Origin of the sequence: Moraxella caviae, assembly GCF_002014985.1 — a bacterium.
GTDB classification, from domain to species: domain Bacteria; phylum Pseudomonadota; class Gammaproteobacteria; order Pseudomonadales; family Moraxellaceae; genus Moraxella; species Moraxella caviae.
The window spans coordinates 1-57671 of sequence record NZ_MUXU01000056.1 but is presented as its reverse complement, the minus strand read 5'-3'; the positions used below and the strand labels follow the sequence as shown (position 1 = coordinate 57671).

50 protein-coding genes and 3 tRNA genes (1 of these 53 running past the window's edge) are annotated in these 57671 nt (G+C 48.4%); 30 read left to right on the top strand and 23 right to left on the bottom strand.

Annotated features, from left to right (window positions below; genetic code table 11):
• The 9 genes from B0181_RS09040 to leuS form a co-directional block, all read right to left on the bottom strand.
• On the bottom strand, nt 1-1427 hold the 5' portion of the coding sequence (locus tag B0181_RS09040) for an ABC transporter ATP-binding protein/permease (protein WP_078277181.1). Its footprint begins 367 nt before the window's first position; the window shows 1427 of its 1794 coding nt (coding positions 1-1427); the start codon lies at nt 1425-1427; the stop codon falls past the left edge of the window.
• 223 nt (nt 1428-1650) lie between these two features.
• Nucleotides 1651-1726: transfer RNA gene (locus tag B0181_RS09035), tRNA-Asn, on the bottom strand.
• A gap of 5 nt (nt 1727-1731) precedes the next feature.
• A tRNA-Lys gene (locus B0181_RS09030) sits at nt 1732-1807 on the bottom strand.
• Nucleotides 1808-1903: 96 nt separating this feature from the next.
• Nucleotides 1904-1979, bottom strand: a tRNA-Lys gene (locus B0181_RS09025).
• A 232-nt stretch (nt 1980-2211) separates the two neighbouring features.
• Nucleotides 2212-4344: a MacB family efflux pump subunit gene (locus B0181_RS09020; protein WP_078277209.1), complete on the bottom strand. Its 2133-nt coding sequence runs from the start codon at nt 4342-4344 to the stop codon at nt 2212-2214.
• Nucleotides 4345-4386: 42 nt separating this feature from the next.
• Complete coding sequence (locus tag B0181_RS09015) at nt 4387-5697, bottom strand: efflux RND transporter periplasmic adaptor subunit (RefSeq protein WP_078277180.1); 1311 nt, start codon at nt 5695-5697, stop codon at nt 4387-4389.
• Nucleotides 5698-6040: 343 nt separating this feature from the next.
• Nucleotides 6041-7060 (bottom strand): DNA polymerase III subunit delta, encoded by a 1020-nt coding sequence (gene holA / locus B0181_RS09010; protein WP_078277179.1) that lies wholly within the window; start codon nt 7058-7060, stop codon nt 6041-6043.
• A 6-nt stretch (nt 7061-7066) separates the two neighbouring features.
• Nucleotides 7067-7639 carry an LPS-assembly lipoprotein LptE gene (locus tag B0181_RS09005; RefSeq protein ID WP_078277178.1) on the bottom strand — a complete coding sequence of 191 codons (573 nt, stop codon included), beginning with the start codon at nt 7637-7639 and terminating at the stop codon, nt 7067-7069.
• Nucleotides 7640-7662: 23 nt separating this feature from the next.
• Entirely contained in the window at nt 7663-10287 is a 2625-nt protein-coding gene (gene leuS / locus B0181_RS09000) for a leucine--tRNA ligase (RefSeq protein ID WP_078277177.1), read from the bottom strand.
• Nucleotides 10288-10776: 489 nt separating this feature from the next.
• On the opposite strand from leuS, the gene B0181_RS08995 reads away from it, so the two are divergent.
• Nucleotides 10777-11142 carry an ArsC/Spx/MgsR family protein gene (locus B0181_RS08995; RefSeq protein WP_245953210.1) on the top strand — a complete coding sequence of 122 codons (366 nt, stop codon included), beginning with the start codon at nt 10777-10779 and terminating at the stop codon, nt 11140-11142.
• A 112-nt stretch (nt 11143-11254) separates the two neighbouring features.
• Here B0181_RS08995 and argB read toward each other — a convergent pair whose 3' ends face one another.
• From argB to B0181_RS08980, 3 genes are all read right to left on the bottom strand, one after another.
• Nucleotides 11255-12142 (bottom strand): acetylglutamate kinase, encoded by an 888-nt coding sequence (argB, locus tag B0181_RS08990; protein WP_078277175.1) that lies wholly within the window; start codon nt 12140-12142, stop codon nt 11255-11257.
• 77 nt (nt 12143-12219) lie between these two features.
• Entirely contained in the window at nt 12220-12684 is a 465-nt protein-coding gene (gene dut / locus B0181_RS08985) for a dUTP diphosphatase (RefSeq protein WP_078277174.1), read from the bottom strand.
• A gap of 207 nt (nt 12685-12891) precedes the next feature.
• On the bottom strand, nt 12892-13170 hold the full coding sequence (locus tag B0181_RS08980; RefSeq protein ID WP_078277173.1) for a DUF2218 domain-containing protein: 279 nt from the start codon (nt 13168-13170) through the stop codon (nt 12892-12894).
• 266 nt (nt 13171-13436) lie between these two features.
• On the opposite strand from B0181_RS08980, the gene B0181_RS08975 reads away from it, so the two are divergent.
• The 5 genes from B0181_RS08975 (at nt 13437) to B0181_RS12130 (ending at nt 15700) form a co-directional block, all read left to right on the top strand.
• On the top strand, nt 13437-13814 hold the full coding sequence (locus B0181_RS08975) for a CidA/LrgA family protein (RefSeq protein WP_078277172.1): 378 nt from the start codon (nt 13437-13439) through the stop codon (nt 13812-13814).
• 9 nt (nt 13815-13823) lie between these two features.
• The gene (locus B0181_RS08970) at nt 13824-14525 is read left to right on the top strand and encodes an LrgB family protein (RefSeq protein WP_078277171.1); all 702 of its coding nucleotides are present in this window, start codon (nt 13824-13826) and stop codon (nt 14523-14525) included.
• A gap of 73 nt (nt 14526-14598) precedes the next feature.
• Complete coding sequence (locus B0181_RS08965; protein ID WP_078277170.1) at nt 14599-14988, top strand: hypothetical protein; 390 nt, start codon at nt 14599-14601, stop codon at nt 14986-14988.
• 148 nt (nt 14989-15136) lie between these two features.
• Nucleotides 15137-15526, top strand: coding sequence for a hypothetical protein (locus B0181_RS08960; protein ID WP_078277169.1), 390 nt, complete (start codon nt 15137-15139; stop codon nt 15524-15526).
• Nucleotides 15527-15556: 30 nt separating this feature from the next.
• Nucleotides 15557-15700, top strand: a complete 144-nt coding sequence (locus B0181_RS12130) for a hypothetical protein (RefSeq protein ID WP_158078959.1) — start codon at nt 15557-15559, stop codon at nt 15698-15700.
• A gap of 810 nt (nt 15701-16510) precedes the next feature.
• On the opposite strand, the gene htpX is transcribed toward B0181_RS12130, so the two are convergent.
• Nucleotides 16511-17419: a protease HtpX gene (gene htpX / locus B0181_RS08955; protein WP_078277168.1), complete on the bottom strand. Its 909-nt coding sequence runs from the start codon at nt 17417-17419 to the stop codon at nt 16511-16513.
• A 320-nt stretch (nt 17420-17739) separates the two neighbouring features.
• A complete protein-coding gene (locus B0181_RS08950) occupies nt 17740-18558 on the bottom strand; it encodes a lytic transglycosylase domain-containing protein (RefSeq protein ID WP_078277167.1) in 819 nt (272 codons plus the stop codon).
• Nucleotides 18559-18767: 209 nt separating this feature from the next.
• Between B0181_RS08950 and B0181_RS11945 the strand changes: the two genes are divergently transcribed.
• Nucleotides 18768-18992, top strand: coding sequence for a hypothetical protein (locus tag B0181_RS11945; RefSeq protein WP_143821596.1), 225 nt, complete (start codon nt 18768-18770; stop codon nt 18990-18992).
• A 30-nt stretch (nt 18993-19022) separates the two neighbouring features.
• Here the strand turns inward: B0181_RS11945 and B0181_RS08945 are convergent, their stop codons facing one another.
• Complete coding sequence (locus B0181_RS08945; RefSeq protein WP_078277166.1) at nt 19023-19625, bottom strand: nitroreductase family protein; 603 nt, start codon at nt 19623-19625, stop codon at nt 19023-19025.
• A gap of 562 nt (nt 19626-20187) precedes the next feature.
• Between B0181_RS08945 and B0181_RS08940 the strand changes: the two genes are divergently transcribed.
• From B0181_RS08940 to B0181_RS08900, 9 genes are all read left to right on the top strand, one after another.
• The gene (locus B0181_RS08940; RefSeq protein WP_078277165.1) at nt 20188-20748 is read left to right on the top strand and encodes a DUF3465 domain-containing protein; all 561 of its coding nucleotides are present in this window, start codon (nt 20188-20190) and stop codon (nt 20746-20748) included.
• Nucleotides 20749-21016: 268 nt separating this feature from the next.
• A complete protein-coding gene (locus B0181_RS08935; RefSeq protein WP_242620147.1) occupies nt 21017-22276 on the top strand; it encodes a phospholipase A in 1260 nt (419 codons plus the stop codon).
• A gap of 79 nt (nt 22277-22355) precedes the next feature.
• On the top strand, nt 22356-23180 hold the full coding sequence (locus B0181_RS08930; RefSeq protein ID WP_078277164.1) for a ComF family protein: 825 nt from the start codon (nt 22356-22358) through the stop codon (nt 23178-23180).
• Nucleotides 23181-23391: 211 nt separating this feature from the next.
• Nucleotides 23392-24222, top strand: coding sequence for a prepilin-type N-terminal cleavage/methylation domain-containing protein (locus B0181_RS08925; protein WP_158078958.1), 831 nt, complete (start codon nt 23392-23394; stop codon nt 24220-24222).
• A 1-nt stretch (nt 24223) separates the two neighbouring features.
• Entirely contained in the window at nt 24224-25408 is a 1185-nt protein-coding gene (locus B0181_RS08920) for a prepilin-type N-terminal cleavage/methylation domain-containing protein (RefSeq protein ID WP_078277162.1), read from the top strand.
• A gap of 62 nt (nt 25409-25470) precedes the next feature.
• Nucleotides 25471-26298, top strand: coding sequence for a hypothetical protein (locus tag B0181_RS08915; RefSeq protein ID WP_078277161.1), 828 nt, complete (start codon nt 25471-25473; stop codon nt 26296-26298).
• The gene (locus tag B0181_RS08910; RefSeq protein ID WP_078277160.1) at nt 26285-29365 is read left to right on the top strand and encodes a hypothetical protein; all 3081 of its coding nucleotides are present in this window, start codon (nt 26285-26287) and stop codon (nt 29363-29365) included. Before B0181_RS08915 ends, B0181_RS08910 begins: the two co-directional genes overlap by 14 nt.
• 101 nt (nt 29366-29466) lie before the next feature.
• Entirely contained in the window at nt 29467-29979 is a 513-nt protein-coding gene (locus tag B0181_RS08905) for a type IV pilin protein (RefSeq protein ID WP_078277159.1), read from the top strand.
• Between the two features lie 380 nt (nt 29980-30359).
• Nucleotides 30360-31136, top strand: coding sequence for a hypothetical protein (locus B0181_RS08900; protein WP_078277158.1), 777 nt, complete (start codon nt 30360-30362; stop codon nt 31134-31136).
• Between the two features lie 160 nt (nt 31137-31296).
• Here B0181_RS08900 and B0181_RS08895 read toward each other — a convergent pair whose 3' ends face one another.
• Nucleotides 31297-31542 (bottom strand): DUF2789 family protein, encoded by a 246-nt coding sequence (locus B0181_RS08895; protein ID WP_078277157.1) that lies wholly within the window; start codon nt 31540-31542, stop codon nt 31297-31299.
• 194 nt (nt 31543-31736) lie between these two features.
• Nucleotides 31737-33221, bottom strand: a complete 1485-nt coding sequence (gene miaB, locus B0181_RS08890) for a tRNA (N6-isopentenyl adenosine(37)-C2)-methylthiotransferase MiaB (RefSeq protein ID WP_078277156.1) — start codon at nt 33219-33221, stop codon at nt 31737-31739.
• A gap of 502 nt (nt 33222-33723) precedes the next feature.
• On the opposite strand from miaB, the gene B0181_RS08885 reads away from it, so the two are divergent.
• Nucleotides 33724-35790, top strand: coding sequence for a lytic transglycosylase domain-containing protein (locus B0181_RS08885; protein ID WP_078277155.1), 2067 nt, complete (start codon nt 33724-33726; stop codon nt 35788-35790).
• A 469-nt stretch (nt 35791-36259) separates the two neighbouring features.
• A complete protein-coding gene (locus B0181_RS08880; protein ID WP_078277154.1) occupies nt 36260-37246 on the top strand; it encodes a malate dehydrogenase in 987 nt (328 codons plus the stop codon).
• Nucleotides 37247-37425: 179 nt separating this feature from the next.
• Here B0181_RS08880 and B0181_RS08875 read toward each other — a convergent pair whose 3' ends face one another.
• The gene (locus B0181_RS08875; protein ID WP_078277153.1) at nt 37426-37989 is read right to left on the bottom strand and encodes an MliC family protein; all 564 of its coding nucleotides are present in this window, start codon (nt 37987-37989) and stop codon (nt 37426-37428) included.
• Nucleotides 37990-38180: 191 nt separating this feature from the next.
• Here B0181_RS08875 and B0181_RS08870 point away from each other — a divergent pair, with 191 nt between their 5' ends.
• Both B0181_RS08870 and nhaA read left to right on the top strand, forming a co-directional pair.
• Nucleotides 38181-39374 (top strand): NAD(P)H-dependent flavin oxidoreductase, encoded by a 1194-nt coding sequence (locus tag B0181_RS08870; protein WP_371829206.1) that lies wholly within the window; start codon nt 38181-38183, stop codon nt 39372-39374.
• Between the two features lie 421 nt (nt 39375-39795).
• Nucleotides 39796-41013, top strand: a complete 1218-nt coding sequence (gene nhaA / locus B0181_RS08865) for a Na+/H+ antiporter NhaA (RefSeq protein WP_078277152.1) — start codon at nt 39796-39798, stop codon at nt 41011-41013.
• A gap of 301 nt (nt 41014-41314) precedes the next feature.
• Here the strand turns inward: nhaA and purH are convergent, their stop codons facing one another.
• On the bottom strand, nt 41315-42904 hold the full coding sequence (purH, locus tag B0181_RS08860) for a bifunctional phosphoribosylaminoimidazolecarboxamide formyltransferase/IMP cyclohydrolase (RefSeq protein WP_078277151.1): 1590 nt from the start codon (nt 42902-42904) through the stop codon (nt 41315-41317).
• A 61-nt stretch (nt 42905-42965) separates the two neighbouring features.
• Here purH and B0181_RS08855 point away from each other — a divergent pair, with 61 nt between their 5' ends.
• Nucleotides 42966-43226: a hypothetical protein gene (locus B0181_RS08855; protein ID WP_078277150.1), complete on the top strand. Its 261-nt coding sequence runs from the start codon at nt 42966-42968 to the stop codon at nt 43224-43226.
• 29 nt (nt 43227-43255) lie between these two features.
• On the opposite strand, the gene B0181_RS08850 is transcribed toward B0181_RS08855, so the two are convergent.
• The 4 genes from B0181_RS08850 to mrcB all read right to left on the bottom strand — a co-directional run bounded on the left by B0181_RS08850 (nt 43256) and on the right by mrcB (nt 47529).
• Nucleotides 43256-43507, bottom strand: a complete 252-nt coding sequence (locus tag B0181_RS08850; protein WP_078277206.1) for a helix-turn-helix domain-containing protein — start codon at nt 43505-43507, stop codon at nt 43256-43258.
• 183 nt (nt 43508-43690) lie between these two features.
• Complete coding sequence (locus B0181_RS11940) at nt 43691-43870, bottom strand: hypothetical protein (protein ID WP_133141513.1); 180 nt, start codon at nt 43868-43870, stop codon at nt 43691-43693.
• Nucleotides 43818-44741: a 50S ribosomal protein L11 methyltransferase gene (gene prmA / locus B0181_RS08845; RefSeq protein WP_078277149.1), complete on the bottom strand. Its 924-nt coding sequence runs from the start codon at nt 44739-44741 to the stop codon at nt 43818-43820. The genes B0181_RS11940 and prmA overlap by 53 nt, the downstream gene beginning before the upstream one ends.
• 340 nt (nt 44742-45081) lie before the next feature.
• A complete protein-coding gene (gene mrcB / locus B0181_RS08840) occupies nt 45082-47529 on the bottom strand; it encodes a penicillin-binding protein 1B (RefSeq protein ID WP_078277148.1) in 2448 nt (815 codons plus the stop codon).
• Nucleotides 47530-47632: 103 nt separating this feature from the next.
• On the opposite strand from mrcB, the gene B0181_RS11935 reads away from it, so the two are divergent.
• The 9 genes from B0181_RS11935 to B0181_RS08800 form a co-directional block, all read left to right on the top strand.
• Complete coding sequence (locus B0181_RS11935; protein WP_133141512.1) at nt 47633-47890, top strand: hypothetical protein; 258 nt, start codon at nt 47633-47635, stop codon at nt 47888-47890.
• Nucleotides 47891-47999: 109 nt separating this feature from the next.
• On the top strand, nt 48000-50687 hold the full coding sequence (locus tag B0181_RS08835) for a heavy metal translocating P-type ATPase (protein WP_078277147.1): 2688 nt from the start codon (nt 48000-48002) through the stop codon (nt 50685-50687).
• 146 nt (nt 50688-50833) lie between these two features.
• On the top strand, nt 50834-51556 hold the full coding sequence (locus B0181_RS08830) for a Bax inhibitor-1/YccA family protein (RefSeq protein ID WP_078277146.1): 723 nt from the start codon (nt 50834-50836) through the stop codon (nt 51554-51556).
• Between the two features lie 219 nt (nt 51557-51775).
• Nucleotides 51776-52762 (top strand): NAD(+) kinase, encoded by a 987-nt coding sequence (locus tag B0181_RS08825; RefSeq protein WP_078277145.1) that lies wholly within the window; start codon nt 51776-51778, stop codon nt 52760-52762.
• Between the two features lie 198 nt (nt 52763-52960).
• On the top strand, nt 52961-53254 hold the full coding sequence (locus tag B0181_RS08820) for a YeaC family protein (protein ID WP_078277144.1): 294 nt from the start codon (nt 52961-52963) through the stop codon (nt 53252-53254).
• A 399-nt stretch (nt 53255-53653) separates the two neighbouring features.
• Nucleotides 53654-54409, top strand: a complete 756-nt coding sequence (locus B0181_RS08815; protein ID WP_078277143.1) for a TSUP family transporter — start codon at nt 53654-53656, stop codon at nt 54407-54409.
• A gap of 344 nt (nt 54410-54753) precedes the next feature.
• Nucleotides 54754-56073 carry a bifunctional phosphopantothenoylcysteine decarboxylase/phosphopantothenate--cysteine ligase CoaBC gene (gene coaBC / locus B0181_RS08810; RefSeq protein ID WP_078277142.1) on the top strand — a complete coding sequence of 440 codons (1320 nt, stop codon included), beginning with the start codon at nt 54754-54756 and terminating at the stop codon, nt 56071-56073.
• 208 nt (nt 56074-56281) lie between these two features.
• On the top strand, nt 56282-57049 hold the full coding sequence (locus B0181_RS08805) for a sulfite exporter TauE/SafE family protein (protein ID WP_242620115.1): 768 nt from the start codon (nt 56282-56284) through the stop codon (nt 57047-57049).
• A gap of 227 nt (nt 57050-57276) precedes the next feature.
• A partial coding sequence (locus B0181_RS08800) for an IS1595 family transposase (protein ID WP_143821559.1) occupies nt 57277-57671 on the top strand: 395 nt, incomplete at its 3' end.

Below are 57671 nucleotides of genomic sequence, written 5' to 3'. Positions count from 1 at the left end.
TGCGGATAATACAGTGCATCAGACAGCCGACCTTGCGGCAAATACGGTTTTTGTGATAAAAACAGCGCATCATCAGGGCGAGAAATCGCACCATCAGAATACGACCAAAGACCTGCCGCCGTGCGCAGCAGCGTGGTCTTACCAAGTCCTGATTTGCCTTGAATCAGCAGGCGGCTGCCTTGGGGTAGGGTGAGATTTAGATTGCTAATCAGCGTTTTGCCAGCAGGGGATTTGACGGTTAAGTCATGAAAAATCACATCGCTGTCATGATGGCGTACTTGCGTAACGTTTGCGGCAGCGCTTTGTTTGATGGCGTTTTCAAAGCCTGTCAGGCGGTTGAGCGTGGCTTGATATTCGGCAAAGGTGTCGTAAACGTTACGAAAATAGGACAAATTGCCATGCAAACGACTAAAAACTTGCATGGTTTGCATCAAATCGCCCAGATTGATTTGCTTGTTAAAATAGCGTCCCACTTGGATAATCAGCGGAAACACCACCGAAATTTGCGTGATGATTAAGTTGAACCCTGAAAATTTGAGCGTACGAAACACAATCGCCCACATATTGCCGATGACGTGATTGAACTGGCGGTACAAAAGGTTTTTCTCCGCCTTTTCGCCTGCATAAAAAGCGATGCTTTCGGCATATTCCTTGACACGAATTAGGGAATAGCGGTAGTTGGCGTTGAGTTTTTCGTTGGCGAAATTTAGGTTAATCAGCGGACGACCCAGCCAAAACGCAATCACGGTGGCAAAAAGCACATAAATAAAGACCAAAAACACCATCATGTGCGGAATTTCCACGCCCAAAAGCGTCATCGGCCCAGACAGCGTCCACAAAAGCAGCGTGAACGAAATGATGGACGTTACCGCGCTAATCACGCCAGTGGCAAGCGATAAAGACGTGCGCACATAGGCTTGTACGTCTTGCTGAATGCGCTGGTCGGGGTTGTCCACTTCGTTGAAAATTTGCTGAGTTTTGTAGTAGGCGCGGTTGGCAAGCCACTTATCCAAAAGATTTTTATTCAGCCATTCAATCCAGTTAATGCTAAAACGCTGCTCAGCATAATAGGTCAAAAGCGCATTGGTAACTGCCGCCGCTGCGATGAAGCAAAAAATCAGCATTTGCTGCCAAAAAACCTGCTGGTCAAAGGCTTCCAAAGACGCGTACATGGCATTATACCAATTTGAATGAATTAGGCTAATGCGCACTTCCAGCAGTGTTAACGTTACGATAAAAACGAAAAATAACAACGGTTTGATGCTGCGTTTTGGCGACAAAAACCCAGCCGCCATTGACCAAAACTGCTGCCCCCAAGTGGTGCTTTTGATGAGGGCAAACATGGCTGCGCCAAAGACCACGGCGGTGATGGCAAGGCATTTTAAAATCCACCAAAGGGATGCAACGATTTCTGCTGACCAATCCATACAAAATCTCAATAACAAAGGTGCTGTATTTTAGCACATTTGCAGTGGAAAAAATCATCAAATGAGAAAACTTTGCAATAAGAATGTCGGCAAGCGTGGCAAGAAAGGGTGAATGGTTTAAAAGAGAAAACGGCTAAAAAGAGAAAATGGCTAAAAGCAAAATGCCAAAAAGAAAAGACCAGAAATAAAAAAGCCTTCCGAAAATGGAAGGCTTTTTAGAATATGGCTCCCCAACCTGGGCTCGAACCAGGGACACACGGATTAACAGTCCGATGCTCTACCGACTGAGCTATTGGGGAATCGGTGGTGGGTCGTGCAGGATTCGAACCTGCGACCAATTGATTAAAAGTCAACTGCTCTACCAACTGAGCTAACGACCCGATTTGAGTTGCGTATTATACACGATAATCACAACATTGCAAGCATTTTTTTAAAAATTTTTAAATTTTTTCAAATTTGCTTGCCGTTATAAATGATGGTGGGTCGTGCAGGATTCGAACCTGCGACCAATTGATTAAAAGTCAACTGCTCTACCAACTGAGCTAACGACCCTTATCTATAACGTGGTGCGTATTATACAGCATAATTGAATAAATGCAAGGGGTTTTTGTGAAAGTTTATAAAAAATTGCAAAAATTTTGCGCATTTTATAAAACGTGCCAAAAAATTAGCCCAAAACCGCCATAAATCGTATGTGGTTGCAATAAAAAACGCCAGCATAAGCTGACGTTTGTGGCGGTGAAAACGATGTTTGGCAAGGTTGGTTTTGGTAAATTGATAAACCCTAATTCCTTGCCAGTGCTTCCACAGGGTCAAGACGTGCGGCATTGCGCGCGGGCAAAAAGCCGAAAATCACGCCAATCAGCGTGGAGCAGACGAACGCTGCCACGATGGAGACAGGCGAATAAATAACGGCAAAATCACCGCCACCAAAGCGGTTAATTGCTTCGCCGATGGCAAATGCGCCCAAAATCCCCAGCACGCCGCCCAAAATACACACCAAAATCGCTTCAATCAAAAACTGCTGCAAAATATCACTTTGGCGTGCGCCCACCGCCATGCGTACGCCGATTTCATTGGTGCGCTCAGTTACTGAGACGAGCATGATGTTCATCACGCCAATGCCGCCGACAATCAGCGAAATGATGGCGATGGACGAAATCAAAAGCGTCATCGTATTGGTGGTGGATTGGACGGTTGCTTTGATGGAATCGGTGTTCATGATGTTAAAATCGTCCGTGCCGTGCCGCGATAAAATCAAATCGCTGATGGCTTTTTCGGCAATGTCCGATGGCGTGTCGTCATCAATCAGCACCACGAAGCGGTCAATATGGCTGGTGCCAAGCATACGGTGCATGACGGTGGTGTAGGGCATGTACAGATTTGGCGAGTTGCTGGTGCGCCCAAAACTTGAATTTTTGGCGGACAACACGCCCACCACTTGCCCCGGCACATTGCCCACGAGCAGCACTTGTCCGATGGGGTTGCCTTGCCCATTAAAAAAGGTTTTGTAGGCATTTTGGTCGATGATGATGTCTTGGGCAAGGGTGCTGATGCTTTGTTCGCTAAAGCCTTGACCCATATCAAGTTTTTCGCCAGTTACAGACAGATAGTCCTTGCCCACGCCATTAACAGCACCGCTGGCTTCTACGTTTTTATAGCGCACGGTAACGCTTTTATCCACCTGCGGACTCACGGATTTGGCGTAGGGCTGTGCTGCCACCGCTTCGGCATCGGCAACGGTGAGATTGTCATAGCCGTAGCGCCGTCTTGGGTCGCCAAATGGATAGCCATCAATGACGGTGATGGTATTAGTGCCAAGTGCGCTGATGCCTTCTAGGATTTTGGCCTGCGAGCCTTGTCCAAGTCCCACGACCGACACCACAGACGCAATGCCGATGATGATACCCAGCATGGTTAAAAGCGTTCGCATTTTGTGCGCGCGCATGGCGTAGATGGACATTTTAAAGGCTTCTTTAAGCCTGTCAAAAAACCCGAAAAAGGCGTTTTTGCGCTGATGATTTTGCTGTGAGCTGGCAAGTGGCTGCGTGCTTTTGGCGTGCGAATGTGGCGCAGCGTGATTGGCAGGCGTAGAATTTTTCGCCTTGTCCATATCGTTTGCGCCATTTGCACTGTCTGCATTGTGTGCACAATTTTGCGCGCTGTCTTGCGTACTGTCTTGCGTATAATAATCAGCGATGATGTGTCCGTCTTTGAGTTCAATCACACGCTCAGCTTGTTTGGCAAGATTTGGGTCGTGTGTAACCATGATGATGGTGTGTCCTGCGTCTTTTAGACGGTGCAAAATCGCCATCACTTCCTTGCCAGAGCCGCTGTCTAATGCGCCTGTGGGTTCGTCCGCTAGGATAATATCGCCGCCATTCATCAAAGCGCGCGCGATGGAAACACGCTGCTGCTGACCGCCTGACAGCTGATTTGGGCGATTGCCAAGTTTTTCGCCCAGCCCAAGCTGCGTTAAAAGCTCTTTGGCGCGCGTCTTTCGCAGCGCATTATCCATGCCAGCATAGACGGCAGGCACGGTAACGTTATCCAGCGCATTGATGTCGCCCAGCAGGTGATAACGCTGAAAAATAAAGCCGAAATGCTCACGCCGCAGCTGCGCCAGCTCTTCAGAATTCATGTCGTCCACCGAACGCCCATAAATGCGATAGTGGCCGCTCGTGGCTTTATCAAGGCAGCCCAAGATATTCATCAAGGTGGATTTGCCAGAGCCTGATTGACCAATGATGGCGACCATCTCGCCTTGATGCAGCGTCAGATTTAGCCCGTGCAGCACACGAATGCTGCTTTCGCCAGCAGCAAACTCTCTCACCAGATTTTTGATTTCAATGAGCGGTTGTTTGCCGTGCGCTGAATTTTGACTTGACGAGCTGCTTAGCAAATCGTTTTTTGGCATGATGTGATTAGGCTGTGATGAAATTTTACTCATAGCACACCCTTACATCATCGGTGGGCGATTGCCACCACCACCAGCAGGGGTGTCGCCGCCAGATTCGCCAATCACTACGTTTGCACCTGCTTCAAGGCCGCTTGTGATTTCTACGTTTACACGGTTGTTTAGCCCTGTGCTGACTTCCACAGGCTTGGCAAAGCCGTCTTCACCCACGACACGCACCACCGTTTTGCCGTCTTGTTCGCTTAGGGCGGCAGATGGTACGGTGAGTACGTTGTGCGCAGATTTGACGATGATGTTTACTTGTGCGGTCATGTCAATGCGAAATTTGCCTTCGGTATTATCCACGTCCAGATAGCCAATATAATACACTGCAGAGTCGGTGGTGCTTGTGCTGCTGATGGTTTCAGGGGCAGGCTCTACGCCAGCGACAACGGCATCGTACTGCTGCTCAGGATTGCCAAGAATGTTAAAGCGTGCTGGCAAGCCTTTGGTGATGTTAATCACGTCCGCTTCTGAGATTTGGGCATTGATGCGCACACGACTAAGGTCGGCAAGCGTAACGATGGTCGGTGCTGATTGGTTGGCGTTCACTGTCGTGCCTTGTTTTTGGGTGATGGACACCACCGTACCGCTGATTGGCGCACGAATGATGGTGTGGCTTAGGTCTTCTTCGGCAGTGTTTAAGTCGTTTTGCGCTTTAACGATGGCGGCCTTTTGGGTGGCGATGGCGGCTTGGGCGTTCACCACGTCGTTTTCGGCATTGCGCAGGCTTGCTTTGGCGGCAGCTAGGCTTGCTTTGGCGACTTGTACATTAGCAAGTGCGTCATCATATTCTTGGCGGCTGATGGCGTCCGCTTCTACCAAGCCGTGCAGGCGGTCAAAATTGCGCTGGGCTTTGTTCAGCTCGGCTTGGCGAGTGATGACGGTTGCGTGTGCGCTATCGACGTTGCCACGGCTGCTTTGTAGGCTGCTTTGAGCTTGTACGAGTGCGGCTTTGGCTTGGTCAAGCGACACTTGTGCATTTGCCAGCGTGTTTTTTTGCTCCACTTGGCTGATTTGCGCAATCAAATCACCTTGACGCACTTCATCGCCAATTTGCACATACAGCTTGACAATCTCACCTGACACCTGCGCGCCCACGTCCACGCTTTCAAGCGGTTTTACCTTGCCAGACGCCATCACCGTATCTTCAATATCGCCCATCACCGCAGGCGCAGTCAGGTAGTTTGGCGCGGCTTGTTTGGGTTTGAAAAACTGATACGCACCCAAAGCGACAGCCACAAGCACAAGGGCGGCAAGCGTGTATTTGATGTATTTGGCAGGGCGAGTTTTGGTGGGTTTGTTGATTGTCATAAATTATCCAAAAGTTCTAAAGCTTTCTTAAAATCGTTTGGTTTGTGCAGTTTGATGCGTGCGATTTGCGCTTTTTATATCGTTGATGGTTGTAAAAATAAGTCATGCAAATTTGGCAAAAACTGACAACGAAAATAAGCAATGAAATTTACAGCTTGTGCGATTGCGCTAAATTTGAGCAGTTTTAAATTTAAGCGGTGCTACACCTGAGCGATTGAAAATGCGCTTTATGATAGCAAGTTTATCTGTGGCAAATGTGCGTGATGGCGCAGCTTTTGTGTGCTTTGGTGGTGAAATTGTAAAATTTTGTAAATTTCATCGTGGGGCAAGCTGGCGGCTTTTGCTATTTGGCGGTCGGCAGTTTTTCGCCGCTGGCGATGGACAGCACCAAATCATGAAGTAATTGCCATGCGTCAAGTCCACTTACGCCTTTGATGGCTTTATCTATGGCGAAAATCTGCGCCGCCCAAGCATGGCTGACGGCGTGCGTGCGCCTGGCGGCGGCTGTGTAGAGTGATTGCTTGCTGCGCCAAATGCCAAGCGAATCAGGGCTTTTGCCTGCTTGTAATTGCAAAATGTGCCGTGCGTCTGTCGCCACCGTCCACAGTACACGGCTGGGCGCAGTGTCGCTTTGGCGCAGCTGGTGCAAAATTTGCAAGGATTTGTTAGGGTTGCCACCAAGCATAGCGTCAGATAAATCAAAACTGCTAAACGCCGCGCCTTCCACCAAGCCAGCTTGCAGTATCTCGCCATCAATCGTGGCATTAGGGTATAAAAATGAGAGTCGCCACAGCGTCTGATAAGCGGTGAGCAGATTATGCTCGGTGTGTGTCAAAAGCAGCGACCACGCTTCATTGGTGAGCGTCAGCCCAAATTCTTGGGCTTTGACTTGCAAAAGCTCACGTCTGGCACGCTCGTTTGGCAGGCTGGCTTCAATCATCATGCCACGCTCGGCAAAAAGCCTAAGCGCTTTGGTGGCTTGGGATTTTTTATCCTGCTTTGGTAAGCACCACAGCAGATGATGACCGTGCGCACCTTGGTTGGCTTCATCGGCAAATTGAGCAAGCGTGGCAATCATCGCAGCGTCTGGCTTGTGATTGCCTGTGATGATTAGGGCGTTATTATCATCAAATAGGCTAAGACTGGCAAGTTCACTTTCGGCAGTCAGCCAGCTTTTGGCGCTCGTCAGTTCAAGGCGACTGACGTGCTGGCGGTGCGCTTGCCAAATCGGACGGCAAGCGTCAATCAGCCACTGCACCATCAAAGGCTCATCGCCATGCACAAGCCACAAGCCCATCAAAGGCGGCGGCTCGTGGCTTGTGGCGGCTTGGCACAGGCGTTGATACAGTGGTAAAAATTGCATGGCTGGCTAAGGGGTGTTTGGCGCAGTGCTATCAGCCGCAGTGTCTTTGGCAAGCGCGTGGTATTGCTCGGCAATGCGCTCGGCAAGATTGTCATACAGCCAAGCGTGGGCTTTGTTGCCTTGAGAATCCACCGTGGTTACGCTGGCTTCGTTGTATTGATAGCTGCGTTCTACTTGGATTGGCTGCGTGATGGATTTGCCGCCAATTTGATAGCGCACATCAGCAAACAGCACCACACGCACTTCGGTCAAAACACCAATCAGCTCATAACGGCGAAAACGCAAATTATTCACCGTAATGCTGTTTTTGGCGGTGTTTGCCAAATTGGCGTTATCGCTTGCCATATCATGCGCTTGCACGCCCAGCATTTGCAGGCGTGTGGTCAAAGGACGCTTGAGTGCGTGCGCGGCTTGATTATTTTCTAGCGACAGCCCAACTTGCGTGGCAGACGCAGCAATGGGCGCAACCGTATCACTTGGCGTACCACGTAGCGCAAAGCCGCACGCACTTAAGCTCAGCGCACCAAAAAGCACGCCAAAGATGAGCAGGGCTTTGGGTTTGATGATTGAAATTGTCATAATTCACCTAAATCATGCAAGGCTTATACCACAAAGCTGACCAGTTTGTTTGGCACAACGATTTGTTTTTTAATCTCGCCAGTCAAAAACTTATCCACGCCATCTACTGCCTTGGCAAGTGCAATCAGCGTGTCGTTATCAAGACCAGTTGCCACGTCCATCTTGCCACGCACTTTGCCGTTTACTTGCACGACCATGGTGATGGTGTCATTGGCAAGCGCAGCGTCATCAAGTTGTGGGAAAGTCAGATTTGCCGAATCAAAGCCCAAACACTCCAGCAAATGCTCGCCTGCGTGCGGTGCGTACAATGCCAGCATAGACAGCAGGGCGATGATGGCTTCGTGCTTGATGGCAAGCGCGGTGGTGTCCATGCCATCAAAGCCTGTGATTTCGTTGGCAAGCTCCATCAGGCTTGAAACTGGGGTGTTCAGCGCCAAATACTCGCCAAGGCTGGTATCGATTTTGGCGATGGTTTCGTGCGTTTTACGGCGCAAATCTTTGGCAGGTTTTGGCAGATTTGCTAAGTCAATTTTAGCGATGTCAAGTGCTGCTGCGTCTGTGGTTTTAAGCGCATCAATATGCTCATTTGCCAAACGCCACACTTTTTTGATGAAATTGTGCGGGCCTTTTAAGCCATTGTCCGACCACTCCAGCGTCTGATCGGCAGGGGCGGTAAATAGCGTGTACAGGCGCACCGTGTCTGCACCATAGCGAGTGATGATTTCGTGCGGATCGACGCCATTGTTTTTAGATTTACTCATTTTTTCAATCTTGCCAATGGTAACAGGCTTGCCATCAGCAATCAGCACCGCTTCGCCATTTTCCACCGCCACTTCGTGTGGGAAATAGTAGGTGGTTGAGCCGTCTGCGTTGCTGCGATAGAAAGTGCCAGCCAGCACCATGCCTTGTGCGAGCAGATTGGCAAATGGCTCATCACCGCCCACTAAGCCTTCATCACGCATGACTTTATGGAAAAAGCGCGCATACAATAAGTGCAGCACAGCGTGTTCTACACCGCCCACATATTGATCCACCGCAAGCCATTTATCAGCGGCGGCACGGTTCACCATTTGGGTGTCATCGTGCGGTGATGTGAAACGCTGCGCATACCAGCTGGATTCTACGAAAGTATCAAAGGTGTCAGTTTCACGCTCGGCAGCCTGTCCGCATTTTGGACAAGTGCAGTTGATGAATTCTGGCATATTTTTAAGTGGATTGCCGCGGCCGTCTGGCACGACATCGGTTGGCAATACCACAGGCAAATCAGCTTCGTCCACAGGTACAGTGCCGCAGTATTCGCAGTTAATCATCGGAATTGGGCAGCCCCAATAACGCTGACGAGACACGCCCCAATCACGCAGGCGGTATTGGGTGGTGGTTTTGCCAAGTCCTTTTTCGCCCACGATTTCAGCCACCTTGTCAATCGCTGCTTGGTAGCCAAGACCGTCCAGCACGCCAGAATTGATGCACACGCCATCGCCTTTGTTGCCATACCATTCTTGCCAAGTGGTCGTGTCATAAGCGGGCATACCTTTGACATCAATCACTTGGGTGATTGACAGGCGATATTTATTGGCAAATTCAAAATCACGCTCATCATGCGCAGGCACACCCATCACCGCACCAGAGCCGTAGCTCATCAGTACATAGTTGGCAACCCACACAGGCACAGGCTCGCCTGTGATAGGGTGCGCAGCGGTCAGACCTGTCGCCATGCCCACTTTTTCGGCTTTAGCAAGGTCAGCTTCTGCCACTGAGCCTTGCTTGCATTCGTGGCAAAATTGCGCGATGGCTTCATTGTGCTTGGCGGCATATTGTGCCAACGGGTGTTCTGCTGCCACCGCCAAATAGCTTACGCCCATCACGGTATCAGGGCGTGTGGTAAAGACACGCAGCACGTCCGCTTGACCGTCAATTTCGTAAGTGAAATCCAGCTCCATGCCGTAGCTTTTGCCAATCCAGTTGTGCTGCATAGAAAGCACTTGTTTTGGCCATTTGCCTTCAAGCGTTTTTAAATCTTCAAGCAGCTCATCGGCATAGTCGGTGATTTTAAAATAATACATCGGAATGTCGCGCTTTTCTACCAGCGCACCAGAACGCCAGCCACGACCGTCCACGACTTGCTCATTGGCAAGCACGGTGTTATCCACAGGGTCCCAGTTTACGGTGGATAGCTTTTTATAGACCAAGCCTTTTTTGTAAAGTTGTAAAAACAGCCACTGCTCCCAGCGGTAATATTCAGGCGTACAAGTGGCAAATTCGCGCGACCAATCAATAGACAAGCCCAGCGCTTTAAGCTGCGTGCGCATATTGTCAATGTTGGCAAATGTCCAAGCGTGCGGCGCAACGCCATTGTCAATCGCAGCGTTTTCGGCAGGCAAACCAAAAGCGTCCCAGCCCATCGGCTGCATGACGTCATAGCCTTTTTGGCGATAGTAGCGGCTTAGTACGTCCGTGATGGCGTAGTTGCGAACGTGTCCCATGTGCAGCTTGCCGCTAGGATATGGAAACATAGACAGCATATAGCGTGTCGGTTTGTCGGTTTTTTCGTTGGTGGTTTGATAGCGGTTGTCGGCTTGCCATTTGGCTTGCTGGGCGCTTTCAATGGCGTGAAAATCGTATTCTTGGGCGTTATTGTCTTGGCTCATGAGTTGCTCTTGGTAAAAACGTGAGAAATGATAAAAATTGTGGTTTTTTAGTCTTTTCAATGTCGCTTAGTTGGTCTTGACACAGTATTAGGGATACATCATCAAAGACGCTTGTCAGGCTAAATTGATTGACCGCAGTGTTCGGATTGGCAGGCGTGTGCGCAAAATTTGTCAGCCATCACACCTGCGCTAATAAAAATGAGAATTAACGCTCCATTATACCTAAATTTTTTGTGCTTTTGTAGCGATTGGGCGCAAAAATCTGCGTGCTTTTTGGCTTTTGTCTGTCTGCGTTTTACTTTTTAAAAGTGGCGTGCATTTGTAAAGCGGCTGGACAAGTGGTTCGCTGGGCGTGCATTTTGCACAGCTTAGCGATATAATGGGCGTGATTTTGATAATTTTTTGATAAATTTAGTGGCTAATTTAGTAACCAATTTGGTGAAATTTACGCAAGTTTTTGGCATAAGTTTTCACCCATAAGGAGTCATCATGCTGACGATTTACGGCATTAAAAATTGTAATACCATGAAAAAAGCGTTTGATTTTTTGGCAAATAAAGGCGTGGCGCATGAGTTTTTTGATTATAAAAAATCGGTGCTTGACGTACAAACCTTTGCACAAATGGCGCAAGAATTTGGCTTGGATAAGGTGATTAACAAAAAAGGCACAACTTACCGCGCCTTTGATGACGCTGCCAAAGCCGTGCTTACGGGTACAGATGTGCAGGCGATTTATGAGATTGTCAAAGACAAGCAAAGCGTACTCAAGCGTCCGATGCTCATCGGTGAAAAAGACGGCAAAAAGATTGCGTTGATTGGCTTTGATGAAAGTGAATGGGCGGCTGCGTTGGCGTGATTGTGATGATTTGCGCATGATAAAATCAGCTTGCAATAAAGCAAATCAAATAAACCAAAAAGCCTGCTTTAATCACAGCAGGCTTTTATCATGGGTAAATTTTAGGTATAAATCATGCACCGTCTCGCAAAATTTGCGTACCCACGCCTTCGTTGGTGAATACTTCCAACAAGCAAGCGTGCGGCACACGTCCGTCCACGATGGTAGCACTGCGCAGACCTGCCTTGACGGCATTGAGCGCGCCTTCAATTTTTGGAATCATGCCGCCAGAAATCGTGCCATCGGCAATCAAATTATCCACATCGGTGGGCGATAGGCTGGTGAGTACGTTGCCGTCTTTATCCAGCACGCCTTTGATGTTGGTAAGCAGCAGCAGGCGTTCAGCGTTCAAAAATTCTGCCACACGGCTTGCCACAAGGTCGGCGTTGATGTTATAAGTTTCGCCATTTTCGTCCACGCCAAGCGGTGCGATGACAGGGATAAAATCCGCCGCAATCAGCATATCCACCACGTCTTTATTGACGTGCGCCACTTCGCCCACATAGCCAAGGTCAATCGGCGTGCCATCGCTTGCTTTCATGGCAAGTTTGCTTGCGGTGATGAGATTGGCGTCTTTGCCCGTCAAGCCAATCGCGCGGCCGCCGTGCTTGTTAATCAGATTGACGATGGATTTATTCACCTGTCCGCCCAGCACCATCTCCACCACTTCCATCGTGGCTTTGTCGGTTACACGCATACCGTCAATGCGGTCAGATTCACGCCCCAGCTCTTTTAGCAGGCTGTCTACCTGCGGGCCGCCGCCATGCACCACTACAGGGTGTACGCCCACGGTTTTTAGCAGTACGATGTCGCGCGCAAACGAGCTTTCAAGTTCAGGGTCGGTCATGGCATTGCCGCCGTATTTGACGACAATCAGCTTATCTTTATAACGCTGAATGTACGGCAAGGCAGTGGTGATGACTTCGGCGGTGTGCTTGGCTTCGGCTAGGGATAATGACATAAAATTTCCTTTGATGGTTTTGGTGTTAAAGGGCGATTTGGTGTAATTTTGGTTTGTGTTGGTTTAAATGTGGCTATTTAATGCGTACCAGAGCTGCCAAAACCGCCTGCGCCACGTTCGCTGATGTCGCTAAATTCGTCCACAATGGCGAATTCTGGACGCACAACAGGCACAACCATATATTGCGCCATGCGTTCGGCAGGATTGAGCGTAAAATCGGTGTCGCTTCGGTTCCACGCGCTCACCATCAGCTCGCCTTGATAATCGGCATCAATCAAGCCCACCAAATTGCCCAGCACAATGCCGTGCTTATGCCCAAGTCCTGAGCGCGGCAAAATCAGCCCTGCAAAATTTGGATCGGCAATGTACACCGCAAGCCCTGTGCCAATGAGCTTGGTTTCGCCTGCTTTGATGGTGATTGGCGCATCAATGCACGCGCGCAAATCAATGCCAGCCGAGCCGTCTGTGGCGCGCGTTGGCAAAGGGAAATTTGGGTCGTTGCCGATTTTTGGATTGAGGATTTTTACTTGGACGCTGTTCATAAGATTTTAGATGGTTGAGTTTGTTTGGATTGAGTTGGCTTATAAAACGGCTTTTGCGTTATGCGCAATCAGTCGTTTTTGTTCAATTTATCATTATACAGCGAAATTGTTCGCGCGCAAATCAAAAATGCGAAATCGCGCTTGACTTGCTTTATCAATGATTGCCGATACTTAAAATTGCCAAGTCAATCACAAGCTACTCGCCATTTATTGCCAGTGATAAGTGAAAGTTTCGCCCGCCATGCGATCAACGTGATCAGCCACAACTTTTTGTAGGTGTGCTTCATCAAATGCGTCATCGCTTGTGGTTTTGGTAATGCTGATGTGTAGGGCGTTTTCGTGGGGCGTGAGCGTAATGGTGGCGTTGGGAAAATGAATGTGCTGTACGCCTGCGCTTTCGCTGACGGTGAATTTGTGCCGCCAATGATTCGCTAGACGTTTGGCGATGCGTGCGGCTTGGTCGGTGGTGATGGTGGTATAAGACATAGATTGCTCCAAAGTTTGGTTGGGTTTGTTTAAATTTGTCTGAAAAATCGATACAAATAATAATAAGAATTATTTTTATTTATTCAAGAGTGCAGGGCAAAATATCGTCAATTTTTAAGAAAAATATGCGTAAATTGGCATAAGAAATGGGAAAATTGCACGGATTTTGCATAAAAAGGTGCAAAGATGGCGGCTTTAGAGTACAATCTAGCTTTTATGACGTCTAAATAATTTAACAACCTAGCAACATTTGTGATGGATTAACGATGATTTTAAAGGCATTTTTGGTGGTGTTTGCTTGCCTATTTTTGGGCGAGATATTCATTTGGCTGACGGATTTGCCGCTGCCGCCCAGCGTGATTGGTTTGTTGATTTTATTTGCGCTTTTGCAGACGGGCGTTGTACCGCTGGCAACGGTGCAGCAGCTGGCACGCACGATGCTTGATTATTTGGTGTTGATTATCGTACCAGTTTGTATTTCTTTAATGCAATATTTAGATATTATTAAAAGTGATGCGTGGATTTTGATTGTGGCAACCAGCCTGTCAACGCTTTTGGTGCTGATTGTTACAGGTAAAGTGTACGCTGTGCTGCGTGCGTGGCAAAAATCTCGCCATGCGCTGACAAATCGCCACAAGTCATAAGGAGCGGTCATGAAAGATGTGCAAACCTTGACAACGAGTCCTGTGTTTTTGCTGCTGCTGCTCGTGGCGGTATTTCATGCGACCGTGTGGCTGCGTGGGCGTACGGGCTGGCAGCTTGTCAATCCCACGCTGGTTACAACCGTGGTGATGATTGCGCTTTTATTGACGCTTGGCGTGGAGTGGCAAGCGTTTGAAAAGGCGAGCGGTTACATTACGTTTTGGCTGCAGCCTGCGGTGGTGTGCTTAGCGGTGCCTTTGTATTTGCAATGGCAAAAAATTCGCACGCAGTGGCTGCCAATCATTGTATCGCAAGTGGTTGGCTCGGTGGTGGGCATCGTCTCTGGTGTGTGGCTGGTGCAGCTTTTGGGCGGTCAGCCGCAGACGGCGGTGGCGATAGCTGCCAAGTCTGTTACCATGCCGATTGCGGTGGAAGTTGCCGAGCAGCTTGGCGGTGTGGTCGGCATGACGGCGGCAACCGTGCTGATTGCGGGCGTGGTGGGGCAGGTGATCGGCATTGGCGTGCTGTATTATGCTCGGCTGCGCCGTCCGATGGCGCAAGGCTTGGCGATGGGTACGGCTTCGCACGCGCTGGGTACGGCGCGCGTCATGCAGATGGGGCAGCGTTTTGTGGCGTATGCGACTGTCGGCATGATTTTAAATGGTGTTTTGACGGCATTTTTAGCGCCACTGATTGTGCCGTGGTTGGTGTAGGTTGGTTGGGGAGTGGTTGGGTTGATTTTACGGGTTTGATTTATAGTACAGCTATAGATTTTTGGAGGGTGTGATGACTTGGACAACCGTTTTGCAATCCCATGATTTTGAGCAAGGTGGCGGCGTGGTTGTTTCTTCCAGCTTTATCACTATGGAAGATGTTAAAACCAAAAAGTTTCATTCATACAGCATTAAAAACGACCTTGAAGCCGTTGAAATTAAAGAAGCTAATGAAGTAGCAACTTTGCTAAACGGCATTAAAAATCTTGGTGTTGTGGCAACTGCTGGCGTTGTAGGCACGGCTGGTTTAGGGGTGGCTCTAGGCGCAGTGGCGGTAGGCGCAGCATTGCCAAAACACACCAAACTTGAATTGATTGTGTCTTTGCTATTCAAAGATGGTAAATCTGCCATCTTGCGCATGAGCCAAAAAACCTATGACAAAATCATGAAAAAACATCGTTAATTATTTAAGAATTTTGGAAAACCCATTTGCTTTGCAGGTGGGTTTTTTGATGTGGCTTATGGATTGATTAAGTAGCTTGGCGGGGTAGGTTGAAAATCAGTAGTAATCAGCTATAATACAAACATCAACCACCGTTTAGGGGATTGTGATGTTTGGTGTTAGTGTTTTACAGTCTGATTACTTTACTAAAGACATGGGTTCGTTTGGCAGCATTTTTGTGTTTGGCGATAAGCAAACAGGCAAGAATCAACAATACAATCTTGAAAAAGACGTGCAATCATTTCAATGTGTGGACGTTCAAGAAGTTGAAACGCTGATGGGTGATGTGCAAACAGGTGTGATAGGATTAACTGCCGGCACAGCCTTTTTTGGTGCTGGCTTATTACCTGCCTTGGGGGTGTTATGGCTGGGTGGATTATTGCCTGATCGCATGACAAACAACTATGTTTTGCAAATCATATTTAAAGATGGTAAATCCGCCATTTTAAGAGCCAGTGAAAGAAAATATCGCAAGCTCAAACCTTATTTTACCAAATAATAAAAGCTCTGCCATCGCAGGGCTTTTTTGATGTCTTTTACCCGCCTGATGGTGGGTTTTTATTTTCGCAAAAAGACCGATAATGAATTGCAGCTTTACCGTGTGCTGCATGATGTACAAACCTTCAAATTGGTGAGCATTGAAGAGTTAAGCGCATTGATGGACGGCATTTAAACTGGTGTTATTGGCGCAGGCGTTGTTTCAAGTTTTGCGCTTTTTGGTGCTGTGCCTGCATTAGCAGCCCTTTGCTTGGGTGGTATGTTGCCAGATCGTGTGAAAAACGAGTATATCTTACAAATAGAATTTACCGATGGGACTTCCGCTGTTTTAAAAGCCAATGAGTGAAAGTTTCAGCAAGTGAAAAAACATTTCACCTAGGTTCAATCACAAACAAGCTTAAAAAACTCTTATAAAGAGTGGTTTTTTACGATAAATTATTGGATTTATTGGGTTTTAATTTAATCTAACTTACGAGTGATGAATAGCAAAAACCCACCCAAAAAACATAAGTAGAAGTGGTGGCGTTGATGATGGGTGTTTAACGGCGCTTGACAAAGCGATGGGGCTTTAGTACTTTAAATGGCAGTAAGCCTATGTTGGGGGAGTTTATGTTGTTTTTGGTTGCCATGCTGTTTGCGATAGGTTTGGCAATTTTATTTATGCTGCCATTTTTGGTGGTTTTGATTGTCTTTTTACTATTCTTGGTTGTCTTTTTGTTTACTTATATCAAAAGCTTTATGATTGAGATGTGTAAAAATTTTGAGTAAGTTTTTGTTAACAAACCCTGCCAATGTGCAGGGTTTTTTGTGGGTAGCAAGCTGGTTGGTAAGTACAATTTAATATTTTAAAGTCAAATTATGATTTTAAAAACAACAATCTTTTTAAAACACTAAATCTTCACAAACCACCCATCACCCACCAAAAAACCGCCCATCCAGTGAGCGGTTTTGTAGGTTTATGAATTGCTGGCAATTTGCCGATAGCTTAATTGGCAGGCAGTTTTTGCAAAGATGCAATGCGATCGTCCAGCGTTGGGTGTGAGCGGAACAGATTGGCAATGCTAAAGCCTTGCGATTGACCTGACGAGATGGCGAAAGCCTTCATCGCTTCTGGCATATGGTCAGGACGTTGCGCCGCTGGGCGTAGGGCATTTAGCGCGGCAATCATATGATCACGACCCGCCAGACGTGCACCCATTTCGTCCGCACGATATTCACGCAAGCGAGAGAACCACATCACGATGGCGCTGGCAAGCATACCAAGCAAAATGTCCATCACAATGCTGGTAACAAAATAAGCAATGCCCGGGCTGTCGCTGTCGTTTTTGAAAATCGCACGGTCTACGAAGTTGCCGATGATGCGTGCAAAGAACATCACAAAAGCGTTCACCACGCCTTGAATCAGCGCCAAAGTTACCATGTCGCCATTGGCAACGTGTCCGATTTCGTGCGCCAAAACGGCTTCCACTTCTTCGGCGGTCATGGTGTGCAAAAGCCCTGTAGACACCGCAACTAGGGCGTTGTTTTTGTTCCAGCCAGTGGCAAAGGCGTTTGGTTCTGGATTGTCAAAAATCCCCACTTCAGGCATACCAATGCCCACAGCTTTGGCTTGCTTGGCGACAGTGTCAATAAGCCACTGCTCAGTGCCGTTTGTTGGGTTTTCAATCACCACAGTGCCAGTGGATTTTTTCGCCATCCATTTTGATAAAAATAGAGAAATTGCCGAGCCAATCATGCCGTACACAAAGCACATGATGGCAAGCCCTACATAATTTAGACCGCCTGCGCTATGCACGCCGCCGATACCAAAGAATTTAAATAGTACTGTCATCACGATGCTGGCGACAATCACGACAGCAAGGTTGGTGAGCAAAAATAACCCGATTCGCATCATGGGCGTAAGTTCCTTAAAATGTCTAAAAGTGATTAACTTGTGAAGTTTTGATGAATGAATTTAGCCAGCGATGATGAATTTTAAAACATGAATTTCCCGTATATGTTTTGTAAAATCAAGCAGTTAGCTGGCATCGTTTAACCAATATCCTTATTATAAGGATAATTGCCAAAAATAAAAGACGCTACGCCCATTTTTCTGCGCCAATTCACAAAATTTAACAGTTGCGAACCACTGGCGTTGGACGTGCGTCTTTTAGCGATGGCTTGTAAATAGCCTGAGTGGCTTATTTATAAACTTGCAAATTCGCAAACAAGCGGTTAGTTGCCGCCTTGAATGCTAACCATGTTGCCAGATTTTGACAGATTTGGGTTTTGTGGTGTGGCGTAGTTGGTCGCCGAGCCATTTACCGCACGAGTGGTTACGCCGCCAGTTACGCCGCCTGTCAAGCCGCTGCGTGTGGTGTTCATCGCCAAGTGATAGCCGTTTGTCAAGGCTGCGTCATGGCGGTACAGTGAGTTGTAGCGTTCATTGACTTTGCGCACATAGTTGCGTGTCTCACGAAATGGCGGAATGCCGCCGTATTTTCTGACGTTGCCATGACCTGCGTTATAAGCGGCGATGATGTGATCGCGGTCGCTAAAGCGTTCTTGTAAGAATGCCAAATATTTTACGCCACCTTCGATGTTTTGCGCTGGATCCCAAGCGTTCACCACGCCCATGTGTCTTGCGGTGCCCGGCATCAGCTGCATTAAGCCCATCGCGCCTACTCGTGAACGCGCGTAGCTGTTAAAGCCTGATTCGGTGTGCATGATGGCTTTTACCAGTGCAGGGTCTACGCCATGGCGTGCCGCTGAGGCGATGATCATGTGGTCGTAGGTAGAGTTGCCGCTGCTAAAACCAGAATTTAGGCTAGATGCTGCAAAGTTTGAAGGCGTGCTGGTGGTTTGCGTGCCGCTCAGTTTGCTGCTTGGGTATTGTGTCATGCTGATTTGCGTGAACTTTTTAGAGCCGCTGGTGTTTTGCTCGATGTTGGTCAGTAGTTTTTGTTCGCCATCGTCATACACATACACTTGTGCAGCAAGGCTTGCGCTACTGGCGCTCAGAGCAATCAAAGCAGGGATAAAACGTTTCATCATAATAAGTACAACATTGTTAAGCCTAGACGTAAACGTCTGTGGCTTGGTGGGTTTAATCAACGAAAATACCGTAAAAAACTGTATTTTTTGTGTTAATGCTTTATGGGGTTGGCAGCTGATTTTTCAACGCCGCAAAATTATTCCATTATATCAAAGATTTAGCATTTGTATGTTGGCAAACTGTTAATATACGCCGTTTTGGGGCGGATTTGGCAAGACTTGAAAAACAACTTTGCGTTATTGTTTCTATAAAATTGCTAAAAAGTTGCTATCAATTCATGATTTGCTCGCCATTTTCAGCCGTTGTTTTAATGAAAATGCAGTCATTGGTAAATCTGCTCAAATTTTACAGCATTGCTGAAACTTTGATACTGATTCAAAAAGATGGCAATCAAAAAGACGGTCATCAAAAACAACAGCACCGCCAAAATTGACGGTGCGTTGGATTGGTGTTTGGCGATGAATTAGCCAAAGATTTTTAGGCGGTCTGTCACAGGCGCGAAGGTTTTTTCGCCTGCTGGTGCGGCAATGCCGCCAAATACCAGCTGCGCGCGCAGTTTCCAGTTGGCTGGGATATTCCACTCAGCCGCCACGGCGTCATCAATCACAGGGTTATAATGCTGCAAGTTTGCACCCACATCACGGCTGGCAAGCGTTGTCCAGATGGCGTATTGAGTCATGGCGTTGGCGTGGTCTGCCCAGATTGGGAAGTTGTCGGCATAGGTGGCAAACTGCTCTTGCAAGCCTTTTACCACGTCTTGATCTTCAAAAAACAGCACCGTGCCAGCTGCGGCTTTAAAGCCTGCTAATTTGGCTTTGGTTGGCGCAAAGTTTTCTGCAGGAACGATGGCACGCAAGGCTTCGGTGGTGATGTCCCACAGTTTGTCATGCGCTGCGCCATGCAAAACCACTAGACGAGTAGACTGTGAGTTAAAAGACGATGGCGTGTGCAGCAAAGCGTGCTCTACGATTTGATCCACGTCTTTGGTGCTGATTGGCAACTCTTTATTTAGCGCATAGATTGAACGGCGCAGTTCGGCAACGTTTTGTAAAGTGGTGTGCGACATAAAATTCCCCTTAAGGTGTTTGTGAGTTTGTTTTTTGGCAAGTGGCGGACGTTTGCCTTGATGGCAAAGGTGATTTGCCGTGCGACTTGCCAAAACTTATCAACCATTATAAGCAAATTTTTTAAGAAAACAACCAGCATTTGATTAACGCATTATTTCTTTTTAGGAAACTTTGTTTTTGGGTGGATTTCAATGCGTGGAAATTTTTATGATGGAAAAATAAAAGTTAATGGCTTGGTTTGGTGGTTTGACTTTGAACTTTCATTTTAAAAAAAAGTGCGTCGATGATTGTGCGATTTTTCTTTTCAAGGCGTATGATATTTGTTAAAATAGCGTAATTTTGTGTTTTATTTTAAATTGATGAATTGACGCACGGTTTGTGTCGGTTTTTGGTTTGTGTCGGTTTTTTAGGTTGTGCGCTAAAATTATCAAGAATTACCAAGTTTTGGCACGCTTTAAAATAAAATTACAAACGCACATTTTGGTGCAAATTTGCATAAATTTGGGCGAATGATAAATCACGGCAATCGGCAAGCAATCAGTAAATCGCAGCGAGTGGACAATGTATAAAAAAGCCAAAGACAACAATCAAGCACCGCATTGGTATCAGCGTGCGGCATCTGTGCTGGCGGTGGGTTTGTTTGCGCTTTTGACAGGCTGTCAGCCGAACACTGCGTCAAATCAAACCGTGCAAGCCGACACCGCCCAAGCCGACACCGCACCGATTCAAATCCACACCATTAAAGGCACACGCACGGCTACGTCTGCCGAATCGGTGGCAAAATGCCATAATGCGCTGATTTTTGACAGCTTTGCCAAATCACGCTCAGACGTACAAGTGGCAGGCTGTGGCACGGTGGTGGCGGTTTTAAAAGACGACACCAAAGGCAGCAAGCACCAGCGTTTTATCGTGCGCCTAGACGACAGCGAGCAGACGGTACTGGTGGCGCATAATATTGACCTTGCGCCGCGCGTGGCGAATTTACAAAAGCACGACCATGTTTTGATGTATGGCGAGTACGAATACACCGACAAAGGCGGCGTGATTCATTGGACGCACCACGACCCAGCAGGCAGACACCAAGGCGGCTACATCGTACATGATGGCGTGCGCTATGAGTGATGATTGGCGGATAGTTGGGCGATAGAAAGTTTAATTTTAACGTTGTATTGATAAATTTTCATGTGTAAATTTTAACGTGTAAGTTTTGATGTGCAAACTTTAACGTGCAAGTTTTAACGTATAAATTTCCATGTGTAAAATTGCCATGATGGCAGGCTGATTTTTACAAGCGGTTTGGTTTGATTGTCCAGCATAAAGGCATAAAAGACAGTTTGTAAAAACGGCAAGTTTTCGTGGCGATAAACGCATTTAACATCGGTAACACACCATGACACAGATATTTTCACATACAGCATTTTTTCAAGCAGTGAATTTTAACGCACCAAAGGCGCTCTTGCTGTCTTTGGCGGTGGGCGCAGCGATGACAGCGCAAGCGAACGAAACTGTCCTTGAAATTGCACCTGAAACTGCGCACGCTGACTTAGCAAGCAGCGAAGCGGCAGCGCACATGGCAAGTGCAATCAGCGACAGCGAAAAGCATGAAGCGATGTTTTATGAGTGTGCCACCATCACCGAAGCCGCCACACGTTTGGCGTGCTTTGACACTTTGGCGCAGGGCGATACACCAACGGTTATCGCCCAAAAACGCCCGATTGCGCTTGGCGATTCTATCAAGCCTTTATTTAAAGGCGATGTGCAAGTGGTGCGTGTAGACCCAAATGCGCCAAAGAGTGATGACAGCCTGTCTGACACACCAGCCCAAGACGTGCGCCAGTATTCACCGCTGAGTCTTGCCTTTGATTTGGATAAAAACAGCGATCGCGGCTTGTGGACAGCACGTCCGCACAACCCAACTTATATGTTGCCGCTATTTATCAACGGTAAGCCAAACCGCTATCCAAGCACGCCAAGCCAAGAAACGCCGCCGTACAAAGCAGGGCAAATGCGTGAAAATGAGCTGAAATTCCAAATCTCGCTAAAAATGAAAGCGGCGGAAGATTTATTCGGTACGGACGCAGATTTGTGGCTGGGCTACACGCAGCAGTCGCATTGGCAGGTGTTTAATGCCAAATATTCTCGTCCTTTCCGCGCGCACGATTATCAGCCAGAGCTGTTCGTAACGCAGCCTGTGGTGGCGGATTTGCCGTTTGGCGGTAAATTGCGTATGCTGGGCGCAGGCGTGATGCACCACTCAAATGGCGAAGACGATCCGTGGTCTCGTTCGTGGAACCGCGCCTACGTCATGGGCGGCATGGAGTGGGATAAGCTGACCATCATGCCACGCTTATGGGGGCGTATCCTAAAAGAAAATCCAGACGACAACCCAGACATCACCGATTATTACGGCTATGGCGATGTGCGCTTCTTGTACCAAATGAACGACAAAGACAATCTGGCGGGTACGGTGCGCTTTAATCCCGCCACAGGCAAAGGCGCGCTGCAAGTGGATTATACTCGCCAGCTTGGCAAGGGCATCAGCGGCTATGTGCAATTTTTCCAAGGCTATGGGCAATCCATCGTGGATTATAACCACGAAACCACCGCAGTGGGCGTGGGCGTAATGCTTGATGGCTTTATGGGATTGTGATTGGCGGTTTTCAGGCAAAATTTTCTAAGAAAATCAAAGATTTAATGAGAAATCTTGGTTAAATAAAAGGGAGGCGGTAATGCGAACAACGACAGTGCGCTTACCGCCTTGTGCGTTATCTGTGGGGCTGCGGCGGCTTTTGGGTGCGCTGCCTGTGGATATGCGCCAATGCGTGCTGTGTCAGCAGCGATTTGGTGATGGTTATCGGCAAGCGGATTTGCGTTATCTAAAGGCGCAGGCTTTTTTGTGCGCACCGTGCCATCGCTCTCTAGCTTGGCGCAATCAGCCTGTGCGCTTGCCTTTGACTTTGGTGGACGCTGCTTTGTCAGCGCAAATCAATCCGCCATCTCAAACCAATTTATCGTCTCAAACCCATCTGCCGCCAAAAAGCATTCCTGTATTTGCGGCAACTTTCTACCAATATCCCATCAACCGACTTTTTCATCTGTTCAAGGACGAAGAAGACGTGCCTGCGTTTTTGGCGCTGGCGCATATTTTACAAACCTTACCAAAACCAGACGGCACAAACCGCCACAACACCGTGATTTTACCCGTACCAAGCACCAAGCCGCGCCTGCGTGAGCGGGGGTTTGACCCTGCGCTGATGTTGGCGAAATTTTTGGCGTATCATTGGCGATTGCCGCTGTGGCAAGGCGTGAAGCGTGTGGACAGCGCAGCGCACCAGCGTGGGCTTGATCGCAGCGCACGGCTTGAAAATTTGGCGAATGCGTTTGTGCTTACTAAGTCGCCACCTGTGCGTCAAGTGGTGCTGTTTGACGATGTGCTGACCACAGGCGCGACCATGTCAGCTTTGGCAAAAGCGGTGCTAAACGCCATGCCAGACGCTCGGTTGCTGGCGGTGTGCGTGGCGCACGGCAGGGCGGATTTTTCGCTGGGCGAATGATTTTTGCTTAAAGTGGTTTGCCAAAACCAGCAAAACTTCACCAATATTTTACTAAAAGTTTCACTAAAAGTTTCCCCAAAACCTACCAAAACGGATTTTAACGTCTTTAGTTTTATCGCTTTTGGGTGTTTGTGCGCATTTTTGGCTTTTCAAGTGCGCAAAAATCCGCTATCATCGTCAGTAAATTTTATCGCCTGCAAGGGAGTGCGGCTTGTCTTGTCATTTGACCCACCAAATTTCATCACCCAAACGCTGTGCGCACTTGGGCAAAGAGTACTGCGCCCAAAGTTTGCACACGCAACGTTTTTATAAGCAAAGTTTTTCTAGCCAAAGTTTTCCTAACCAAAACTTCTTTATCCAAAATTTTTATGCCACAAGTTTTTACCTTAAAAATTTGTGCGTCAAATTTTCACACCATTCATTTTCTCAATCTTTTATCAAGCCACGAGCCAAACGATTTAAAAAACCACAAGCCAAGCCACAAGCCAAGCAAGCAGGGTTTAGCCTGCTGGAAGTTTTGGTGGCGCTTTTGGTGTTTTCGTTTGCGGCGCTTGGCATGATGGCGCTGTATTTGCGTGCTGGGCAAACCACGCATCATGCAGCAACTTATGCGCACATGGCAAGTCTTATCGCTGCGCAAAACGAAGCGGTGCGACTGATGACGGACGAGCAAAAACGCCATTATGCCAATTTATTATCCGCAGTAAATCAGCAAGCTGCGTCTGATTTGAGCGCTTATCGTGCGGCAGCGTCAGCATTAAAAGCACAGGATTGTCAGGCGAGCTGTGCGCCCAATGAGCTTGTGGCTGCCTATGCTTATCAAGCGGCGCACACGGCTTTGGCGCATGACGCGCGGTTTAATGCGGTGTTTTGTGCAGACAATCCAAAGCAGCTGTGCTTGATTGCGGCATGGGGGCAAACTCAAGCCATCATCAGCGATACGGTGCGCACAGATGTGCAAGATGGCGCAGGCGTGGCGTGCGCTTTTGGCGATGGGCGGTATCATCAAGGTGCGCAGTGCATTGTGGTAAAAAGTTATTAGTATGAAAAATTTTCAGCCAAGCGCAAATGGTTTAATTTGGACAAATTCAGCCAAGTCGCCATACCAAAACCGCAGCTCAAAAAGTGAGCGTGGGCTTAGCTTGCTTGAGCTTGTGGTGGTGCTTGCCATTGGTGCGATGATTGTACTTGCGCTGACTCAGGTGCTTTTGATGGGCGTGCGCAGCCTTGCGGTGCAAGAAAGTAGCGTCCATGCCATTGATACCGAAAGTTTTGCGCTGCAAAGCATGGCGGCAAACATTCGCTTGGCGGGATTTGGCATGGGTGATGATGTGCTGGCGGTAAAGCCTGCGTCAATTTTGCTGGATTTGGCGCAGCTTTCGTGGCAAAGCGTGGCGGACGATGCGTCTGTGGCGATGTATTTGAGCGATTCATCAGCTAAGACATCGTACGCAAATACCACAGATGGCGCGTCCGATCAGCTGACGATTATTTACCGCGCGCCACAAACCATGTGGGATTGCGAAGGTAAATTGGCACTGGGTGCAAGGCGTGTGCGCTTGGCGAGTGGTGAGATGGCGGACGTGGCAGGACAAGTGGTGATTGAGCGTTATTTTGTGGAGCAAGCACCCAGCCTAAGCGCACAAAACGCCACGCAAAACGCACAAGACAGCGCACGCACGCTAAATTTGCGCTGCGATTCGGCACGTTTCGTTCCTGAGCGCATTGAGCGTGATGGCGTGCGTGATGTGGAGCGCAGCAGCAGTTATCTAAACGCCATCATCGATGCGCAGGCTAAAACCAAGCAGGCGAACCGCATTTATGGGCTTGGTGTGGAAAGTGAAATCGTGGCAAGTGGCGTAGAAGGGTTTTGGGTTGAGCTTGGTGTGCAGCTGGCGGACGGTGTGCGTTTTGTGTCGGCTGATGAATACCGCGCGCTGGCAGGTGGTTATTGGGCGCAGGCACGGCAGGCTGATGGTGCGCAAAATGCGGCAGGTGATTTTTCTGATGACTTTTCTGATGATTTGAACGACAATTCACCGCCACCCATCGTGTCGGTGCGACTTGCGCTGATTAGCCGTGCGCCTTTGTCATTGCCCAGCGGACAGCAGGCGCAGACGGTTTTTGAAGTGTTTGGCAAGCGTAAAACCATCGCCGATGACGCACCAAACCACAAGCGCACCTTGCACCAAACGCACATCACGCTAAGAAATGCACTGGCGGATTGATGGGTGTGATGAGTAATAAGCGCAAGTGATGGTTAAAGATAATTTTTCAAACTTAAAAACTCATGAAATTTCAGCGGTTTAATCAGTCTTATGCCAAAAGCACACGCCAAGAGCGTGGCTTTGTGCTGGCAGCGGTACTTGTGGCGGTGCTGGTGATGATTGTGCTTGCGGCACTTGCCATTCGCCAAAGTCTGCACGATGTGCGTGTGGCGCAGGCTGGCACGGCAGCAAATGAGTTGTTTGTGCAGGCGGATTTGCCGTTTTATGCGCTTGATCATGGTGGTGCGCAGATTGCACTGTCCGAGCGTGGGGTTTTTGGGCGATTGGTGCGCGCGCTTGCCCAAAAGCAAGCCGAAAAGCAGATTTTTACTAATGCGTCAGACGCTGAAAATGGCGCAAATTTAAGAAAAAATGACAAATCGTTGCAGGCATTCACCACGTTTTGTTATGAGCCAGCACTTGCTGGGCAAAATTTTTATGCCGATGGCGCACTACAAACGCACGCCACTTGTCAGCCAGCGGCAGATTTGGCTGCGCACAAGGCTGTAGTCATTCAGCTGTGGGTGGCAGCGAGCGCAGAAGAAGCAGCGCAGGATTTTTCGGCAGTTGCCACTGGTGTGTCGGCAGATGTGCAGGATTTGGCAAGGCTGGCGGATTTATTGGCAGATGGTACTGATGGCGGTGCGTTGCCTGCGCTTGGGGTGCAATTTAACGTGTATTCGCTGGCGGCTTTGGTGGCGGATAAATCAGCTTGGCAAGGTGCGCAGGCGTGCTTTGCTGCGGTGGGTTTTGATGAACCAAGCCTTGATTTGTCTGGCGTGCTGACCGATTGTCTCGCCAAGTATGACATCGCCCATCAGCTTTTGGTGCAAGCCTATGAGTATCATTGATAAAAGTGGACAGCGTGAATTTTTGGCAGCTGATTTGCCAAGGCTGGGCGTGTTTGCGCTTATCAAAATCAGAGCTTTTCAAAGCGTGCGCACGGCTGTTTTGCTAAGTTTGTTGCTAAGTTTTACGGTATTTGGCGTGATGCAAGTCAGCCATGCACAGATGACGGGCGGCAGTTTGGCGGTGTATCGTGCGCCACAATCGCTGGGCGTGCTTGAAGTGGATTTTGGGCGTACGGCAGGCGCACCTTCCATCACGCAGGCGCAAACGCTGTGTGATGTCAAGGTTTTGGCAGGTGTGGACGGTGCGCACACGCAGATTGTGCGTACTAATTACACACAAAACTTTACGGTGATGATTGGTGATGAGCGTATCACTTATGCCATGCACGGCTGTGCAGCTGGCGGGCGTGTGGTGTATGACGCAGCTTCAGTGGCACGCATGGCGCTGCTTTTGGCGTTATCGCAGATGGCGGATTTACCGAATGCAACGTTACAAATCAATAGCGCAAATCAGCAGTTATTCCAAGAGTCGCTAAGCGAGTCAGGGCGGCAAACGCTTGCTCGGCAGCTTGCCAGTTTACCCATTGGCGATGGGGCGATTGCTTTTAATGAAAGTGTAAAATCATCAGTGGCTGCGTGCAGTTTTGCGCTGCATTTAAACGCTCAAGCCAGCGAGCAGAATGATTTGGCGCAGACGGTCAGTGCGTTTGCCGAGCGGATTTTGGCGATGTTTGCGCATGAAAATCGCTATGCTTGGGCGAATTTTACGGTGCGTGGGCGTTTTGGCTATGTGGGAGCGGTGGCGCGCACGTCAGCTGGTTGGCAGGGTAATGTGCTTAAATTTGCCACGCACGCCGCCCAAAAAAGCACGCTGGTGGATACAAGGCTGCAGGCGTTATACCAAACCGCCAAGCCATCGGCAGGTTTGACTGCTGCGCCAAGTCCAGTCGCCATGCCTAATGCCAATGTGCAGGATTTATGGGCGGCAGATGGGCGCAGTGGGGCGAATGCTTGGCTAAGGCGCAGGGCAAATCAGCCAAATGCCAATGATTATAGCCATGACACGCCTAATCATCTGTATGTGCGTCAAAATCGGCACGATGGCGAGCTTGTGCGCTTGGCGGTGTCTCATCAAGGTGCGGCTGGCTTTGAGCGGCTGGGTGCAGAGTACACGCCTGATGACATCAAGGCATTGCTGCAGATTTTGGGAGTGCCTTCGGTGCGCACGCAGGCGGTGCTGCAGGCGAATGGTTTTTCTGATAATGCGCTTGATCATGCGTCTAGCAATTTGTCCGACAACTTGTCCAATAATTCATCTGCGCCAGACAACCAAACGACAAATTCAGTCAATTCGCACTCAGTCAGCACTGAGCAGCTTATCAATCAATTATCGGTAAATCCGCCCAAGTTTTTATTTGATAATCTTACGCCAAGCATGGGTGCGCTTGGTTTTGCGCCAGCGGTTGCGCCAAGTGTGAAGTATTTGGCAGCAGCTGGCACAGCAGATGGCTTTGTGGCGTTTGCCGATGGTTTTGGCGTGCTGCGTGTGCTAAAGCGTACGACTGGCGAGCAAATCACAGCGCTGCTTTTGACGCCATCGCCAGTATTGCAGCAGGTGTTTGCGGCAGATTGGCGCATTGCGTGGGTGGCTGATCAAGGTGCGCATAAGCTGATTGCGGTGGGCGGCTTTGGCAGAGCGGGCAAGGGCTTGATGGCGGTGGACATCACGCCTGCGCTGACAGGCGGTGCGCCGCGTATTTTATGGCAAATCAATCCAGCCACGCACCCGCGCATCAGCCACATTCACCAAGCGGTCAGTATCAGCCGTGTGCTGGTGGGCGGTGTGAGCGTGCCTGCGGTGCTGACGGGCGGCGGTGCGGATTGTTTTGGGCGTGTGGCGTGCGCCGAGCCGACTGCTGGCAATGCCATTTATATTTTGCACGCTTTGACGGGCAACGTGCTTGGTGTGTGGAGCGGTGCGCATGGGCAAGCGGACGATGATGAAAAGCATTTGCGCCACGCCATCATTGCCACGCCAGCGGTGCTTGATCGCAATCAAGACGGCAACGCTGACCATCTGTATGTGGCGGATTTGGGCGGACAGCTGCTGCGTGTGGATTTGACGGACAATGCAGCAAATCAAAAACTTGACGCACGCATTGTGCGAATTTTTGTGGCGGATACGAACACGGATGGGCAAAACCCAAGTTTTAACGAAAGCCTAGACCTAAATCCAGCGCCAAATCATGCCATTCAATTTCACCACAGACCGCTTGTCAGTTTTTATGACTATCACGCCAATCCCAGCCGTCAGCAGGCGAAAATCAGCGCCAAAAGCAAATCAAGGCGTTTTGCGCTGATAAGTTTAATAAGTGGCGGATTGGCGAGCGATGGCTTACATGATAAGTCAAATGACAATTTGGCAAAATCACAGCCGTCTTTGGTGTTTGGCATTTTTGATGATGGCTTGATGAGTAAGGCTGCGCCTTTTGCCACGCGTGATGTGCGCTTGGCGGATTTGGTGCGATTAAGCGAGCTTGGCAGCGTGGCGGATATGCGAAAAGTTGCCAGAAGTGGCGGCTGGTATCGTGCGCTAAATGTGAATGGTGCGCCTGCGGTGGGCGTGGACAGTGGTATGATTGTGCCTGTGTCTGCGAGCGGACGTGTGGGCGTGCAGGCGATTCATTATTTGACGGCATATAGCCCAAAATTTAGCGTCAAGCCTGCGGACGCTTGTCAGGCGTATCTTGCTGGCGTGTCGCAAACGCAAGGCTTTTGTTTGCCATTTGGTGTGTGTAAAAATGCCCGCAATCATCAGCCGCTGTTTGCGCTTGGTGAGTCGGATTTTGGCGTGATGGGTGATTTGGTGCAGGGGCTTTGGCAGGCGAATTTGACGACAAGCAATGATGGCGCACAGCTTGATGTGCTGTCTGCGACAGGGCTTGACGCACAAAATAGCACGCCAAGCACCGCACCAGACACTGCGCCAAGCGACACACAGCCGCTGGCAAATGACGCACGGCTTAGAAAGTTGTATTGGTATGACGTGCGTGCGTTGCGTGATTGAATTGTGCTTGATTGGGCGGTGTTGAACTAAGCTGTACTAAATTGCATCGCCAGTATAGTGTGCATAACAAAACGAAAGATTTAGCTAATTTGGTGAAAATGATGAAAATACGCTCAAAACCATTTTTAAAGCTGGGCGTTTTAAAACCCCAAGCAGGCATCAGTATGCTTGAGCTGTTGGCGGTGCTTGTTATCATTGCCGTGCTTGCGCTGATTGCCGTGCCACGCTATCAGGCACACATGGCGAAGGCTTGGCAGCTGACGCTCATGAGCCAAATGCAGGCTTTGGCAGGGCAGGTCAATGAAGCGGCGATGATTGGCGGCGTGTCGTCCTTGCGTGTGGCGGACTTTCGTAAAACTTATGACGGCTACACCTTGACGCTGCATTTGCCGTCAAATTTAGAGCAAAATGCCGAACAAAACGCAGTGCAAAACCCAGTACTATCTTTACCAAAAGCCATGCTTGGCGGTGCTTGGCAAATCATCGCCACGCCAGATGAGAAAGACAAGCCAATTTTTAGCGTCAATCATCAGGGTGTAAAATGCTCGCTGGTGCCAAATTCGCCCACGACACAAGCAAAGTGTGGCACTGACGAATCTTGGCTGGTGCGCTGATGGGCGTAAAAAGGTGCGATTTTACGAAAAATGACCGTATCGGTCATAAAAATTTTGTTACAAATTCAAAAAGAATGGGCAAATCGGTGTAAAAATATGCTAAAATAGCAACTTGACTTGAAAATTTGAGATGTTATCCCTATCAATGTTTCAAATGGACAAATAAGATTGGCAAGCGATTTGATTCGTTTGTGTGATTTTTGTAAATAATATTGCTGAAATTTCATATTTCGCCATAATGTTTACATAAAGTTACACAAAGCCATCAAAAACTACGGTGAAGAAGCGGCTAAAATCGTTTTTAATAGAAACCGTAAAACGACTACGCTCAACGTGTAGCAAATTCCCTTGAGTAAAGTCTCAATCCTTAGGAGAAAGCAATGAAAGCTGTAAAACTATCTGCAATCGCTGCAGCAGCTCTACTATCTACTGGCGCAATGGCAAACGTTGTAACTGACGCTGGCAATGCCGTTGTAAAAGGCGCAAAAACTGCTGGTACTGCAGTTGTTGACGGTGTAAAAAACACTGGCGGCGCTGTTGTTGATGGCGGCAAAACTCTTTTCAAAACCGCAGTAAACCCAGCGGCAGTTAGCCTAGAAGTTGGTTCGCTAGGTTATGGTGCAAACGTTGCATGGTCTGTAAACCCTACCACTGAACTACAAGCTGGTTGGGCTGGTGGCGACGTAACCGACCTATTTGGTGTTGACGATCTAAAAATCGGCGACTACAAATACGACGTTCGTGAAAGCGATTTTTCTAACCCATACCTAGGCGTTCAAATGCGTCCAGCGTCAAACTGGCTAACTGTGGGTGCTGGTGTGATCGTTCCTGATTGGGAAATCAAAGCAACTCCAGTTGAAAACCGCAAAACTGGCGAAAAAACTGGTCTTACCGCGAAAGACGTTGAAGCGACCATCGAAAACGGTAACGATCTAGCGCCTTACTTGACTGTTGGCTTCCGTCCAAACCTAAACAAAAACTGGGGTGTGTTCGGTGAAGTTGGTGCAGCTTACATGGGCAAACCAGACGTAACTTTCACCACTAACGAAGCTAACGTAAGCACTGCAACTCAAAGCAAAATCCGTGCGGACATCCGTAACGAAGACCTACTTCGTTGGTTCCCAATCGCTAAAGTTGGTGTAACTTACCGCTTCTAATACCTTTGGGTATTCGCTGCATTTGCAGTAAAAAACAGCCTTTCGGGGCTGTTTTTTTGTGCGTAATTTTTGCCTTATTGCTCTTATCATTGTCAAAACGGCATTAAAAAACGCCCAATTTAGGACGTTTTTGTATTGGGGTGCTTATGATTGTGCGGTCTTAATCATTGGCTGGCTCATGCAAACGAGCGTTCAGCTCATCAATGGTGAGCGACCATACTGCGTCTAGCTTCCATTCTTCTTGGATAAAGGTGCGTTGTTGCTCGTTTAGAAATGGCGCATCTTTTAGGCTGACGTTTTCAGGCAGTTGGTTGTTTTTGATAAACTCTTCAATCGCCGCGTCTGAGCATTCCAGACCCAGCTGCTTAAAAAGTTCGTTCATGGTGTATTCAATCTCGCCCAGCATGGTTTTCTCCCTGTGGTTTGGTTGGTGATGGTTTGATTGTAGCACATTTGCTTATGGGTTTGTTGCTTGATTGTCAATGCTTGGTTGTGCTTGTGTATGTTTGGGGCTTGCAAAGCAAAAAGCCGAGACAAAACGCAAGCCATAAAGACTTGCGTTTTTTGGTTTGGCATACTTTTTGGACGACCATCTTAAATCTAGCCCAAAACCTCCACCAATTCACCTTCCACCAAGTGCATACTGATGGCATTGGTGATGTTCACCAGCACAAATTTACCAAGCAGTGCTTCATCGCCTTTAAAAATCACCGAACGGGTGTTGTCCGCGGTGCCGTGCAAATAGCCTTCACGGCGGTTAGCTTTTTCTTCCACCAGCACACGCACCACTTGCCCAACCATCGCGCGCGTCTTGGCGAAAGTGGATTCTTTGATGACGTCTTGGAAGGTGGCAAGGCGTGCTTTTTTGGTCTCAAAGCTGACGTTGTCAGGCAGCTCAGACGCAGGCGTGCCGGGGCGTTTTGAGTAAATAAAGCTGTACGAATGGTCAAAGTCTAGCTCTTTGGCAAGCGTGAGCGTGTCGTTGAAATCTTCGTCCGTTTCGTTTGGAAAGCCGATGATAAAATCGCTGGACAAGTGCAAATCAGGGCGAATGGCACGCAATTTTTTGATTTGATTGATGTACACATCTACGGTGTGATTGCGCTTCATGGCGGCAAGAATGTTATTTGAACCGCTTTGGATTGGCAAATGCAGGTGCGATACCAGCTTATCAATGCTCTTATAAGCGTCAATGATGTCATCGGTAAACTCAAGCGGGTGGCTTGTGGTGTAGCGAATGCGCTCAATGCCGTCAATGTGCGATACATAATGTAGAAGTTCGCTAAAGCGGCAAATCGTGCCATCGTCTTTTTCGCCGCGGTAGCCGTTTACGTTTTGACCGAGTAGGTTAATCTCACGCACGCCTTGTTCGGCAAGGCTTGCCACTTCTGCCAGTACGTCGTCCAAAGGGCGAGACAGCTCTTCGCCGCGTGTGTAAGGCACGACGCAAAATGAGCAGTATTTGGAGCAGCCTTCCATGATAGATACGAAAGCCTTAAAGCCTTCTACGCGCGGCTCTGGCAAAAAGTCAAATTTTTCAATGCTTGGAAAGGATACGTCCACCACGCCAATGCGGTTTTTTGGCAATGCGCCGCCATCTGTGTGGGCTTGCTTGGTGGTGCTGTCGTACAGCTCTGGCAAGCGGTGCAAGGTTTGCGGCCCAAAAACCATATCCACATAAGGCGCGCGTTTTTGGATATTATCGCCTTCTTGGGAAGCCACGCAGCCGCCCACGCCAATCACTAAATCAGGATTTTTTTCTTTGAGTTTGCGCCATCTGCCAAGTTCACTGAACACTTTTTCTTGGGCTTTTTCACGGATTGAGCAGGTGTTCATTAGTAGCACGTCTGCGTCATTGATGTCATCAGTAACAATCATGCCGTGGCTGTCGCCCAGCACATCGCCCATTTTTTGGCTGTCATATTCGTTCATTTGGCAGCCTTGAGTAACGATGTAGACTTTTTTGGGTGCTTGATTTGCTGGTGAATTGGAGTTTGATGAATTGGTGCTTGGTTCGCTAAGCGTGTGCAAGCTGGCGCTGGTTTTGGCGGTGTCGGTTTTTGGATTAAAGGTAGCAACGGTCATGGTTTTCTCCAAGGGTTTGCCGAATTTGGATTTGGTGAATGAACGAAAGTGGGTGCGATGCGTTTAAAATTGCTTAATGGCTTAAAATTAACTTAAAAAATTTGGCTTTATTCGCTTCATTAAATAAAGTTTCACTCATCTGATGAACTTATAAGCTGTAAAATTTTTAAGACAAACGTATATTATAGCACGCTTTGGCGTGTGGGTGCGCGTGCTTTGTGCGTAGGCGTGATATTTTGCGATAAAATTTGGCTAAATTTACAACTTTAATACACGCTCACACAAGACGGCAACCAAAAACGTGCGCAAACTTGATAGACTATGAAAATTTGCGTAAGCGTGTTTTGGCTTGACAAATGGCTTTGATGAGCGGTTTTGATTGGTTTTTAAATCAAATTTGGTTAAATTTGCTTAAATTCAGCGAAGTTTTGCTAAATTCAATCAAGCGATTTTAATTTCACGCTTATTTTTAACAATAATTATCATCTAAAAGTATCAAATTATGACAAATCGTGCTACTCGTTTTTCATCTTGGCGTTCGGCAAATAAGCGTGCTTCTGGCAAGTCTGTTTTGCATTTGGGGCTGGTGTCGGCATTGTGCGCAGGTGTGCTAAGCCAAGTGGCGTGTGCGCAGGGCAATGCTAATGACGGCAGTATTTATCAGTTCATTGACGCTGAGCGCCAAAAATCCAGCCCCAGCGCCATGCGTGATTATGAATACAGCATGGCAGGCTCGCTGTTTGCGGTGTATCCGACTTATTGGCGTTTGAATTATAATCTGTCCAGTCAATCACCGCAGACGGTCAATGACTTTGTGCGTCAATATCCAAGCAACGTGATGAGCGAGAAGCTGGCGGCGGATTATGCCGAAACCAAAGCACGAGAAGGCGACTACTACAGCGTGCGTGAAGTGGCAGGCTCTATTGAAAATGCCGATGCGTCCGAAGCGTGTGCCATCGCGCTTGGCTTTAATGGTGCAGGCGATGCGCGTGCATTAAGCCAAAAACCTGAAGTGTGGCTAAATACCCAAGTGCGCCAATCTTTGTGCGACAAACTTGCGCACGAAATGGCGGACAATCCACGCATTAGCCGCACCGACCAGCACGAGCAGCTGATTCGCATGATGCGCATTGACCGCCGCCAGCTTTCTAGCCGCCAAGCACCGCTGGATAAGTCGGAAAATATCCTAAAATTGGCAGGCAAATTAGGCTTACCAATCAGCTTTGACACGCTGCGCAGCATTCGCAACGACCCAAATTCATTCATCACACGCTTTAACACCGAGCCTTTTAGCGAAGTGAATCAGTATTTGTACGTTTATGCCATCAGCCAGCTGGCGCACCGTTCTTATGGTGAAGCCGCCATGCAGCTTAATTATGACATCAATCAAGACAACCACCGTCATCAGCGTCTTTTGACCGACATGGCACGCCGCTATGCGTGGCGCAGCATTGCGGTGAAGCGCATGAACATGAACACCGATGACGGCTTTAATATGGAGGCGGTAACGTGGTTTCGTAACAGCTTAGGCGAGCCATTTAACTACGAAGAAGCCGAAGATTATGCGCAAGTGGCGATTCATTTTAGCCAGTGGGCGGACGTGGTGAACGCCATCAGTGCCATGACTGCCGTGCAGCAAGAGCAGCGTGTGTGGCAGTACTGGCTGGCGCGCGGCTATGAGCAAACAGGCAAGCAGTCGCAAGCACGCCGCATTTATAATAATTTGGCAAAAGGTGTGGATTATTATGGTCTGCTTGCCAAAGACCGCATTGGGCAGCGTCTGACGCTAAACGATATCGGCGGTAATGCCATGCCAAACATCAGCCATAAAGACGAAGCGCGCGTCATGCAAGATCAGTACTTTGCACGAGCGTTTTTGATGATGCAAAACAGCGTCTCAGCCGAACACACAGGGCGCGAGTGGAATTGGGCGGTGCGTAAGGCACGCTTAAATAATGACAACGCACTTGCGCTGGCTGCTGCCAAAAAAGCGCATGACATGGGCGAATATCATCGCAGCATTTATGCGGTGGATAATATGCCAAACCTAAAAGCGGCTGCGTTGTCGCACCCCATGCCGTACCAAAACAGCGTGATGACGTACAGCCGCCTAGTGGGCATTGACCCTGCTTGGGCTTATGGCATCATGCGCCAAGAAAGCCGCTTTCAGCCGAGCGCGCGTTCGCACGTTGGTGCTGGCGGCTTGATGCAAATCATGCCGGGTACTGCCAATCAGATTGCGCGTGGCATGGGTGAAAGCACGGGCAGCATGAACGACCCTGACACCAACATCCGCTACGGCACTTGGTTCTTAAATGACCTTGCCAATCGTGCAGGCGGACAAATTGCCGTTGCCACTGCAGGCTATAACGCAGGGCCGGGTGCTGCTCGCCGCTGGCTGCCAACTTACGGCACAATCAGTGCTGACCAATATGTAGAAGCCATTCCGTATGGTGAAACTCGTGAATACGTCAAGCACGTCATGGAAAACGCCACGATTTATAGTGCGCTGATGGGCGCAAATGTGCCAATCAGCCAGCGCATGGGAGTGGTATCGCCACGCTATTAAACGCTGGTAATTTTAAGCGTTTGCAATTTACCAACTCAAAACAGTCAGGCCAAGTGTTTGGCTGTTTTTTGTTATGATTTGCCAAAATAAAAAAGGCGGATTTTGCTGTGTTATGCGCTAAAAACTGGACAAAACTTATTGAACGTTTGGCAAAAATTTTAACAAACGTTCGGCAAAAAGTTGATAAAAGTCTGGCAAAACCTCGTCAAAAGGACGCATGGTAAAAATTGATTTTTCAAATTGCACTTTGGTTACAAAAGTGCTACACTAGGGGACGTTGCGTTTTTGAATGCTGCTGAAACTAGCAAAAAGCAATTGGCATAAAAACGCAAATAAAAGTTTCATTGGCGCACCGTGTTTGTGCTGATAACCATCGTGCTTGGGCGATTTTTGCGCTTAGCAGTGCCAAAATCGGCAGGCATTTACTACAAACAAAACGTCTTTAAACGTTGTCATGAAGGATTATATTATGAAACAACCCGTTCGTGTTGCTGTAACTGGCGCAGCAGGTCAAATCGGCTACAGCCTATTGTTCCGCATCGCTTCAGGCGAAATGCTTGGCAAGGATCAGCCTGTGATTTTGCAACTGCTTGAAATTCCTGTGGAAAAAGCACAGCAAGCACTTCAAGGCGTTATCATGGAGCTGGACGACTGCGCATTCCCGCTGCTTGTAGATGTGATTGGCACAGACGATCCAAATGTGGCGTTCAAAGACGCTGATTATGCGCTGCTTGTGGGTGCGCGTCCTCGTGGCCCGGGCATGGAGCGTGCCGACTTGCTACAAGAAAACGCAAAAATTTTCACCGTTCAAGGCAAGGCGCTTAATGATGTGGCAAGCCGTGATGTTAAAGTTTTGGTGGTGGGCAACCCAGCCAACACCAACGCTTACATCGCGATGAAATCAGCGCCTGATTTGCCAGCGAAAAACTTCACCGCCATGCTGCGCCTAGACCACAACCGCGCGCTTACCCAAGTGGCGAAGAAAACTGGCAAAGCTGTAAAAGACATCAAAAACCTAACCGTATGGGGCAACCACAGCCCAACCATGTACGCTGATTATCGCTTCGCAACCATCAACGGCGAGAGCGTAAAAGACATGATCAACGACCAAGAATGGAACGCCAACGTATTCCTACCAACTGTTGGTAAGCGTGGCGCAGCCATCATTGAAGCGCGTGGCTTGTCATCAGCAGCTTCAGCGGCAAACGCAGCAATCGACCACATGCGTGATTGGGCGCTTGGCACAAATGGCGAATGGGTAACCATGGGTATTCCATCTGACGGCTCATACGGCATTCCAGAAGGTGTGATGTTCGGCTTCCCTGTAACCACCGAAAACGGCGAATACAAAATCGTTCAAGGTCTTGAGATTGATGAGTTCAGCCAAGAGCGCATCAACATCACGCTAAACGAGCTTGAAGAAGAGCGTGCGGCGATTGATCATCTGTTCAACTGATTTGGTGATTTGCCAATTTGAACAAGGCGCATTGACGCATTGACAGTCAAGCGTACCATCGGCTGAAATTTGATGAGTTGATGGTTGCTTGATTGTCGGTAAAATTGCCATTAAAAAGCACTCCGTTTTTGGAGTGCTTTTTGTTTTGGTGAATTTATTTAATAGATTGATTTATGGGCTTAAGGCTGTGGATTTGCCGCTGGTTGCGCTGATTGTGGAGCGATGGGCTGCGGCAGGTTTTTGCCTTGCTTGCGCATTTCGTGTTTTTCGGATTGCTTATGTTTGGCTGGTTTTTTGTGCTGAGCCAAGTTTGCGCTTGAGCATTGCAAGCTGTGCTGTTTGCCATCGGCAGTGCTTACTGACAAAATGCCGTCTGCGCCTTTGGTGTGCCATTCGTATTTGGCGGCCGGGTTGCTGTCATTTACAAAGCGCATACCAGAGCCCGTTACGTCAGCGTTCATGGTGATTTGGGCGTTGTCAAGTTGCCAGCTGGGTGCGCTGATGGCAAATTTGGCGTTGTTGGTTTTTGGCTGATAATGCGCATGAACAACCGCGCCATTTTCGCAGCGGTAGGTTTGGGTCAGTTTGTCGTGTTTGTGGTGCGTGTGTTTGCCGCCTTTTTTGCTGTCGTGGCGCATTTGGCTTTTGCTGTCTTGATGGGCGTGCGCTGCGTAGTGGCCGGTGGCACAGCCTGTGGCAAGCACCGCTGCCAAAACACTGCCAGTCAATAGTAATTTTTTCATGCGATTTCTCCTTGATTGATGAAAATGTGTTGAGAAACAAAAATGTCGGTGAAAAATTGGCAAAATGCCTTAAAATCCACCGAATGCCCAAAATTATAACGCAAATTATTCTCAGTAATGTAACGGAAAATTAGCAAAATGTAGATGAAAGTGTGTCGGTAAATTTGCTTGGGTGTGCTGTGCGAATTGGCATGAACTGGGCAAAATTTAGCGGAAGTTTGGCAAGCGTAAATCGGCGGTTGTGTTTTTTGTGCGTTGTGTTATCATTAAATTTGGCTGATTTTGCCAAGAGCTTTACGCCAAACTACCAACCATCACGCACGGAAAAAAAGAAAATGCCAAATATTTTAATGAACAAACTTGGACTGCGCACGCCTATTGTACAAGCGCCGATGGCAGGGGCGAGTAATGCGGATTTTGTCGTGGCGGCGTGTCAGGCAGGCGCACTGGGGTCGCTTGGCGCAGGCATGATGTCGCCAGATGCCATCGCTGATGAAATCGCTAAAATTAAAGCGCAAACAAAGCAAGCCTTTGCGGTGAATTTAATGGTGCTTGATGATGAGCAGACGAGCAAATTGGCAGGTGAGATGCCTGAATGGCTTGCCAAAAAGTACGCCGAGCTTGGCATTACGCCTACACTGGACGAAAAACCTGCGCACGATTTTAAGGCGCAATTTGCAGCCGTGCTTGACAATCCTGCGCCTGTGGTCAGTTTTACTTTTGGGATTATTGACAAAAATGCAGTGCAAGCACTCAAGGATAAAGGCTGCATTATCATCGGTACGGCAAATTATGTGGACGAAGTGCTGGCGTGGCAAGCGGTGGGCGCAGATGCGGTGGTGGTGCAGGGCGCGCAGGCTGGCGGACATCAAGGCGGCTGGCTGCATGAAGCGGACGAGAAATTAGACACACTGACGCTTGTGGAGCAAGCCAAAGCGGCAAGCGACATACCGCTGATTGCCGCTGGTGGTATCGCCACTGCTGAGCAAGTGGCGGCGGCTTTGGCGGCTGGTGCGGATTTGGTGGCGGTAGGAACGGCATTTTTAACCACGCATGAAAGCGTGATTTCTACAGCTTGGCAAGAAAGATTGCTTGCGGCAAGTGGTGCGGATACGCAGTTCACACGGCTGTTTTCAGGCAAGGTGGCGCGCGGCATCACCAATGATTTTTTGCGTGAATTTGCCCAATTTGATGGCTTATCATCACACAGTGAAGTGCGCAGCTATCCCACGCAAAATGCTATGACAAAGGCATTGCGAGCTTATGCAGGCAAGGCGGCAGACAGCGAGCTGATGAGTTTGTGGGCAGGTACGGCAGTGGCGCATTGCCAGCGTGAATCCATCGCTCATCTGGTGGCAAGGCTGTGTGCGGATTTGCCTGCGTGAACATTTTAAACGCTAAAAGGTTTTAGGCTATAAATAAAAGGCGGCTACTGTCGCCTTTTGTGCTTTTTAAACTTAGCAAGCCATTAGGTAGATTGATTGAACTGTGCTTTATGGGAAATTTGCAAGAATTGCCATTTAGACAAAAGGTTATTAAAAAGATTGTATTTTATAACTTATTGTTTTTAATGCGGTTATTGGCTTGGTTACAAAACGCATTTGTATCATGGCGCATTTTGTGTAATTATATGTTACTTGTATTCATAAAATTTGTGTTTTAAACTGTATTTTACGCAATTTTATACTGATAAATTGTACTGATTTAACTTGGTTTGCCCATCGTGGGTGGGCGTGCAAGTCCCGTTTTGCTGCATGAATGGCTTGCCAAGCGGTAAATATTCATGCCCCAATCAAAGGACGGCTTATGTTTCAAAAGCTCAAAGCATTTTTCGCATTAGAAGCGGCAGGCGGTATCGTGCTGGCGCTGGCGGCAATTTTGGCGATGATCGTTGCCAATTCGCCGCTGTCTTGGCTGTATAGCGATTTTATTCATGCGCCTGTGGTGCTGCAGATTGGCAATTTTGTGATTGACAAAGACGCGCACCACTGGGTGAATGATGGCTTGATGGCGATATTTTTCTTTTTGGTGGGGCTTGAGCTAAAGCGTGAAGCGCTGGTGGGTGAGCTGTCTGATGTCAAGCAAATTTTACTGCCTGCGCTGGCAGCGGTGGGCGGTATGATTGCGCCTGCGCTGGTGTATGCAGCGTTTAATATGAATAACCCTGAATATCTGCAAGGCTGGGCGATTCCTGCGGCAACGGACATCGCCTTTGCCATTGGCGTGCTGAGTCTTTTGGGCAGCCGTGTGCCAAATGCGCTGAAGATTTTTTTGGTGTCTATTGCGATTTTTGACGACTTGGGTGCGATTATCATCATTGCGCTGTTTTATACGTCTGATTTGTCGCTGTTTTCGCTGGGCGTGGCGGCGGTGTGCTTGCCGATTTTGTATTTGTTCAACCGCATGAACATCACACGCCTAACGCCTTATTTGTTTGTGGGGCTGATTATGTGGGCAGCGATGCTCAAATCAGGCGTACACGCGACACTGGCTGGCGTACTGTTGGCGTTTTTTATTCCGCTGGTGAATAAAAAAGACCCTGAGCATTCGCCACTAGAAGAGCTTGAGCATGACTTGCATAATACGGTGGCGTTTGGTATTTTGCCGCTGTTTGCGTTTTTTAATTCTGGCATTTCGCTGGCAGGCGCTGGTCTGGATACGCTGCTGCATTCTGTGCCGCTGGGCATTGCCGCTGGGCTGTTTTTGGGCAAGCAAATTGGCATTATGGCGGCGGTGCTTTTTGCCGTCAAACTGGGTCTTGCCAGTGTTCCAAAGGGCTGCACCATGCGCCAAGTGTATGGTACGGCATTGCTGTGCGGTATTGGCTTTACGATGTCGCTGTTTATTGGCGGCTTGGCGTTTGGCGGTCAGCCAGATGGCTTTGATCCGCGCTTAGGCATTATTTTGGGCTCGATCATTTCTGGCGTGGTGGGCTATTTGGTGCTGCGTAAAGCGATTCCAGATGGCGATCACCCAAAACTTGCTGTCAGCGAAGAGGCGGGATATTTATCCAATCATCGATGATAAGCCAAACCAAAAAACCCATCGCATGACGGTGGGTTTTTATGCTTTATCTGATTTATATGTCGCTAGTTGTTTTAATATATAATTGGATCGGTTGTAGGTTGGGCTGGTAAAGCGCAATCCATATTCGTATAAAACGCCTTTTGAAACGTTGGGTTTTCGCAGGTTTAACCCAACTTCAAACCACCATTCAACCCAATCCACATATCGTGATTTAATTCAACTTCAATCAAATCCCTAAACCACGCCCAAAACAAAGCCGCCCAAAAGGACGGCTTTGTTTGCGTTTAAGACTGTAAAATCAGTGTCTAAAATGACGCATGCCTGTGAACACCATGGCAATGCCGTGTTCGTTGGCGGCAGCGATGGTTTCGTCATCACGCATTGAGCCACCCGGTTGAATGATGCACTTGATGCCTGCTTTGGCGGCATTGTCAATGCCATCACGGAATGGGAAAAATGCGTCTGACGCCATCACTGCGCCTTCTACCGCAAGTCCTGCGTGTTCGGCTTTGATGGCGGCAATGCGTGCTGAATTGACACGGCTCATCTGACCTGCGCCCACGCCTACGGTTTGGCGATTTTTGGCGTAAACGATGGCGTTTGATTTGACGTATTTTGCCACTTTCCAAGCAAACAGCAAATCTTCAAGCTCGGCTTCGCTTGGCGCACGCTCTGTCACCACACGCAAATCACTCACATCAATCATGCCAAGATCTTGGTCTTGTACCAAAAGACCGCCATTCACACGCTTATAATCCAGCTGAGTGGCACGCTCGCTTGGGTTTGGCAATTCGCCACACACCAGTACACGCACGTTTTTCTTAGCGCCTGTGATTTCTAGTACGCCATCAGCCACGCTTGGGGCGATGATGACTTCCACGAATTGACGCTCCACAATCGCTGCTGCGGTGGCGGTGTCTAGCTCACGGTTGAAGGCGATGATACCGCCAAAGGCTGATTCTGGGTCGGTTTGGTATGCCAAATCATAGGCGCTCAAGATGTCATCGGCAACCGCCACGCCGCATGGGTTGGCGTGCTTCACGATAACGCACGCAGGCTCTACAAAAGATTTTACACATTCTAGCGCAGCGTCTGTATCGGCGATGTTGTTATAAGACAGCTCTTTGCCTTGCAGCTGCTGGGCGGTAGAAACGGACGCTTCTTTTGCGCCATTTTCTACATAAAATGCCGCCTTTTGGTGTGGGTTTTCGCCATAGCGCAGCTCTTGGGTTTTGTGCAGTTGTACGTTGAACGTGCGCGCAAAATCCGTGGTTGGCGTGCTGTCTTCGCTTGGGGCGGTGGCGTTTTCGTTCAGGCGCGCGCCAAAGAATGACGCAATCATGCCGTCATAGCCTGCGGTGTGTTCAAAGGCTTTTACCGCCAAATCAAAGCGTGTGGCGTAGCTGATTTCGCCTGTGCTGCGGATTTCGCCAAGTACGCGCTCGTAGTCGGCCGGGCTTGTGATGATGCCAACGTGGGCGTGGTTTTTGGCGGCTGAGCGCACCATGGCAGGGCCGCCGATGTCAATGTTTTCAATGGCGTCAGACATTGAGACGTTTGGCTTGGCGACGGTCGCAGCAAATGGGTATAGGTTTACCGCCACGATGTCAATGCGGTCAATGCCATGCTCATTCATGACGGCGTCATCGGTGCCACGGCGACCCAAAATACCGCCATGGATTTTTGGGTGCAGCGTCTTGACACGGCCGTCCATCATTTCGCTAAAGCCAGTGTGTGCCGATACTTCGGTAGCGTCCACGCCAGACTCGCGCAAAAGTTTGAAAGTACCGCCAGTGGACAAAATGCCAAAGCCAGCTTCTACCAAGCCTTTAGCAAACTCAACGATGCCCGCTTTGTCCGACACCGACAATAGTGCAAATTTTTTCATAACAACCCTTTGATTAACGAAAAAACAACAAAAATTTTCAACCCTTAATGATAGCAGTTATTTGCTTTTTTATAAAGTAAATTCTCAAGGAAATTTGCAAAAGGGCAAACAAAGGATAAGTAAAGGGCGAAAAATCGCTGATGGGCGTTGTTTTGGGTGGTTGCTAGGTTTTGGGTTTGAAAAGGTGAGAGAATTTGGCAGATTGGGAAAACAAAAGGGCGGTTGTAAGGTTTTTGGTGGTGGGTGGTTTAAAAGTTATGGTTTAAAGATGGTGATTCAAAGACGGCGGATTGGCGGCGTTTTACCGCCTTGCCTTGCTTGACTAAGCGTTGATTGGTGTTGAATTGAACATCAAATCAAGCCATGAAATTTTAGCTTTGTGCGCAGCGTGCCACGATTCATGCCAAGCAATTCGGCAGTTTTGGACTGATTGCCATTGGTGTGGCGCAAGGTGGCGGCAAAGAGTGATTGTTCTAAATCATGCAAAAACACTTCGTACAGCCTGCCTGCGTGTTCGGTGTCGGCATTTTCAAAAAACTTCTGAACAGCGTGCTCAACGTACACGCTCAAAGGCTGGTCGGGAGTTTTGGTATAGTCAATCATTACATTTTGCTCAATTGGTGAATGGTATAACAAGCCCTTTAAAATGATACAACTGACAGTGCTGGGCATGAACAAGCCATCTTAGCAAACTTTGTGTGCGCTTGCTGTAACGTTTGTGTGGCATTATGTAAGCTGATTATAATGTTTTGTTAATAAATTTTCAAATTATATAACTGATTGTTTTTATTTAAAAAACTCAACGTTGCCATCGTACATTGATATTTGCCAAGCCAAATCTTTTAAAATCAAGCCTTTCGCCCAATAAAAAACACCGCCATTGACGATGTTTTTAAAATTGCACGAAATCAAATCACGCACGCACGCCAGACAGTCTGTGCCAGTGATGGTCTTGTTCGTTGGCATAATTAAACGGCTTATCCATCGTAAAATGCGGACGATAAGCGTCCAGCACGTCTGCTACCTGATTTTCAATCAAACCTGCCAGCACAATCGTACCGCCTGTCTTAATCAGCGTGGCAAAATAAGGCGCAAAGCCAATCAGCGGCTTGGCTAGAATGTTGGCGGTGATGGTGTCGGCAAGCACTGGCGTGTTTTCTTGGAATTTGGCAAATTCTTCTGGCAAGAATACTTGCAAGCGATCTTCCACACCGTTTAGCTTGGCGTTTTGTTGAGTGGCGAGAATGGCTTGTGGGTCAATGTCTACCGCCAGCACTTGTTTTGCGCCCAAAAGCAGTGCCGCCACGCCCAAAATGCCCGAGCCGCAGCCGTAGTCAATCACGGTTTTGCCTGCCAAATCCTGCTCAGACAGCCAGTCTAGGCACAGGCGCGTGGTGGCGTGATAGCCTGTACCAAAGGCAAGACCGGGATCTAAGATAAGATTGGTGGCGTGTGGGTCGGGTGCGTCCAGCCATTCAGGCACAATCCACAAATCGCCTGTGCATTTGACGGGCTGATAATAGCGCATCCACTCGCGCGACCAGTCTTTGTCGTCTAGGCGAGTTGTCCAAAAACGGCTTGCGCCCACTTCGGCGGCGATTTCGTTGGCAAGCGCTTCAAAATCTGTGCCAGCAAATCTGTCATCGCTGTTGGTGTCAAAAATTGCCGTCATCACCACTTCGTCCCACAAAGGCTCTTCGCCCGGCAGCGGCTCAAACAGCGGCTCATCGCCAGCGTCTTCTAGCAGGATGGAAACTGCTTCGGCTTCATAAAATAAGGCTTCGGCAAATTCCACTTGAGATTTTGCGCATTGTAGATGTAGTTGTTGCCAAGACATAAATGTACCGTTTTGAGTGAAAATTTGGTTGTAAAGAAATCAGGTTGTAAGAAAATTGGGTTATAAATTTATCGCCATCGTTTGGCTTGCCAAGTTTAATCAAGTCAAAACTTCATCAAACTTAACAAAAGCAAATTTTACGATGGCAAGCGTTTTTTGCCATTATAGCAAATTTGCCGAGAAATTTGGCGAAAAGCGAGTAAGGTTTTAAAAAGTGAATGAATTTAAATAGTTGTATCAAAAAGTTGGGTTACGCTGTCGCTAACCCAACTTACAATCAGCTTAATCCAGCCTACGACCAATCCAACCCAAAGCTGTATTATGCTTGACAAACTCAATTTTACGGATAAAACGGATCGTCCGTGTCTGGCGTGTCGTTTGGGTGGTTGGCTGGCGGATTGGGCGCAAAATTCTCATCATCGCTGTATTCGTATTCTTCATAAAACACCACGCCATCACCAAAATCTTCGCCCGTGTCCACCAGCTGCTCACCAAGCAAAACCGCACGCTCATCTAGGCTTTGGGCGTAGGCAGTGTAGGCGGCGCAATCATCTTGGCTGCGTGGCGCAAAACGTGTGATGACAGGCAGCCAGCGTGCATTTGGGCAGCCATCGGCAGACGCTTGCCCTGTGCTGGCGTTTAGCCATGTCCACGTTACGCCTTCTGGGGTTGGCAGCTGCACGGCTGAGAGCGTCAGACGGCGCATATAGTTTGTCCAAATGGGCAATGCGCCAGAGCCGCCTGTCAAGCCGATGGGTGCGTTATCATCTCGTCCAAGCCACACCACCGAGACGTAATTACCAGAAAATCCTGCAAACCATGCGTCTTTGTTGTCGTTGGTTGTGCCTGTTTTGCCTGCCAAATGTAAATCAGGGTCAAAATTTGCCGAGCGTGCCGTGCCATAGGCAATCACACTTTGCAAGGCGTAATTGGTCAGATAAGCCGCTTCTGGTGATAAGCGAGTTTGGGTGCGTGGTTCGCTGCGTTGTACGACTTTGCCTTTTTCGTCAATCACACGCTTAATGCTGTGAATCGGCGTGTGCTTGCCGCCTGTGGCAAACAGCTGATACATACCCAGCACGTCCATGGGCGATAAATCCACCGCCCCCAAAAGCACCGATGGATAAGGCGTGATGTCATCTTTAATGCCAAAGGTGCGCAGCTGATGAGCAAAGGTGTCCAGCCCAAATTCCATGCCGACATTGACCGCTGCTTGGTTGTACGAATTGGCAAGCGCATTGATGAGCGGCACATCACCATGAGAGATGCCATTATAATTTTTGGGCGTCCAAGTATTTGCGCCCACTTGATAAGTGGTGGGGCTGTCGTCCACAGGCGTGGTGAGTTGATAGCGTCCTGATTGCAGTGCAGTCAGATAAATCACAGGCTTTAGCAGTGAGCCGACTTGGCGTTTGGCGTCCACCGCACGGTTAAAGCCAGTAAAATCACCGCCACTGCCAACAATCGCCACCAGCTCGCCAGTGTGCGGGTCGGCACTCACCAGCGCACTTTCCAGCTTGGTTTTGCGCCCACGATTGAGCTTGCCAAGCTCGACTTCCACCGCTTTATCGGCAGCCGTTTGCGCCAAAGGGTCTAGCGTTGAGATGATGCGCAGCCCAGCATTTTGTAGGTCTTCGGTGCGGTAGTAGCTTTTAAGTTCACGGTGCAGCACGTCCATAAAATCAGGAAAGCGTGGCTTGGCGATGGTGGGCGTTTTTACCACATCAAGCGGCATACTGATGGCTTTTTCGTAGTCGCTTTGGCTGATTTTGCCCGTAACAAGCATATTGTGCAGCACGGTATCACGGCGATTTTTGGCACGTTCGGCGTGCTTTCTTGGGTTGTAATAACTTGGGCCTTTGGCAATGCCGACAAGCAGTGCGTGCTGGTCTAGGCGCAATTCTGACAAAGGTTTATTAAAATAAAACTGCGCTGCAATGCCAAAGCCATTGACCGAGCGGTTGCCGTTTTGCCCCAGATTGATTTCGTTTAAATAAGCAAGCAAAATGTCGTTTTTGCTGTATCTTTGCTCCAAAAGTATCGCCATCACCGCTTCGTTTGCCTTGCGCTTGAGCGTGCGTTCTTGGCTTAGGTAGAAATTTTTAATAAGCTGCTGGGTGATGGTTGAGCCGCCTTGCGTGGATTTGCCTGTGGCGTTGGCAAGCAGCGCGCGTGCCGTTCCACGGATTGATACGCCAAAATGCTCATAAAAGGCACGGTCTTCGGTGGCGATGAGTGCGTCAACGAGCGGTCTTGGGACGTTGCCAGCGGTCAAAAGCAGACGATCTTCGTTATTTTCAGGATAAATGCCGCCAATTTTCACAGGCTCAAGGCGCACAATGCCGCTGGTGTTTGGCTCGCTGCTTTGTAGGCGTGCGATGTGATTGTCGGTGAAATGCACTTTGATGATTTGGCGTGCTTCGTTGTCGCCATCGCCATAATTAAAGCCGCGTGTGTAGATGGTGAAAGTATCGCCCGATTGATAATAGCTGCCTTGCTTGATGGATTTTTGCGCCTTATTTGCGCTGATTTTGTCGTAATTGAGCAAATTAAGCCATGCCGTCAAATCATTGGCGTCAATCGGTGCGCCAACCGACATGGTAAGCGGGCGTGAATAGACGGTCGCAGGAATGTCCCATTTGCGATTTTCAAATTTATTGATGATGGTGTTGTTCAAAAAATACACATACAACGCCGCCAGCACCAAAAGCGTGATGACAACAATCCACAGAATAAACGCCACAACAAAGCCACGTTGGTGCGCATGACGGCGATGAATTGGGTTCATGATGAATACTTCTTAAAAACAGATGAAAATAAATTTAAAAACAGTTTAAAAATGGCTGAAAAACGCTTCAAAAACTTGATAAACCACAAAAGTGTGATGAAAGTTGCAAGATTTATCAAGTTTAAAACACTTTTGCCAAATGCCTAAGCAAATACCTAATAATGAACGAATTTTCATCGCTTGGCAAGTGATAAAGCACGCACAATTTTACCCAAGTTTTGCGCCTTGGTTGGTTTATGGTTGGCGTGTTGGCGGATTTGGTGTTTTGCGGGGTTTGTCTTTATGTGATTTGTCTGGTAAAAGTGATTTGATGGTGAGTAGGGTGTGTCGTGCGCAAGTTTATTATAAGCATGATTTATGATGGGCGTGCTTTCGTGGTACAATAAGGCGATTTGATGACGCTTTATCATTTGATGACAGTTTGTTTGATTTGCCGTTTGATTTTGTCAGTTTTAGCCTAAGCCACCGCCATGACTACACCGATTTCTCCCGACCACACGTCCACCGCCGACCACGCACCCCTTGATGGTACGCTTGGCGAGCTTTTTGTCGTACCGCCACAAGGCGCGTGCTTTCATTGTGGTGAAGTGCTGCCAAAAGCGCCTTTTGTTACCACTGTGCTGGGCGCGCCGCGCGAGATGTGTTGTCTTGGCTGTCAGCTGGCGGCGCAAAGCATTGTGGAAGCGAACCTTGAGCAATATTATCTTGACCGCAGGGAAATCAGCCCAACGGCAAGTTTGCCAGACGCCATCAATTTTAACGCCTACAATCATGACGACATCAAAGCGCAATTTGTGTATCAAGAAGATGGCGGCAGTACAGCTGAACTGTCGGTGGCGAATTTGCGCTGTACGGCTTGCACTTGGCTGATTGAGACACGGCTTGGCAAGCTGGACGGTGTCATGCTTTGCCAAGTGAACTTGACCCAGCAAAGAATGCGTGTGCGCTGGGACGAAACCAAAATCGGCATTGGTGAGATTTTATCAGCGGTGCATTCGGTGGGCTATGACGCTAAGCCATACCGCCAAGACACGCACGAAGCCATGCTAAAACGCCAAAACAAACGTATGCTTATTCGTCTTGGCGTGGCGGCGCTGGGCGCAATGCAGGCGATGATGTTTTCCATCGGTATGTATTTTGGCGATTATTCAGGAATGCTTGCCGAACACAGGGATTTTCTGCGCTATGTGGCGTTATTTGTTACCATACCTGTGATGTTTTATTCAGGCGTGCCGTTTTTCTTGTCGGCTTATAATGCCATCAAGGCGCGCCAAGTCAATATGGACGTGCCTGTGTCTATTGCGCTCATCACCACGTTTGTGGCAAGCGTGTACGCCACGCTCACGCAATCAGGCGAGACGTATTTTGATTCGGTGTCCATGTTTATTTTCTTTTTGCTGGCTGGGCGCTACATTGAGCAAAATGCCAGACTTCGTGCGTCAAATATGGCGTCTGATTTGGTGGTGATTGAGCCGACTTTGGTGGCAAAACTTGCCAAGGCTGATACGCTTATTGCCCAGCATGACAGCGGTACGCTTGATGCAGCGAGCATTTTGGCGTGGCGCAAGGCGAATTTGGCGGATTGGGCAAGCACGCAAAATTTTACCAATCATTCCGTTAATCAAACTTCAACCAATCAAAATGCAACCAACCAAAACTTAGCCACTCAAGAAAAAATCCTAGCGCAATCGGTGCAAGTGGGCGATGTGATTGCCATTGACGCAGGCAGTCAAATCGTGGCGGACGGCATTTTATTGTCAGACACTGCCACCGTGTCGCAAAGTCTTTTGACAGGCGAGAGTGATTTAATCGTCAAAAACTGTGGTGATATGGTGGTGGGCGGCAGTCAAAATGACGCACAGCCATTTGTCATGCTGGTAACGGCAAAAGTGGACGACAGCCAGATTGCGCTGATTGACCGCTTGATGAATCGTGCGCTCAGCGAGAAGCCGAAAATCGCCCAAGACGCTGACCGCATGGCAAGATGGTTTGTGGCGCGCGTGCTGGTGCTGGCGTGCTTGGTGTTTGCGGTGTGGTGGTTTATTGATTCGCATGAAGCGCTGTGGGCAACGGTGGCGGTGCTGGTGGCGACGTGTCCTTGTGCGCTGAGCCTTGCCACGCCAATTGCTTTGACGGTTGCGACCAATCGCTTGGCACGCTTTGGCTTTTTGGCAACGCGTGGGCATACGGTGCAGACGCTTGAGCAGGTCTCGCACGCTTGTTTTGATAAGACAGGCACGCTGACCATCGGGCAGGCAAATTTACTCACCACAGCAGTGCATGACATCAGCGCAGATGACGCCTTAAAAATCGCCGCCGCCTTAGAAATCGGCTCACGCCACCCTGTTGCGCGTGCGATATTGACGGCGGCGCACGGACTGCATTTGCCAGCGGTGAAAGACGCTTATCATCACACGGCAGGCGGTGTGGCAGGCGTGATTGATGGTGTGGCATATCGCATTGGGCATACTGATTTTGTGCTTGACAGAGCGCAAGGCGAGCAAGCGCAAAACGCTGACGATTTGCCAGACGCTTTGGCGGAAAATCTAGCCGCCCATCAAGCCAACACTTCTGTGCTGTTATCACGCCAGACGCCAGCAGGTTGGCAAGCGGTGGCACGCTTTTATTTTAATGACGCTGTGCGTAAAGACGCAGCGCAGACGATTGCGACACTAAAATCGCTTGGCGTTACGCCCGTCATGCTCACAGGCGACCCAAACCCAGCTGCCTTAAAAGTAGCGGCGGATTTGGGCATTGACACTGCGCATTTTGGGCTGACGCCAGAAGATAAAGTGGCGCATTTGCGAGCATTGCAAGAAAAAGGCGGCACGGTGCTGATGGTGGGTGATGGCATCAATGACGCACCAGTCTTGGCGGCAGCAAATGTCTCAACAGCGATGGCAGGCGCGGCAGATTTGGCGCAAGTGTCATCAGACAGCGTGCTACTGGGTGGGCAGCTGCAAGCCATCAGCCACGCCATCACCACCGCCAAAAAAACCCAAAAAATCATTCGCCAAAACTTACGCTGGGCAATCACTTATAACACGCTGGTGCTGTTTCCTGCGGCATTGGGCTATGTACCGCCTTGGCTTGCGGCAATCGGTATGTCTTTATCCAGTCTTGCAGTGGTGGCAAACGCCATGCGTATTCGCCGCTAAATTTTAAGGCTAAGCGGCAAGATAAATTGCTTGACAAATCTTGGCAAGTTTTGAATAATTGGGCGAAAGTTTGAAAAATCATTGAAAAATACGATTATTATCATTATTTTAAAGATTGTTTTTTGGAAATTATTTAAGGAAAAATTATGGCAAATCCTATCGTAAGCCGCACAGAACTTGCGGTTGGTAGTGCACCGATGAGCGCACAAGGCGTGGTGAAAAAGACGGCGTTTTTGCTGGCATTGGCTGGCGTGTCTGGCTTTGGTGTGTTCTTTTATGCGCTGTTTGGTGGCATTGCGCCAAATCTTTTGTACCCAATGGCTTTGGTGGCTTTGTTTGTGGGTATGGGTTTGGGTTTGGCGAGCGCCTTTAAGCCGCACCTTGCCAAATCGCTTGCCGTGCCGTATGCTTTGGTGGAAGGCGTGCTGATTGGTGCGTTTAGTGCCATCATGTTTCGTATGTATCCAAACGTGCCGCTGTCTGCGCTGTCGGCTACCTTCATCACGGCAGCGGTCATGCTGACTTTGTATGTAACAGGCGTGGTAAAAGTTACCGATAAATTCCGCTCTATTCTCACGTCAGCCATCATCGCCATTGGTATTTTGTATTTGGTGCAGCTGGGTTTTCGTCTGTTTGGTTCAAGTTTGCCGCTGCTTTTTGATGGCGGTATGATTGCCATCGGCTTTAGCGTTTTTGTGGTGCTGATTGCGTCTTTTAGCTTGCTGCTGGATTTTGACAACGTAGAAAAAGGCGCACGATACGGCGTGGCGCGTGAGTTTGAGTGGGTTTATAGCATTGGTATTTTGTCCACTTTGGTGTGGATGTACATTGAGTTTTTGCGCCTGATTGGTTATTTACAAGACGACTGATACTCGCTTTTTTGACAAAGATCGCTGTGGCGGTCTTTTGTCGTTTGTTTGTGTGGCTTAAGATTGTGCTTTGGCGAAAATTTCGGTATGATAGCCTTGCTTTCATGTAAGCGGTCGTTTGGCTGATGGCAAGGTGTATGCGGTGAAAACTTTAGCCAGCGTACATTTATAAAACCGCATTTATAAAAACCTAGAAAAACCTAATAAAATCATTATTTTATGTCAAATTTCATCAACAATCACCCAAAACGTGAAAAGTTCCAGCGCATTGGCTTGATGGGGCGTGCGGGCAAAAGTAGCGTTACCGACACGCTCAATCAGCTGATTGCGCTTTTGATGGCGCGTGGGCTGTCGGTGGTGATTGACACCGAGACGGCGGCGATTGATGGGATTTTGATTGATTTTGATGAAGTGGACGGCAACCAGCTAAAAATCGTGCCACGTCATCGCATTGGCGAGCATTGTGATTTTGCGGTGGTGGTTGGCGGTGATGGCTCAATGCTACAAGCCGCCAGCGTTTTGGCAGGGACAAACGTACCTGTGCTTGGCATTAACCGTGGGCGTTTGGGCTTTTTGGCGGACGTCAATCCTGATGAGCTGGAAGAAAAAATCTCTCAGGTGCTGGACGGCGATTATTGGCTTGCCGAGCGTTTTTTGGTGAAGTTTCAAATCGTGCAAAATGACGAACAGGGCAATCTGACCGACCAAGTGCTGCATGAAGATGTGGCGCTTAATGACGTGGTGCTGCACGCAGGCAAATCGGTGCATACCATTGATTTTACTTTAAGAATCAATGACATGGACGTGTATCGCTTGCACGCAGATGGCTTGATTATCGCCACACCCACAGGCTCAACTGCCTATTCTTTGTCTGCTGGTGGGCCGATTATCCACCCAACGATTGACGCCATCAGCCTTGTGCCAATGCACCCGCACACGCTTTCTAGTCGCCCTTTGGTGGTGGCAGGCTCTAGCCGCATTGCCATCAATGTACACAAGGACAACCGCACGCAGCCGATGGTGGGCGCAGACGGCAAGGCGAGCGCACCGCTGGATAACGACCATACGCTGATTGTTACCAAGCACGACAAGACTTTGCTGCTTTTGCACCCGCCAAGTTTTAATTTTTATAAGGCGTGCCGCACCAAATTGCACTGGAGTGCGTTTAGCGAAGAATTTGCACTAGAAGGCGATAAAGACAAATAAGCCGTACAATTTTTTAACACAGCCTTTTAAAGTGCGAAATTTTGAAAACGTGGCGGTTTTTGTGGTTTTAAATTTCTATGGTTTAAAAGTTTCGCAACCCATTTTCGCAGTTTTTCACAGCTTGGCAGTTTTTAAGGTTTGCTAATTGATAGCACGCCAACTCTGACAAACATCAAAGACAATTTACGAGCAAATACCATGAATAAAAATGACGTATTAAACAGCCTAAATCCTGAAATTGTGGCAAAATTTCGCACCGCCATTGAGATTGGCAAATGGGAAAATGGCGAGCGTCTGACGGACGAGCAGCGCCAAACGTGTATGCAGGCGGTGATGATTTGGGAGCATGAATATTTACCGGTACACGAGCGCACAGGCTATATTGAAAAACCCAAAGATGATAAGGGCAACACCGTGGGCGCAGAGTGCGATGTGGAGCATGAGCATCACTATCCAAACGTGCGTGATGAGGGCGTGGTGAAATTCCGCTGATGTATTGATAAAAAGCCATCGTGGGTGCGATGGCTTTTGTTTTTGTGATGTGGTGGTTTTGTAAATCTAGATTTGGAGCGGATAGTAGGTTGAGCGGAGTAAAAACTCAACAAATTCAAGCGCTTATCTTAAAAAATTGGGTTGTTCTTCGCTAACTTAACTTGCAAAATGACTTCACCAACCGAGCCTACGGATTTGCCAAAATCCAACTTGCGAAATTGTAAAAAGCTAATACGGATTTAAAGTTGGGATTGTAAGTTGGGTTGAGCAAGGCGAAAACCCAATGTTTAAAATGCGATTTTCTCTTGGAATGTTGCGCTGTCGCTAATCCAACTTACAGATTTACCAAAAAACCAAATTTCAAAATCACATTAAAAACCAAACTAAAGTAAGACTGACATGGATTTACAACTCACCTATGAAATCATCGCGCTGCTTGTGGGTGTGGCGCTCGTGGCAGGATTTATTGACGCGATGGCAGGCGGCGGCGGACTGCTCACCATTCCTGCGCTGCTTTTGGCGGGCGTACCGCCTGTAGCGACGCTTGGCACCAATAAACTGCAAGCGGTGGCAGGCTCGTTTTCTGCGTCCGTTACCATGGTTAAAAAGGACATTATCCACCCAAAGCACATCGTTTTTGCGCTGGTGATGGCGTTTGTCGGTTCGGCGCTGGGGACGCTTGCGGTGCAGCAAATGCCGCCTGATGCGCTGATAAAAATCCTGCCTGTGCTGATTGGTGCGATTGGACTTTATACGCTGTTTGCACCCAATCTTGGCGAAGTGGCACGCACGCCGCGCATTTCTGATAAGCTGTATCAGCGGTTGGTTGTGCCGGTGATTGGCTTTTATGACGGCTATTTTGGGCCAGCGACTGGGACGTTTTTTAGCCTATCTAACGTGGTGCTGCGTGGTGCGGATTTGGTGCGTGCCACAGGCATGGCGAAGTTGTGCAATTTTGCGACCAATTTAGCGTCCGTGCTGTTTTTTGCGTGGGGCGGGCAGATTTTGTGGAAAGTTGGGCTGTTTATGATGATTGGGCAGGCGGTTGGCGCATATTTTGGTAGCCGTATGGTGATTAAAGGCGGCGCGCGTTTTGTGCGTCCTGTCATTGTGCTGATGTGCTTTGCAATGGTGATAAAATTTGTTTGGGGTTGATTTGCGGCTGGCGGTGATTTGCCAAAATCATTACACAATAAACCAACTTAACACCCATGTTCAATCCGTTTAAACCGCTCAATCAGGCAAGCAAAAACGTTAATTTTTAAAAAAATTATCAAAAATTTACCATTGATAAGAATTTTCAATCTTGATATTGTGGCGGCTTGTGCGATTTGCCATACCTTTGCGGTGAAATTGCGTTATAATAGGCGCTTTGATTGGCATAAAGCATGAAAACGGATGTTTAAAAAACGCTTTAAACAAGCCTTTGCACGCTTATTTTTACCAATTAAAAACGCACTCATTTTAACAACGCTCATTTAACACACGCATTAAATACGATGAACTCAACAACTTCAAGCCATACGCCGCATTGCCAACCCAACGATACGGCAAATTCACCCAAATCAAAAGTACTGCTTGGCATTACAGGCGGTATCGCAGCTTATAAATCTGCCGTGCTGGCAAGGCTGCTCATCAAGGCAGGCTGTGATGTGCGTGTGGTGATGACCCGTGCGGCGTGCGAGTTTATCACGCCTTTGACCTTGCAGGCGCTGACCGGCAACGAAGTGCATACCGAGCTTTTGGACGCTGAAGCTGAGCGTGGCATGGGGCATATTGAGCTTGCCAAATGGGCGGACGTGATGGTGATTGCGCCTGCTTCGGCAAATACGCTGGCAAAGCTGGCGGCTGGCATGGCAGATAATTTGCTGACAACCATTTGCCTTGCCACGAGTGCCAAAGTACTGCTTGCACCTGCGATGAATCAAGCCATGTACGCCCACGCCATCACGCAAGATAATTTAGCAAAACTTCACAATTTCGGCTATCACATCATCACACCAGACGCAGGCGAGCAAGCGTGCGGCGATGTGGGTGCAGGCAGATTGCCAGAGCCTGAAGATTTGTGCGAGCAGATTTTGGCGGTGATAAAAAAACGCAGCACGCCGCAAGTTTTGGCGGGCAAAAGCGTCATTATTACCGCAGGCGCGACCACTGAGCCCATTGACCCTGTGCGCTTTTTGTCCAATCATTCCACAGGCAAGATGGGCTTTGCGCTGGCGGCGGCGTGCCGTGATGCAGGCGCAGACGTGGTGCTGGTGAGCGGCAAGCGTGTGAGTTTGCCTACGCCAGCAGGTGTTATGCGCATCAATGTCGGCACGGCTGATGAAATGCTGGCGGCTTGTCAAGCAAAAATGAGCGAACTTTTGGCAAGCACCGATCAAAATCAAACCGCCAAAAACCAAGTGATTTTCATTGGTACGGCAGCGGTGGCAGATTATAAAACCGCCAACGTCGCCACCCAAAAAATCAAAAAAACCGCCAATGAAGGCGGCTTGTCTTTACAATTAGTGCGCAACCCTGACATCTTGGCATTGATGAGCAAAACTTACCCAGACGCACTGATGGTGGGCTTTGCCGCTGAGACGCAAGACACCGAAAATTACGCCAAAGGCAAACTTGCCGCCAAAAATTTAGACATGATTGCGTGTAATGATGTGTCCAATCAAGCCATCGGCTTTGGCAGTGATGACAATGCGATGACGGTGTTTTTTGCTGAGCGTTATCAAAAAGCGCGCACCGTTTTACCGCAAGCCAGTAAGGCGCAAATCGCTGCGTCTTTGGTGGCGTGCATGGGTGAGATTTTGGCGCAGTCTTGATGGATTGGGCGATATTATCAAGCAGTTTTTCGTTTGATATTTTGCTAAAAGGGCAAGGCGTGATGATAAATTGTCGGTTTTATAATTTAGAAAAATTTAATAATTGACGAGAAAATTTGCCAAAAAGATGGCACTAGCGATTGGCAAAGTTTATCAAAAAACGAAAATTCATCAATATAATAAAACTTAAGCAATACAAGGAAAGATGATGAAAGCGGTTGGGCTTGATGTGTGGATTGTGCTTTTGTTTGCCGTGGCGGCGATTTTGCATGGCGTGGCAGGCATGGGTTTTCCGCTGATTACCATCGGTGCGCTCAGTGCGCCTTATGGTTTGACCGAAGCCATCATCATCGTGCTTGTGCCGACTGCCATGCTTAATCTGATTGCGTGGCTGGGCGGTGCTGGCGGTATGGGTTATAATTTTCGCCATTATTTGAAAAAATACTGGGCGCTGGTTCTGGTGTCCATCATCGGCAGTGCGCTTGGTGCGTATTTGTTGCTGATTGTCAATACAGCGTATTTGCTTTTGGCGTTGGCGGTGGTGGTGCTGTGGTACGCCATCACAAGCCTTTTGGGTAAGAAAATCGTACTGCCAGACACTGTGCCGTCTTTGATTGGCATTGGATTTATTGCTGGAGTGATTGGCGGTGCGACCAACGCCATGTCGTCCGTGCTTTTGATGTATCTTTTGTCCTTGAGCGATGATAAAAACGTCATCATCAAGGTGGGCAATCTGTGCTATTTTGTCAATAAACTGGTGCAAGTCATCGTGCTAAAAGACGTGATTGCGACCGTGTCAGCGACAACGTGGGGCGTGATTGGGCTTTTGACTGTCATTTCGGTGGCAGGCATCATGCTTGGGGCGAAATTTAGCAAACGCTTGCCGTCTGATAAGTTTCGCTTGCTGATTTTGTGGGTGCTGATTGGGCTTGGGCTGAAAGTCGGCTGGCAAGGCGTGCAGATGTTGATGGTGTGATTTGCCAAACTGCAGTTTATAATTTGAGCAAATCACAAATTAAGTAAACATTCGTAACGTTTTTATACAGTATTTGAGTGGCGAATGGTGTAAAATTTGCCACGTTTTAAATGAGTGTAAATCAAACACCATTGCTTATTATTTTGCCATAATTTCATAAAAGCACGCTTGGCGTTACAATTATTTTAGGGGCTGTACTAGAATAACAACCATGTTATACTAGTTTTATGAAGATAACCCATTGTAAACTAAGTAAAAAAGTTCAAAAAAGACTGCTTGAATTTTTTGTACTCGAAGTTACTGCTAGAAGTGCAGCTGATTTACTGGGTATTCACCCTAATTCAGCAGCCCTTTTTTACCACAAAATCCGCCTTGTGATAGAATATCACTTAGCTCTTGAAGCCAACACTGTTTTTGACGGTGAAGTAGAGCTTGATGAAAGTTACTTCGGCGGTATTCGTAAAGGCAAACGTGGTCGTGGTGCAGCTGGTAAAACTGCTGTATTTGGTTTATTAAAACGCAATGATAAAGTTTACACTGTTGTTGTTAAAGATACTAAGACAAATACACTAATGCCAATTATCACAAGTAAAATCAAGCCTGATAGCATTGTCTACACAGA

What these genes read in the sequence shown, in the direction of transcription:
- B0181_RS12130 (WP_158078959.1), top strand. Translation starts at nt 15,557, where the DNA reads ATGTCTTTTACCCGCCTGATGGTGGGTTTTTATTTTCGCAAAAAGACC.
- B0181_RS08960 (WP_078277169.1), top strand. Translation starts at nt 15,137, where the DNA reads ATGTTTGGTGTTAGTGTTTTACAGTCTGATTACTTTACTAAAGACATG.
- B0181_RS08835 (WP_078277147.1), top strand. Translation starts at nt 48,000, where the DNA reads ATGACTACACCGATTTCTCCCGACCACACGTCCACCGCCGACCACGCA.
- B0181_RS08815 (WP_078277143.1), top strand. Translation starts at nt 53,654, where the DNA reads ATGGATTTACAACTCACCTATGAAATCATCGCGCTGCTTGTGGGTGTG.
- B0181_RS08950 (WP_078277167.1), bottom strand. Translation starts at nt 18,558, where the DNA reads ATGATGAAACGTTTTATCCCTGCTTTGATTGCTCTGAGCGCCAGTAGC.
- prmA (WP_078277149.1), bottom strand. Translation starts at nt 44,741, where the DNA reads ATGTCTTGGCAACAACTACATCTACAATGCGCAAAATCTCAAGTGGAA.
- B0181_RS08940 (WP_078277165.1), top strand. Translation starts at nt 20,188, where the DNA reads ATGTATAAAAAAGCCAAAGACAACAATCAAGCACCGCATTGGTATCAG.
- B0181_RS08830 (WP_078277146.1), top strand. Translation starts at nt 50,834, where the DNA reads ATGGCAAATCCTATCGTAAGCCGCACAGAACTTGCGGTTGGTAGTGCA.
- B0181_RS08995 (WP_245953210.1), top strand. Translation starts at nt 10,777, where the DNA reads ATGCTGACGATTTACGGCATTAAAAATTGTAATACCATGAAAAAAGCG.
- B0181_RS08850 (WP_078277206.1), bottom strand. Translation starts at nt 43,507, where the DNA reads ATGATTGACTATACCAAAACTCCCGACCAGCCTTTGAGCGTGTACGTT.
- dut (WP_078277174.1), bottom strand. Translation starts at nt 12,684, where the DNA reads ATGAACAGCGTCCAAGTAAAAATCCTCAATCCAAAAATCGGCAACGAC.
- B0181_RS08915 (WP_078277161.1), top strand. Translation starts at nt 25,471, where the DNA reads ATGAAATTTCAGCGGTTTAATCAGTCTTATGCCAAAAGCACACGCCAA.
- purH (WP_078277151.1), bottom strand. Translation starts at nt 42,904, where the DNA reads ATGAAAAAATTTGCACTATTGTCGGTGTCGGACAAAGCGGGCATCGTT.
- B0181_RS08870 (WP_371829206.1), top strand. Translation starts at nt 38,181, where the DNA reads ATGAACTGGGCAAAATTTAGCGGAAGTTTGGCAAGCGTAAATCGGCGG.
- B0181_RS08980 (WP_078277173.1), bottom strand. Translation starts at nt 13,170, where the DNA reads ATGTCTTATACCACCATCACCACCGACCAAGCCGCACGCATCGCCAAA.
- B0181_RS08885 (WP_078277155.1), top strand. Translation starts at nt 33,724, where the DNA reads ATGACAAATCGTGCTACTCGTTTTTCATCTTGGCGTTCGGCAAATAAG.
- B0181_RS08825 (WP_078277145.1), top strand. Translation starts at nt 51,776, where the DNA reads ATGTCAAATTTCATCAACAATCACCCAAAACGTGAAAAGTTCCAGCGC.
- coaBC (WP_078277142.1), top strand. Translation starts at nt 54,754, where the DNA reads ATGAACTCAACAACTTCAAGCCATACGCCGCATTGCCAACCCAACGAT.
- B0181_RS08900 (WP_078277158.1), top strand. Translation starts at nt 30,360, where the DNA reads ATGAAAGCTGTAAAACTATCTGCAATCGCTGCAGCAGCTCTACTATCT.
- mrcB (WP_078277148.1), bottom strand. Translation starts at nt 47,529, where the DNA reads ATGAACCCAATTCATCGCCGTCATGCGCACCAACGTGGCTTTGTTGTG.
- B0181_RS08935 (WP_242620147.1), top strand. Translation starts at nt 21,017, where the DNA reads ATGACACAGATATTTTCACATACAGCATTTTTTCAAGCAGTGAATTTT.
- B0181_RS08920 (WP_078277162.1), top strand. Translation starts at nt 24,224, where the DNA reads ATGAAAAATTTTCAGCCAAGCGCAAATGGTTTAATTTGGACAAATTCA.
- B0181_RS09015 (WP_078277180.1), bottom strand. Translation starts at nt 5,697, where the DNA reads ATGACAATCAACAAACCCACCAAAACTCGCCCTGCCAAATACATCAAA.
- B0181_RS08880 (WP_078277154.1), top strand. Translation starts at nt 36,260, where the DNA reads ATGAAACAACCCGTTCGTGTTGCTGTAACTGGCGCAGCAGGTCAAATC.
- B0181_RS08970 (WP_078277171.1), top strand. Translation starts at nt 13,824, where the DNA reads ATGAAAGATGTGCAAACCTTGACAACGAGTCCTGTGTTTTTGCTGCTG.
- nhaA (WP_078277152.1), top strand. Translation starts at nt 39,796, where the DNA reads ATGTTTCAAAAGCTCAAAGCATTTTTCGCATTAGAAGCGGCAGGCGGT.
- miaB (WP_078277156.1), bottom strand. Translation starts at nt 33,221, where the DNA reads ATGACCGTTGCTACCTTTAATCCAAAAACCGACACCGCCAAAACCAGC.
- B0181_RS08910 (WP_078277160.1), top strand. Translation starts at nt 26,285, where the DNA reads ATGAGTATCATTGATAAAAGTGGACAGCGTGAATTTTTGGCAGCTGAT.
- B0181_RS09020 (WP_078277209.1), bottom strand. Translation starts at nt 4,344, where the DNA reads ATGCCAAAAAACGATTTGCTAAGCAGCTCGTCAAGTCAAAATTCAGCG.
- B0181_RS08905 (WP_078277159.1), top strand. Translation starts at nt 29,467, where the DNA reads ATGAAAATACGCTCAAAACCATTTTTAAAGCTGGGCGTTTTAAAACCC.
- B0181_RS08930 (WP_078277164.1), top strand. Translation starts at nt 22,356, where the DNA reads ATGCGAACAACGACAGTGCGCTTACCGCCTTGTGCGTTATCTGTGGGG.
- argB (WP_078277175.1), bottom strand. Translation starts at nt 12,142, where the DNA reads ATGTCATTATCCCTAGCCGAAGCCAAGCACACCGCCGAAGTCATCACC.
- B0181_RS09005 (WP_078277178.1), bottom strand. Translation starts at nt 7,639, where the DNA reads ATGACAATTTCAATCATCAAACCCAAAGCCCTGCTCATCTTTGGCGTG.
- B0181_RS08875 (WP_078277153.1), bottom strand. Translation starts at nt 37,989, where the DNA reads ATGAAAAAATTACTATTGACTGGCAGTGTTTTGGCAGCGGTGCTTGCC.
- B0181_RS08805 (WP_242620115.1), top strand. Translation starts at nt 56,282, where the DNA reads ATGAAAGCGGTTGGGCTTGATGTGTGGATTGTGCTTTTGTTTGCCGTG.
- B0181_RS08895 (WP_078277157.1), bottom strand. Translation starts at nt 31,542, where the DNA reads ATGCTGGGCGAGATTGAATACACCATGAACGAACTTTTTAAGCAGCTG.
- B0181_RS08965 (WP_078277170.1), top strand. Translation starts at nt 14,599, where the DNA reads ATGACTTGGACAACCGTTTTGCAATCCCATGATTTTGAGCAAGGTGGC.
- leuS (WP_078277177.1), bottom strand. Translation starts at nt 10,287, where the DNA reads ATGAGCCAAGACAATAACGCCCAAGAATACGATTTTCACGCCATTGAA.
- B0181_RS08820 (WP_078277144.1), top strand. Translation starts at nt 52,961, where the DNA reads ATGAATAAAAATGACGTATTAAACAGCCTAAATCCTGAAATTGTGGCA.
- htpX (WP_078277168.1), bottom strand. Translation starts at nt 17,419, where the DNA reads ATGATGCGAATCGGGTTATTTTTGCTCACCAACCTTGCTGTCGTGATT.
- B0181_RS11940 (WP_133141513.1), bottom strand. Translation starts at nt 43,870, where the DNA reads ATGCCAACGAACAAGACCATCACTGGCACAGACTGTCTGGCGTGCGTG.
- B0181_RS08975 (WP_078277172.1), top strand. Translation starts at nt 13,437, where the DNA reads ATGATTTTAAAGGCATTTTTGGTGGTGTTTGCTTGCCTATTTTTGGGC.
- holA (WP_078277179.1), bottom strand. Translation starts at nt 7,060, where the DNA reads ATGCAATTTTTACCACTGTATCAACGCCTGTGCCAAGCCGCCACAAGC.
- B0181_RS08945 (WP_078277166.1), bottom strand. Translation starts at nt 19,625, where the DNA reads ATGTCGCACACCACTTTACAAAACGTTGCCGAACTGCGCCGTTCAATC.